The organism is Clostridium sp. AM42-4, from assembly GCF_003480105.1.
GTDB lineage: Bacteria > Bacillota > Clostridia > Lachnospirales > Lachnospiraceae > Brotaphodocola.
Genome location: NZ_QUIK01000002.1, coordinates 248,562 through 290,678 on the forward strand (window position 1 = coordinate 248,562; position 42,117 = coordinate 290,678).

At 46.0% G+C, this 42,117-nt stretch carries 38 protein-coding genes, 1 tRNA gene and 3 pseudogenes; 9 read left to right on the forward strand and 33 right to left on the reverse strand.

Annotation, left to right across the window (positions count from 1 at the left end; translation table 11 throughout):
• Positions 1-47: 47 nt before the first annotated feature.
• On the reverse strand, positions 48-1,010 hold the full coding sequence (locus DW922_RS02500; protein ID WP_118725695.1) for an SH3 domain-containing protein: 963 nt from the start codon (positions 1,008-1,010) through the stop codon (positions 48-50).
• A 227-nt stretch (positions 1,011-1,237) separates the two neighbouring features.
• On the opposite strand from DW922_RS02500, the gene DW922_RS02505 reads away from it, so the two are divergent.
• Positions 1,238-2,233: a 3'-5' exonuclease gene (locus DW922_RS02505; RefSeq protein ID WP_118718600.1), complete on the forward strand. Its 996-nt coding sequence runs from the start codon at positions 1,238-1,240 to the stop codon at positions 2,231-2,233.
• Between the two features lie 48 nt (positions 2,234-2,281).
• On the opposite strand, the gene DW922_RS02510 is transcribed toward DW922_RS02505, so the two are convergent.
• From DW922_RS02510 to DW922_RS02535, 7 genes are all read right to left on the reverse strand, one after another.
• Positions 2,282-3,940, reverse strand: a complete 1,659-nt coding sequence (locus DW922_RS02510) for a D-alanyl-D-alanine carboxypeptidase family protein (protein ID WP_118725696.1) — start codon at positions 3,938-3,940, stop codon at positions 2,282-2,284.
• Positions 3,941-4,048: 108 nt separating this feature from the next.
• Positions 4,049-4,753, reverse strand: coding sequence for a TIGR01906 family membrane protein (locus DW922_RS02515; protein WP_118725697.1), 705 nt, complete (start codon positions 4,751-4,753; stop codon positions 4,049-4,051).
• 108 nt (positions 4,754-4,861) lie between these two features.
• Positions 4,862-4,934 (reverse strand) — tRNA-Lys (locus DW922_RS02520).
• A 144-nt stretch (positions 4,935-5,078) separates the two neighbouring features.
• Positions 5,079-5,561 carry a thioredoxin gene (trxA, locus tag DW922_RS18365; RefSeq protein ID WP_347560251.1) on the reverse strand — a complete coding sequence of 161 codons (483 nt, stop codon included), beginning with the start codon at positions 5,559-5,561 and terminating at the stop codon, positions 5,079-5,081.
• Positions 5,504-5,641, reverse strand: coding sequence for a hypothetical protein (locus DW922_RS17420; protein ID WP_154106737.1), 138 nt, complete (start codon positions 5,639-5,641; stop codon positions 5,504-5,506). The genes trxA and DW922_RS17420 overlap by 58 nt, the downstream gene beginning before the upstream one ends.
• A gap of 271 nt (positions 5,642-5,912) precedes the next feature.
• On the reverse strand, positions 5,913-6,548 hold the full coding sequence (gene trmB / locus DW922_RS02530) for a tRNA (guanosine(46)-N7)-methyltransferase TrmB (protein ID WP_118725698.1): 636 nt from the start codon (positions 6,546-6,548) through the stop codon (positions 5,913-5,915).
• A gap of 221 nt (positions 6,549-6,769) precedes the next feature.
• Positions 6,770-7,603, reverse strand: a complete 834-nt coding sequence (locus DW922_RS02535; protein ID WP_118725699.1) for a 4Fe-4S binding protein — start codon at positions 7,601-7,603, stop codon at positions 6,770-6,772.
• A 136-nt stretch (positions 7,604-7,739) separates the two neighbouring features.
• Here DW922_RS02535 and DW922_RS02540 point away from each other — a divergent pair, with 136 nt between their 5' ends.
• From DW922_RS02540 to DW922_RS02560, 5 genes are all read left to right on the forward strand, one after another.
• The gene (locus tag DW922_RS02540) at positions 7,740-8,429 is read left to right on the forward strand and encodes a Crp/Fnr family transcriptional regulator (RefSeq protein ID WP_118718596.1); all 690 of its coding nucleotides are present in this window, start codon (positions 7,740-7,742) and stop codon (positions 8,427-8,429) included.
• A 31-nt stretch (positions 8,430-8,460) separates the two neighbouring features.
• Positions 8,461-9,654: an alanyl-tRNA editing protein gene (locus tag DW922_RS02545; protein WP_243031985.1), complete on the forward strand. Its 1,194-nt coding sequence runs from the start codon at positions 8,461-8,463 to the stop codon at positions 9,652-9,654.
• 77 nt (positions 9,655-9,731) lie between these two features.
• Complete coding sequence (locus DW922_RS02550) at positions 9,732-10,622, forward strand: LysR family transcriptional regulator (protein WP_118725700.1); 891 nt, start codon at positions 9,732-9,734, stop codon at positions 10,620-10,622.
• A 108-nt stretch (positions 10,623-10,730) separates the two neighbouring features.
• Positions 10,731-11,858, forward strand: a complete 1,128-nt coding sequence (locus DW922_RS02555; RefSeq protein WP_118725701.1) for an aldo/keto reductase — start codon at positions 10,731-10,733, stop codon at positions 11,856-11,858.
• Positions 11,859-12,108: 250 nt separating this feature from the next.
• Positions 12,109-12,648, forward strand: coding sequence for a hypothetical protein (locus DW922_RS02560; RefSeq protein ID WP_118725702.1), 540 nt, complete (start codon positions 12,109-12,111; stop codon positions 12,646-12,648).
• Positions 12,649-12,717: 69 nt separating this feature from the next.
• Here DW922_RS02560 and DW922_RS02565 read toward each other — a convergent pair whose 3' ends face one another.
• The 4 genes from DW922_RS02565 to DW922_RS02580 form a co-directional block, all read right to left on the reverse strand.
• Entirely contained in the window at positions 12,718-13,305 is a 588-nt protein-coding gene (locus DW922_RS02565) for a cytidylate kinase-like family protein (RefSeq protein ID WP_118725703.1), read from the reverse strand.
• Between the two features lie 13 nt (positions 13,306-13,318).
• Positions 13,319-14,686 carry an MATE family efflux transporter gene (locus tag DW922_RS02570; protein ID WP_118725704.1) on the reverse strand — a complete coding sequence of 456 codons (1,368 nt, stop codon included), beginning with the start codon at positions 14,684-14,686 and terminating at the stop codon, positions 13,319-13,321.
• A 144-nt stretch (positions 14,687-14,830) separates the two neighbouring features.
• The gene (locus DW922_RS02575) at positions 14,831-16,123 is read right to left on the reverse strand and encodes an ABC transporter substrate-binding protein (RefSeq protein WP_118725705.1); all 1,293 of its coding nucleotides are present in this window, start codon (positions 16,121-16,123) and stop codon (positions 14,831-14,833) included.
• A gap of 15 nt (positions 16,124-16,138) precedes the next feature.
• A complete protein-coding gene (locus tag DW922_RS02580) occupies positions 16,139-18,331 on the reverse strand; it encodes an ATP-binding protein (protein WP_118725706.1) in 2,193 nt (730 codons plus the stop codon).
• Between the two features lie 275 nt (positions 18,332-18,606).
• On the opposite strand from DW922_RS02580, the gene DW922_RS02585 reads away from it, so the two are divergent.
• Positions 18,607-19,257: a DUF6198 family protein gene (locus tag DW922_RS02585; RefSeq protein ID WP_118718584.1), complete on the forward strand. Its 651-nt coding sequence runs from the start codon at positions 18,607-18,609 to the stop codon at positions 19,255-19,257.
• 94 nt (positions 19,258-19,351) lie between these two features.
• Here the strand turns inward: DW922_RS02585 and DW922_RS02590 are convergent, their stop codons facing one another.
• The 7 genes from DW922_RS02590 to DW922_RS02620 form a co-directional block, all read right to left on the reverse strand.
• Positions 19,352-20,932, reverse strand: a complete 1,581-nt coding sequence (locus DW922_RS02590; protein WP_118725707.1) for an AMP-binding protein — start codon at positions 20,930-20,932, stop codon at positions 19,352-19,354.
• Between the two features lie 76 nt (positions 20,933-21,008).
• Complete coding sequence (locus DW922_RS02595) at positions 21,009-21,482, reverse strand: MaoC/PaaZ C-terminal domain-containing protein (protein ID WP_207666284.1); 474 nt, start codon at positions 21,480-21,482, stop codon at positions 21,009-21,011.
• Positions 21,483-21,495: 13 nt separating this feature from the next.
• Positions 21,496-21,972: a MaoC/PaaZ C-terminal domain-containing protein gene (locus DW922_RS02600; RefSeq protein ID WP_118725708.1), complete on the reverse strand. Its 477-nt coding sequence runs from the start codon at positions 21,970-21,972 to the stop codon at positions 21,496-21,498.
• Positions 21,973-22,003: 31 nt separating this feature from the next.
• Positions 22,004-23,185, reverse strand: coding sequence for a CaiB/BaiF CoA-transferase family protein (locus DW922_RS02605; protein ID WP_118725709.1), 1,182 nt, complete (start codon positions 23,183-23,185; stop codon positions 22,004-22,006).
• 46 nt (positions 23,186-23,231) lie between these two features.
• Entirely contained in the window at positions 23,232-23,702 is a 471-nt protein-coding gene (locus tag DW922_RS02610) for a 3-aminobutyryl-CoA ammonia lyase (RefSeq protein ID WP_195714989.1), read from the reverse strand.
• A 45-nt stretch (positions 23,703-23,747) separates the two neighbouring features.
• On the reverse strand, positions 23,748-25,094 hold the full coding sequence (locus DW922_RS02615) for an APC family permease (protein ID WP_118725710.1): 1,347 nt from the start codon (positions 25,092-25,094) through the stop codon (positions 23,748-23,750).
• 281 nt (positions 25,095-25,375) lie between these two features.
• Positions 25,376-26,797, reverse strand: a complete 1,422-nt coding sequence (locus DW922_RS02620) for a sigma 54-interacting transcriptional regulator (RefSeq protein ID WP_118725711.1) — start codon at positions 26,795-26,797, stop codon at positions 25,376-25,378.
• A gap of 194 nt (positions 26,798-26,991) precedes the next feature.
• Here DW922_RS02620 and DW922_RS02625 point away from each other — a divergent pair.
• A pseudogene (locus DW922_RS02625) lies at positions 26,992-27,324 on the forward strand (C-terminal helicase domain-containing protein); the annotation flags it as partial.
• Positions 27,325-27,452: 128 nt separating this feature from the next.
• Here the strand turns inward: DW922_RS02625 and DW922_RS02630 are convergent.
• Positions 27,453-27,827: a zinc ribbon domain-containing protein gene (locus DW922_RS02630; RefSeq protein ID WP_118543106.1), complete on the reverse strand. Its 375-nt coding sequence runs from the start codon at positions 27,825-27,827 to the stop codon at positions 27,453-27,455.
• Positions 27,828-28,085: 258 nt separating this feature from the next.
• Here DW922_RS02630 and DW922_RS02635 point away from each other — a divergent pair, with 258 nt between their 5' ends.
• Positions 28,086-29,441, forward strand: a complete 1,356-nt coding sequence (locus DW922_RS02635; protein WP_118725713.1) for an MATE family efflux transporter — start codon at positions 28,086-28,088, stop codon at positions 29,439-29,441.
• On the opposite strand, the gene DW922_RS02640 is transcribed toward DW922_RS02635, so the two are convergent.
• The 13 genes and pseudogenes from DW922_RS02640 to DW922_RS02700 all read right to left on the reverse strand — a co-directional run.
• Positions 29,438-30,043 (reverse strand): MATE family efflux transporter, encoded by a 606-nt coding sequence (locus DW922_RS02640; RefSeq protein ID WP_118718579.1) that lies wholly within the window; start codon positions 30,041-30,043, stop codon positions 29,438-29,440. The genes DW922_RS02635 and DW922_RS02640 overlap by 4 nt on opposite strands.
• A gap of 364 nt (positions 30,044-30,407) precedes the next feature.
• Positions 30,408-30,932 (reverse strand): flavodoxin family protein, encoded by a 525-nt coding sequence (locus DW922_RS02645; RefSeq protein WP_118725714.1) that lies wholly within the window; start codon positions 30,930-30,932, stop codon positions 30,408-30,410.
• Positions 30,933-30,985: 53 nt separating this feature from the next.
• Positions 30,986-31,876, reverse strand: a complete 891-nt coding sequence (locus tag DW922_RS02650; protein WP_207666286.1) for a GGDEF domain-containing protein — start codon at positions 31,874-31,876, stop codon at positions 30,986-30,988.
• 54 nt (positions 31,877-31,930) lie between these two features.
• Positions 31,931-32,443 carry a pyridoxamine 5'-phosphate oxidase family protein gene (locus DW922_RS02655; protein WP_118725716.1) on the reverse strand — a complete coding sequence of 171 codons (513 nt, stop codon included), beginning with the start codon at positions 32,441-32,443 and terminating at the stop codon, positions 31,931-31,933.
• 1,076 nt (positions 32,444-33,519) lie between these two features.
• Positions 33,520-34,035 (reverse strand): annotated as a pseudogene (locus DW922_RS02660) (toprim domain-containing protein); the annotation flags it as partial.
• Between the two features lie 177 nt (positions 34,036-34,212).
• The gene (locus DW922_RS02665; protein WP_002304383.1) at positions 34,213-35,445 is read right to left on the reverse strand and encodes an ATP-binding protein; all 1,233 of its coding nucleotides are present in this window, start codon (positions 35,443-35,445) and stop codon (positions 34,213-34,215) included.
• A gap of 151 nt (positions 35,446-35,596) precedes the next feature.
• Positions 35,597-36,280 carry a DUF4366 domain-containing protein gene (locus tag DW922_RS02670; protein ID WP_002578950.1) on the reverse strand — a complete coding sequence of 228 codons (684 nt, stop codon included), beginning with the start codon at positions 36,278-36,280 and terminating at the stop codon, positions 35,597-35,599.
• Positions 36,270-36,527 (reverse strand): DUF4315 family protein, encoded by a 258-nt coding sequence (locus DW922_RS02675; protein WP_002304378.1) that lies wholly within the window; start codon positions 36,525-36,527, stop codon positions 36,270-36,272. The genes DW922_RS02670 and DW922_RS02675 overlap by 11 nt, the downstream gene beginning before the upstream one ends.
• 14 nt (positions 36,528-36,541) lie before the next feature.
• A complete protein-coding gene (locus DW922_RS02680; RefSeq protein WP_002304377.1) occupies positions 36,542-38,278 on the reverse strand; it encodes a C40 family peptidase in 1,737 nt (578 codons plus the stop codon).
• Positions 38,279-38,281: 3 nt separating this feature from the next.
• Positions 38,282-40,669: a VirB4-like conjugal transfer ATPase, CD1110 family gene (locus tag DW922_RS02685; RefSeq protein ID WP_002588967.1), complete on the reverse strand. Its 2,388-nt coding sequence runs from the start codon at positions 40,667-40,669 to the stop codon at positions 38,282-38,284.
• Complete coding sequence (locus DW922_RS02690; protein ID WP_002304375.1) at positions 40,629-41,063, reverse strand: PrgI family protein; 435 nt, start codon at positions 41,061-41,063, stop codon at positions 40,629-40,631. Before DW922_RS02690 ends, DW922_RS02685 begins: the two co-directional genes overlap by 41 nt.
• A 17-nt stretch (positions 41,064-41,080) precedes the next feature.
• On the reverse strand, positions 41,081-41,947 hold the full coding sequence (locus tag DW922_RS02695) for a VirB6/TrbL-like conjugal transfer protein, CD1112 family (RefSeq protein WP_002304374.1): 867 nt from the start codon (positions 41,945-41,947) through the stop codon (positions 41,081-41,083).
• Between the two features lie 25 nt (positions 41,948-41,972).
• Positions 41,973-42,056: pseudogene (locus DW922_RS02700) on the reverse strand (Maff2 family protein); the annotation flags it as partial.
• Positions 42,057-42,117 lie beyond the last annotated feature (61 nt).

Genomic DNA, 42,117 nt, shown 5'->3' on the forward strand with positions numbered 1-42,117 from the left:
GTTGCCGAGAGGCAACTCACACGACCCTATTAAAGTAAAATATATGGTTACTCTTCCTGCAGATACCGGCTTGCCACATACGCCTCCTGCCCGTTGTAGAGGATCACGGCCCAGTCAGCATTGTGGGCGCGCACATATTCCACGGTCACGCCCGCATTCAGCTGACCGATCCGCTCCGAAGAAGTACTTGGCTCCGGACGAACATTCAAAACATCCGTAGTACGGTAAACCGGTCCTGTGCTTTCGGTCTCTTTTGGCGCAGCTTCCGTTGTTTCCATGGTTTCCACAGCAGTCGGACCTTCGGTTTCCTTTGTCTGGCTTTGCGGCTTCACAAACTTCACGACCAGAAGCAAAAGGACAATACAGAGCACCGGTACCAGAAGCTTCAGCAGATTATAAAGCGAAAAGGAAGCATTCCGGCCTCCTGAACGTCTTCGGCTCCGGGAAGATGCAGCGCTGCTGCTTCGTGTTCCTGCATAAGTTCTGCCTGCGGCAGCTGCGTTTCCTTTGCCGTTTCGTGCTGTTCCAGAAGAATTCCCCGTATTTGCACGGCCAGTCCCCGCCGTACCCTTTCGTGCAGTGCCAGTATAAGACTGACTGGAAGATTTCTGCGCCACTGCCGGTCTTGTGAGCGGTTTTGCGCCTTTTCTTGCCTTGCGGTATTCATCTGCGAACGTGTACATTTCCTGCGAAAGCATGTGGTACGCCTGGTTCGCGCTGTAGGCATTTGCATCGCCCTCATGAGCCGCTTTGTTGCCGATCATCCGGATCTTGTGATAGTTCTCACATGTGGTCTTGGAGATCCAGCGGTTTTCATAAAGCGCATCGATCATGTTTTTTAAATCGCTCTCGTCCAGGATGCCTGCCTGATCTGCCAGATTTTTTACCATAAATTCCAGAGTCTGACGTGCTTTCATCATAGAAGCATTGTACTCTCTCTGAACAATCAGCCGTTCTGTATCGTTCACGCCCTGCTGGATCTTCTCCCAGCTGCTGTTTCCACCTGCCATAAAGAATCCCTCCTTTGTACACCGTTATTTTTCGTTCCTGTGCACGCATACGTGCCCGGCACCATAACATAATATTTACTACAATTATACTATATCCGGCAAAATTGCGCACGCAAAAAAGCATTGTTTTTCGTATTGTAAGGAAACTGTAAGTTCCTGCAAGACGCAAACAGCAGCAAATTCCCGCCCTAGGCAAACTGCAACGGGTATGCTATAATAATTCCATTATGAAGAACTACATTGTATTTGACTTAGAATGGAATCAGAGCGCAAATGGAAAAGAAAAATCCATTCCGCATTTCCCCTTTGAAATTATCGAAATCGGGGCTGTAAAACTGAATGAAGCATTTCAGATGACTGACGAATTCCACCGGCTCATCCGCCCGCAGGTCTACACACAGATGCATCACGCAATCTCCGAAGTGACCCATATGAATATGAAGGAATTGCAAAAAGATGGCAATCTGTTTCCGGATGCCGCTGCGGAGTTTCTTTCCTGGTGTGGGGAGGATGCCGTATTCTGTACCTGGGGAAACATGGATCTGTTAGAACTGCAGCGGAATATGGATTTTTACCACATGGAAAATCCTTTTCCGAAACCACTTTTTTATTATGACGTACAAAAGCTTTACGGGCTTTTCTGCCGCGACAATGCAAGAATTTCCCTGGACTCTGCCGTAGAAGAACAACAGCTTATGGAAGCGCGTCCCTTTCACCGGGCCTTAGACGACGCTTACTACACGGGGAAACTGCTCACCATGCTTGGAAACACGCCAGGACCAGAGACAATTCTGCCATTTTTGTCCGTCGATTATTACCGCCTTCCTTCTAATAGGAAAGAAGAAATCCGCATAACCTTTCCCGGCTACTCCAAATATGTTTCCCGGGTCTTTGACACCAAAGAAGATGCCATGGCAAGCAAGAACGTCACCGAGATGATGTGCTACCGCTGCGGCCGTATGCTGCGCAAAAAAGTCCGCTGGTTTACACCAAACCAGAAAACCTATTTTGCCCTGGCGCTCTGTCCGGAACATGGATTCCTCAAAGGCAAGATCCGCATGAAAAAAGTAGAGGACGAATCGGTATTCGTAGTAAAAACCTTAAAGCTGACGGACGAAGAAGGCGCACAGGCGATCCTGCAGCGAAAAGAAGATGTCCGCAAAAAACGTGCAGAACGAAACCGTGCAAAACGAAAACAAAAACGCACAAAAAAACTTCCGTGATCTATTCTCAGATTACGGAAGTTTTTTATTGCAGACCATGAAACCGGTTTAATAATACTTCTTCGGATCGTCCAGAAATGATTTATGTTTTTTCGGTCTGTGTTTTTCTTTCGTCTGCTTTAACGCGGAATCGGAACGTTTCTGCTGAAGCATCATGTCAAATTCCGAGGTCGTCATGCCAATATCCTGCAGACGCTGCTTGCGGCGCTCATAGCGCGCGGAGCGCTCTTCCTCTTCCCGTTTCTCGATCCGGTATTTTGCCGTGAGGAGTCCGGAACCAATGATCGCAGCCACCGCAGCTGCTCCAACAATGATCCAGAATGCCGGAGGAATATTCAGATGGAACCCTGTCTTGCGCTTTCCAAAAGGACTTTGCTTTTCTTCGGCTTCGGAAGATGCCAGCGGATCCGTTTCGGCAAGTGCAAGCGGATCCTGATCAAAAGAAGTCTCTGCCTCCAATCCGCTTTCCGTCTGTGCACTCTGACGGCTTCCTGCTCCCACAGATGCATTGCTTTCCTCTGCCAATCCGGTTTCTGTTTCCGCATTCGTTTCTGCCTGAACGCTTGCAACGGCCTGTTCTGTTTCCTCCGCGGTCTCCTTGTGCAGCAGATAACTTGCCCCAATCTGACGGTCATTATACTGATAGGAAATGCGGGCCACCGCTGCAGACGGGGCAGACTCCGGCAGATCATAACTGATCGAAGACTGGGCTTCCGAAATATCTGCCGTTTTCGGCAGTGTCACATAGCATTCTTTCTGCATATGCAGCACAGACAAGTCTGCCGCCGGAAGTCCGGCAATGGTCATGTCATTTGAGATTGAGGAATACGTGCTGTCCGCATCCGCAATGTTCACTGACTGAAAATTAGCAAATCCAAACTCCAACAGGGCTTTGGTATCACTGTAATGCGTCTGATGACCATTTAAGATCACCGTGATCAGCTTCATTCCGTTTTTTTCCGCGCACGTTACCAATGTATTTCCGGCCAGCGTGGTATAACCGGTTTTGCCGCCGATCACGCCTGCATAATACTGCGGCGCATTTTTCTTTAACATACGATGTCCCGGATACACCCGGAATCCGTCCGGATTGTGTCTGGTAGGCGGCAGATCGTAATAAAGACTGGAATCAATGGTGACAAACGTCTCATTCTGAAAAGCGGCCTGCGCGATCAGCGCCATGTCATAAGCCGAGGTATAGTGCTGCGGGTCGTTCAGTCCGCTCGGATTGTTAAAATGACTCTCCTGACATCCCAGTTCCTTTGCCTTGGCATTCATCAAAACTGCAAAATTTTTGATAGAACCGGCAGTATGCTCTGCCAGTGCGTTGGCAACCTCATTCGCCGATTTCAGCAGCATGGCATACAGACAATCCCGCACCGTCATCTTGTCGCCTACGTCCATTCCCGCACTGCTGCTTCCCTGCTCCACACTGTAGATCGCATCATGGGAAAAGGTCACTACATCATCCAGGTTGCAGTGCTCAATGACGATCAGGGCAGTCAGGATCTTGGTGATGCTGGCCGGATAATACACTGCATGTAAGTTTTTTCCATAAAGAACGGCTCCGGAACGGGCATCCATAAGAATGGCGCCTTCCGCTTCCACCGAAACATTCGACGGCCAGTCTGGAGCCGCCAGTGCCGGTGAAGCAGAGATGCCGGTGAGCAAAGTCAGGCATAGTAATAGAGTCAGTATTCGTTTCATTCTGTTTTATCTCCCAAAAAGCCGGGCAAGGATGTGTTTTCCTTGTCCGGCGATATTCTTATAATCTTGGGGCATGCGATCGAAAACCAATTCACAGGCAAACCTGCATCAGATTTTCGTTTTTTTACCCCTTCTATCATTATAATAAAGGATAATGAGACAAATTGCAAATACTGCAAGAACAGATACTCCATAAGTTACGGCAATGCGCGCGGCCGTGTCCATAAAGAATGGCTCCGGAACAATATTGATCAGAAGATCCGTATCCGGATTCAGCAGCCATAAGTCATTATTGAAAAAGATATGATGGAAGATGATAAAATATTTATTGAAATCTGTGGATATGATTGCAGCAAGGATCGCCAGCACTGCAAAAAACAAGGCTGATCCTGCGCAGATCATTTTCGGCAGCACCCGGCGCACATCTGCTTTCAGTGCAAACAGCAGGACCACACAGACTACGATCAACCCAATACTGATCCGGCGAAGAGCAAGTCCACCCAAAAACAAGCCTCTCACATCCTCCATATGGGCAATTTCCCGGTCGTTGAAAAATTCACGGGGCTGCCCGTCCACCACAGTCGGGACATGAAGATCTTCCCGGTTTCCACGCAGATATGCCATCATCTGGTCCGTAACATCCAAAAGATCATTCATTTCCATATGAACATCCTGCAAAACACCATATTTCGCATATTCTTCTTCGTAATAACCCGGAGTCCAGTAAGTAACCGCTTCAATCGAAGTAATCAGTAAGATGATCATCAGCGCAAAGCCACATAAAATACCAAGCAGATTGTGCAGGATTTTCATTGGAATGTATCCCCTTTCTGAATTTCAGTTCTAATGCTGCCGCAAAATCTATATAGCAAAAAACACCGACCCCACAGCTCTCTGTCTGCAAAATCAGTGCCTTTATAATGCGCCTTCAGGGACTCGAACCCTGGACAAATAGATTAAGAGTCTACTGCTCTACCAACTGAGCTAAAGGCGCTTATTTAATTTTTTCTGTCCCGCTTGTTTGTTGCTGTCTCAGCGGCACGTTCATTATTCTATCCTAAGTCCCACCAAAAGTCAACACTTTTTTTAAATTTTTTTCAATTTTTTTTCCGGTCGACTTTTGATGGGGCAAAAAGCCTTATTTTATCAGCATTTCCAGCTCTGCCTTACTCTGGACGCCAACGCGTTTTTCCACGGCTTCTCCATTTTTAAACAGAATCAGAGTAGGAATCGAGAATACTTTGTAGGTACGGGCAAGCTCCGGAGCGAAGTCCACATTCAGCTTTCCGACGATCACATCGTCCTGCTCGTTTGCCAGTTCCTCAACTGCCGGTGCCATCATCTTACACGGACCACACCAGTCTGCATAAAAATCTACCAGAACCGGCTTTTCTGATTTTAATACCTCAGCTTCAAAATTCTCAGATGTAAATTTTCTTTCCATATAGTATAGTTCCTCCTTTTCTTCCGCTATATGTTTCCCTGTGTATCTGTCTCGGATGCTATCTGACTCCTGCCATCTGTACTGCTGCAATATCCAGATTTTCGTCTGCATATCGCATGTCAGCATTTCTTGCAGCGGTTCAGCTCCTTTTCCACCTCTTTGAAACACTTGCGCCATTTTAAAATGCGGCGGTTTAAGGCTTCCTTATCGCAGGTAGCACTGCGCAGACAGCGGACCAGTTTTTTCTTGATTGACATATGCATCACCGGTTTCTATGCTGCCGTTCGCGGCAGGCGCACTTAGCAGCGGGATTTTCCACTCAGGAAATTCCTGCCCATGAACAGCAGCATTTCTTTACCGATAGTATATGCAGATCTGACTTATTCACTCACATATCCGGTCCTGACAGTATCTCATTTTTATCGCAGATGCCTGCATCCTGCAGATTCTGCTTTGGTCCGCCCGCTTTTGATTCCGCCGCACACGGCATTTCCTGACCTCCAATATGCCAGCAACGGTCAGCATCGCCTAGCGGCTTGCAATCAGCTTGCAGATGGGATTCCCCATTGCAGAAAACTTGGTCTCATACTCGGTCATGACATTGCCCTCAGCCATATCGCTGTGATGAAGGTCTCGGGTAAATGCCTTGATTTTCCATCCTGCCTCCGGAATTGCCTCCAGAGAATAGGTGAACAGATCCTGGTTATCCGTCTTGAATTCCACACAGCCGTCCTTTGCAAGAACCTGGTCATACACCTTCATGAAATCCGGTGAAGTCAGACGGCGCTTTGCGTGACGGTCCTTTGGCCACGGATCCGAGAAGTTTAAGTAAATCTTTTCGACTTCCCCGGGCGCAAAAATCTCGCCCAGCTCTTTTGCGTCCATACACATGAAATATATATTGGGAATCTCCAGCTCTTCCCGCTTCTGAAGCGCCCGCAGCAACACGCTGGAATAACGCTCGATGCCGATGAAATTCGTCTCCGGGTGTTTCTGCGCCAGTTCCATGATGAACTTGCCTTTTCCCATTCCAACCTCGATCTCGATCGGATTTGCATTGCCAAACAACTCATTAAAATGGCCACGATGCTCTTTCGGCTCCTGAATGACGAAAGGACTGCTCGTAATGGCTTCCTCTGCGCCCCGGATGTGGCGTAATCTCATAATTTTTTCCTCCGTTTATCTGTTACTGGTGATACTTTTCTGAAAACAGTCATAACGTTTTCTCTCGCCTATAACTTATAACTGTTCCGTATCTGCTCTCATTCTATCATTGCACCAGACAGTTTGCAAGGAAAAGCCGCCACAGTTAACTCCGGGAAACGAGCCAAAAAATTTCATTAAAATGAGACGTTTCTCACAGTGTCAGCCATAAAGCGACCTGCTTAGAATGCCTGGTCCAAAATCTTTCCGTCGATAGAAATCGTAACAACCTGCCACGGAATGAACTTTCCGCTGTTCTGCAGCGCCGTCATAGCTGCATGCTGCAGACCGCCGCAGCAAGGAACCTCCATGCGGACAATGGTGACACTCTGGATATCGTTGTTGCGGATGATCTCGGTCAGTTTTTCACTGTAATCCACATCATCCAGCTTCGGACAGCCGATCAGAGCCACCTTGCCTTTTAAGAACTCCTGGTGAAAATTTGCATACGCATAAGCTGTACAGTCAGCTGCAATGAGCAGGCGTGCATGATTAAAGTAAGGTGCACGCACCGGTGCCAGCTTGATCTGTACCGGCCAGTTTGTCAGCTGGGACTGCATGGAAAATGGTGCTGCTGCCTCATTCTGCGCTGCCTCTGCTGCTTCCTCCGCGTGGTCGATCTGCTGCGAACGGCTTCCCGGACAACCGGTGAATGCCGGGGTTTCCTCATGAACGATCTGACGTGCGCGGCTTCCCGGACAACCGGTAGATGCAGATGCTTCCTGAACAGCGCTGCTGTGTGTGTCTGATGCCTGAGTGGCAGCCTGCTCCTGCTTGCGGCGTTCCATATGCGCTTTCACGGCAGCTTCATCGTAGGCAGCCGCCTCCCGCTCTACAAAAGTGATCGCTCCGGTCGGGCAGGTCGGCAGACAGTCGCCAAGTCCATCGCAGTAATCATCGCGCAAAAGCTGTGCCTTTCCATCTACAATCCCGATTGCTCCCTCGTGGCAGGCATTGGCACAGATACCGCAGCCGTTGCATTTCTCCTGGTCAATATGAATCACTCTTCGAACCATGTTCTCTTCCTCCTAATAAAAAATCGATATGTGAATATTCTTTTTGTTGTTTTCTTGCTTGTACAGGCAGATTATACTATAATGAGTCTCATAAAGATGTTGTTAGAACAACATTTTCGAGAAGAAAGGAAATGCCATGGATAATCAGTTCCTCGCTCAGACCGTCCTGTTTCGTGGCAGCACCCCAGAACAGGTAAACGAAATGATGAAATGTTTTTACGCAAGGGAAAAACATTTCCAGAAGGGCGAAATCATTTTATATATGGGAGATCTGGTGAAGGACCTCGGAATCGTCCTCTCCGGCAGCGTGACCATCGAACGGGATGACCTTTTGGGGAACCGGAGTATCTTCGGTCATGCCGGACCGGGACAGATCTTTGCGGAAACCTACGCCTGTGTTCCCGGCGAACCGCTCATGGTCAATGTCGTCGCGGACCAGGACTCCGACATTCTGTTTCTGGACATCGGGCGGGTACTGACCACCTGTCAGACCACCTGCAGCCACCACAGCCAGCTAATCCGGAATCTGCTCATGGCATCCGCAAGAAAAAATCTCGGATTGTCCGAACGCATCATGCATACATCTCCAAAATCGATCCGAGGACGCCTGATCTCCTATTTTTCCGCCCAGGCAGCCAGGGAAGGAAGCCGGAATTTTTCCATTCCCTTCAACCGCCAGCAGCTTGCAGATTACCTGGAGGTCGACCGCAGCGCCCTGTCGGCAGAGCTTAGTAAAATGAAAAAAGAAGGACTGCTGGATTTCTGGAAAAACCAGTTTGCATTAAAAACAGATACAGACGAACCATCCCCAAACCAAAAGAAATGACAAAAACATTTTCTAAGATGAGAAAGATACCATGACAGCAAAGAAAGGACCGGTAACACCGACTATGGAAACAACCAAATTATATTATAAAGACAGCCACCAGGACAGCTGCCTCGCAACCGTAATGTCCTGCGAATGGAACGAAAAAAAGAACTGCTACGAGGTCATTCTTGACCAGACCGTATTTTTCCCGGAAGGCGGCGGCCAGTATGCCGACACCGGAATCCTTGGAAATGCAAAGGTATTGGATGTCCAGGAAAAGAATGAGCAGATCATCCACTATACCGACAAACCGCTGGAGCCAGAAACCGAAGTTGACGGACATATCAATTACCCGGAGCGCTTTTCCAAAATGCAACAGCACACCGGAGAGCACATCGTCTCCGGTATCGTGCACCGCACATTCGGATATGACAACGTAGGTTTCCATCTCGGACAGGAACTGGTCACCATGGACTTTAACGGGACATTCACCGAAGAAGAATTACAGAACGTCGAGCTAGAGGCAAACGAAGCCGTTGTAAAAAATCTTCCGATTCTGGTCACCTACCCGTCCAGAGAAGAGCTGGAGCAGCTGGAGTACCGCAGCAAAAAAGAGCTGACCGGTCAGGTACGTATTGTTGAAATTCCTGGCTACGATGTCTGCGCCTGCTGCGCACCACATGTAAAGCTGACCGGTGAAGTCGGAATCATCCGCCTGATCGACGCAATCAAATACAAAGGCGGCACCCGTGTGACCATGGTATGCGGCTTCCGCGCCTTAAAAGATTACCGCATGAAAGAAAGTAACATCCGCGAAATCTCCCGCATGCTGTCCGCAAAGCCCGAAGAAAGCGCCCAGGCCGTAAAACGGCTTCAGGACGAAGCAAAATCCTGGAAAGAAAAACTGATCCAGGCGCAGAGCCGTGCCATGGAGCAGATTCTGGAAAATCTCCCAGAGCATGTGGAAAACTATCTCGTTTTTGAAAAAGATGTGGACAAAAACGTGGCTCGCCGGTTTGTAGACGAGGGAAAAAGCAAATGCCAGGGCATCTGCAGCATCTTTTGGGGAAATGACGAAGACGGTTACCGCTATATTCTCGGAAGCGAATCCGTAGACTTGAAGGCCTTCTCTAAGACCTTCCATGAAACACTTGGAGGAAAAGGCGGCGGCAAGGGAGAGATGGTGCAGGGAACCGTCAACGCATCAGAAGAGACTATACGGAATTATATAGAAAACAAGTAACAAATCTGCAGCAGTACCAACATCCGCACCAGCGCAAGCACGAAAACGGCTAATCTGCCATCTGCAAAGGAGAATCCATGAACAGTCTGGAAATACAATACTTCCTCACCATCGTAAAACACGGCAGCTTCACGGAAGCCGCCCAGGTTCTTTCGGTGAGTCAGCCCGCGATCAGCAAACAGATCCGGCAGCTAGAAGAAGAACTTGGCTGCAGCCTTTTTACCCGCTCCGGCCGCACACTTTCCCTGACCCCGGCTGGCCAGGCTTATCACGACTACTTTCAGCAGTGTCGTTTTCAGCTTGATCTGTTAAAAAATAAGCTGAACGCGCAGAAAAAAGACGGAATCAGCATCATTCGGATTGCTTATCCGGATGATGTCGATCCGTCTCATTTTCGTACCCGCTTTCTCGATGCCGCTGCCTCTATGCCCAAGCCAGTACATCTGGAGTTTGCCTGTTATCCAGAAGCGGAACTGCCAGAAATACTGGAGCAGGGACGCTGCGATCTGATCCTGACTGCAGCACCACTGGTCCCGAGCCGTTTTTCTGCTTCCGGGAAACTTTATGGCTCCGAAAATCCGCTATCCATACAGCCGTTTGCCGAGATTCCCCAAGTGCTCCTTTATGCCGCGTCCTGCTCCAATACAACAGATATTTCCTGTTTTCATGACTCGTTCTTTCTATTACCAGAACAGGTTGCATCTGCCTGGAAAAGCCAGAATCTCTACCGGCTTTTTAAGGAACTTGGTTTTGCACCAAAAATCCGGTCAGCAGCAAACTTATCCACAATTTTAGACCTCGTTGCACAAAACGAGGGGGTATATCTCACCCATGCATGGTGTCGTGCCTGCAAAAGTTTGGATTACCAGGTGCTGCCGCTGCCAGCTTCCCAAATCTTTTATCTAGGCTGCCACAAAACCAACAGGAGTCCGGAAACAGCTGAATTATTTATCCAGCTTGCAACTTGAAAAGGTGATATTGAAGACAGATTATCAAAAAATCCTTGACGTAAAGTCAACTTCGGGTTGTAAAATATAATTGATTATCATTAACAGCGCCCTAAGGAGGATGAGAACATGAGTGATCTGGGTCATGATATTAAGAAACTCGGCTTTGGCCTGATGCGCCTGCCGAAATTAGACGAAAAGACGATTGACGTAGAACAGACAAAACAGATGGTAGACATGTTTATGGATGCCGGATTTACCTATTTCGATACTGCATGGGCTTATGCAGGCTCAGAGGATGCCATTCGCCAGGCACTGGTAGAGCGCTATCCGCGTGAGAGCTTCCAGCTCGCTACCAAGAATGCCGCATGGATCAACTGCAAGACAAAAGAGGAGGCTCACGCACAGTTCGAAACCTCTTTAAAGCAGACCGGAGCAGGCTATTTTGATTTTTACCTGCTCCACAACCTCGGAGAAAGCCGCACAGAGTTCTTCGACCGTTTTGATCTGTGGAACTGGCTGCAGGAAAAGAAACAGGAAGGACTTATCAAGCATCTTGGCTTTTCTTTCCATTCTACCCCGGAAGAACTGGAGGCAATCTTAACTGCACATCCGGAAATGGAATTCGTACAGCTGCAGATCAACTATGCTGACTGGGAGAACCCGGCCATCCAGTCCAGAGCCTGCTATGAAGTAGCAAGAAAGCATGGCAAGCCAGTCATCATCATGGAGCCGGTCAAGGGCGGCATGCTGGCTACCCCGCCGGAATCCGTTGCCAAGATCTTAAAAGATGCAGAACCGGATTCCTCGGTTGCATCCTGGGCAATCCGCTTTGCTGCAAGCCTGGACGGAGTCATCACCGTACTGTCCGGCATGAGCAATGTCGCACAGATGCAGGATAACTTATCCTACATGAAAGACTTTACCGGTCTTACCGATGCACAGAAAGAAACTCTTAAGAAAGCACAAGAGGAATTAAACCGCATCCCGTTGATCCCGTGTACCACCTGCAATTACTGCGCAAAGGTATGCCAGATGGAAATCGGTATCTCCGGTTCCTTTACCGCCATGAACTACTTAACTCTCTACGGCGATAAGGCAAGTGCCCTGCACCAGGAGAACTGGCTGGTAGACAGTCACGGCCGCAAACGCGCTGACCAGTGCATCAAATGCGGAAAATGTGAAGCAGTCTGCCCGCAGCACATTGCGATTCGCGAGCATCTTGATGAGGTTACTGCGAAACTGCTGGCCGAATAAACATATCACACAGTAAGTATCAAAGGGGCGAAAGTTCCTGCAGCCACCATGCATGGCGGCTGCAGGAGCTTTCGCCCCTCGTTCATTGTTAGCCAATATTGTTTATAATATGATTGCGAAACAAATGTTCGCATGATATACTAAAAAAGGAAAGCACTCATGACAGGAGTGGGTGTTTTCTTTTATAGTTATTATAAATACCTCTATATGAAAAATCAAGAAAAAATCCAAGAATGGAGATGACTAACATATGCCAAACACGACAACTCAAAATCCTGCAACCGGAAGCCAACTGGAATTAACCAGCCTGACTACCGAATATGAAAACCAGTTTGACCGCAGCAACAAACTGGACAATAAAGTCTATATCACCATTACATTCTGCGGATTCTTTTTTGTATTTATTATTGGCTTGTTTAATGGACTTTCCCAACTGGAAAAGCCTCAGGATGGACTGCAGCTTTTTGTCTCTGTATTATATATTTTAACCTGCATTGGCGTGATGGGTGCATATGCTTTTGTCCTGGTATTTTTCATGCGTCTGTTGCAGCCCGAGCAGATTACCCGAATGGACCCGGATATCATGCGGAAAGAACATTTCGAAGAAATGGAAGAAGAGGCGGCAAGGCTTCGCCTGATCGCATTGTACCGGGAAACCGTGAATGGAAATCTGGTGAAACTTCACCGCCGCTGTGATGAGTTTGTGAAAGGATTAAAATTTATTGTACCAACTGTATTGCTGGCTTTTGCATGCTACGCGCTTCAGATTATTCTGCAGATTGTGTGGTAAACAGCTAATATTATCATCGTTAAAACAGGACCGTAAAAGCCCCCTTTACGGTCCTGTTCTTTGCACTTGTCACTTTGCACACTCTATGATCATGCTTTCGCAGTGCTCATATCCAAGCTCTGAACTGTTCAATGCCAGCATATAATTGCTTGCCATTCCCCATTTCTGCTCGGTATAAAAGTTGTAATTTGTCCGGCGCCGCTTATCGATATCTTCCATCATCTTCACAGCTTCCGCCTCTGTCACATGGTACAGACGGCTGATCCGCTCTGTTTTCTCCGGCATATTTCCGTGAATAAAAACATTCAGAACATCGTTCCGGTCCTTTAATATGAAGTCTGCATTCCGGCCGATGATGACGCAGGATTCTTTCTCGGCAATATCTAAAATCACCTTCCTCTGTGCCTCATAAACAATATCCCCCATGGATTTCCCGGTTGCGTCACGCCCGGTAAATGCATACGCAAACAGGCCTTTTCTTGGGGATAATTCGCTGCTTTCCTGAACATATTCCGGGGATAATCCGGCATGATCCGCAATCTTGCCGATAATATCCTTATCATAGTATGCGATTCCCAGTTTCTTCGCCACTTCTTCGCCGATAAAACGACCGCCGCTGCCAAATTCCCTGCTGATCGTAATGATTCGTTTTGCCATAGTATTTCCTCCTTTATGCTAATTTACCAACCTTCGTTTTCCGTATCCGCTGTAAAAATACATATCCCACCACGCAGGACACAAGCTCTGTGATCGGGAATGCCCACCAGATCAAAGAGACTCCTGCCTGGCCGTTCCGCACAAATACAGAGAAGATTCCCGCAAGCGGCAGAATGATGATGAGCTGTCTTAAAAGGGAAATCACCAGAGACTCTATACCGCCGTCCAGTGCCTGGTAAATGCCCTGATACGCCACATTCATTCCCGCGAAAATGAAACTGATGGAAATGATCCGCATCGCACCGATAAAGGATTCTCTGGACTGTCCGGCGTTAAATAACGTTGCAAATGCGCCTGGGAAAAATTCAGTGATCGCTACACCAAAGATCATCAGCACAAGGGTATACAAAAGACCATACTTGATGCCATCGCTGATTCTCTTTTTGCTGCGCATTCCGTAACCAAATGCAATGATCGGCGTAATGGCATCGCGAAGTCCGAATGCCAGGAACAATACAAACTGCTGAACCTTATAAAACAGACCATATGCCGTCTGCGCGGACGGACTGAATTTTAAGATCAGGTTCATAGCATATACCATAATGGACATCAGCGCCTGCGCAATGATCGCCGGAAGTCCGATGGAATAAATCTCTGCGATGATCCGCATATCCGGCTTCATATACTTTATATCATGCTCAAACTCATGATCCAGTCTGAGATAGAAGATGAGCAGCAGTACCGCAGAAACCACCTGGCCAATGACTGTTGCATAAGCAGCACCTCTTACCCCCATTTCCGGTACTGGTCCAAGACCGTAGATCATGATCGGATCCAGAATGATATTGACAACTGCACCAACGACCTGACCGATGGTAGAATAAAGAGAGCGTCCGGTTGCCTGAAGCAGTTTTTCAAACAGTGAAAAGAAGATGATTCCGAATAAGACTACACAGCAGATCCGCAGATAGCTGATTCCCATGGAAAGGACCTCCGGGTCTACTGTCTGGGAAGAGATATAGGCACCCACACCAAACAATCCAAACAAAAGACAGACTGCATAAATGATCACGCCAAGAAACAGACTGTTGCCTGCGACCTTTGCTGCCTTTTTGCTGTTTCCCTGTCCCAGTGTCCTTGCAAGAAGCGCATTGGTTCCAACGCCTGTTCCGATTCCGATCGCAACCATAAGCATCTGCACCGGGAATACCAGTGTCAGGGCATTCAATGCCGATTCGCTTCCTGTTTTCATATTGCCGACAAACGCACTGTCCACGATGTTGTAGACAGCCTGCAGTGCCATGGATAAGATTATGGGGATTCCCATCTGGATCATGAGCTTATTCACTGGCATTTCTTTCATTTTGTTACCTTCTGACATTTCGTCAAATCCTCCTGTTCCTTTCTTTTTCCATAAATAAAAAGAACGAGCAGCAAAAAACTGGATTTACGCAGTTATTGCTACTCGTTCGCCACCTATTATATTGCCTGTTTTTCAAAAAGTCAAAGGGCTTTTTCCGTATTTTTACTCCTGCCCCATATCCCGGTCACACACATCCAGAAATTCGGTTACCGCATCCTTTGCAGAAACATACTCCCCTGCCGCATATCCTGTCATACAGGAATACCACGCCTCGACGATATCCGGCGTGACCTCGCCCAGGTTTACACTGCCATCCTTAATGGACTCTGCATCCAGGACCTGTTTATAATTCTCAGTGATGCTGCTGTTCTTTGCCACAGACGGAACTCCTTTGATGTTTGCCATCTTGTTGATTTCCTCCTCCGTGGAAAGGAAACGAATGAACTCCATTGCATAATCCAAATGGCTGCCGTCCTTATTCACCGCAAATCCACACCACGGTTCACGGTAAACGTATGCCCCGTCCTCCCCGGTCGGCGGGTAAATAAACGTGTAAGAAAATGGTTCTTTCTGGAATGCTTCGGATTTGGATTCCCGTTTTTTCATTCCGCCGACCTTTTCGGTATTGCATACCCAGAACGGCACATCTCCTTCCAGGAAACGGAGGATTGCCTGGTCATAGTTATCCTTCGGGTAACTGTCATTGACCGCAGGATCTGTATAACCGCCCGCAAGAATTTCATCCACAAGCTCCACGGCTGGCATAACAGCCGCTTCGGCTGCTGCCCGGTCTCCCTCCTGCAATGCCTTATTCAGTGGCTGCCCGTCACAGAGACCAGAAAAGATCTGATTTGCCACCAGCTCCGCATACACCTTTGCAGTTGGTCCCTGAACAGGATTGTATCCTTTTTTCTTTAACGCAGAAAGCACATCCAGAAATTCCTCTCTATTTTGTGGAAGTGCCAGACCTTCTTTTTCCAGAAGGGATGTATTCACGATCATCCCGTAAATATTTTGTCCCATGGGAACTGTAAGCTGTTTGCCGTCAATACAGGATGCAGAAAGCATCTGCGGGTCTATTGCACTGAAATCAACATCTGCCTCCGACAGATTCACGCAATATTTTGCAAGTGCACTATCCTTTGGAGTTAATAATTCACTGGAAGTCATAATAACATCAACGTTGGGATTTGCCTGCAAATATGCCACCTCATTACTCCCGCCTACCTGCTGGTAGGTATACGTGATATTCGGATAAAAGTGGTTAAAATCGCTCATGACCTGATCCAACGCCTCAAAATTCCCAAAATAACCGATCATATCCAGCTGGATCTTTGCATCCTTATCCATTCTCGGTGTAAATCCCGTTTCCGGTTCTTTCTTTGCCGAACATCCAGACAACAGCAATGATGCTGCCAGTGCCGCAGTCACCATACCGTGTGTAAAACTTTTCATATCGTAACGCTCCCATTAAAACATTTTATTTTTTATCTTTTTCAGATAATTCAAAAGCACGATGGTATCGATCGGCTTTGCCATATGGCCATTCATTCCACTGGAGATGCAGGCCTGTACATCCTCCGCAAAGGCATCTGCCGTCATGGCGATCACCGGAATATTCCGAAGGGCTGCCTCGTCTAAGTTCCGGATCCGCTGGCTGGCCTCCAGACCATTCATTTCCGGCATCTGCACGTCCATCAGAACTGCATCATACGTTCCTGCAGGATTTGCCAAAAGCTGCTCGATACAGAGCCTTCCGTTTTCCACCCGCTCACAGGTAACCCCGAATTCTTCCAAAAGTATCTCAATCACTTCCCAGTTTAACTCGTTGTCCTCTGCAACCAGCAGATGAAGACCTCTTACATCATCATCTTCCAGATGTCCCTCCTGCTTTGTCACAGGCTGCTGATCTACAATTGGCAGATTCAGTCGAACCGTAAAGGTCGTTCCCTTCTCAACCTCACTCTCGCAGGTGATCGTACCGCCCATCAGATCAACCATCTGACGCACAATCGCCAGTCCCAGACCAGATCCCAAAGTCCGGTTTACCTGGGTATTGATCTCACGCGAAAAAGACTGATACATCCGGTCCTGATATTCCGGTGTCATGCCGATTCCCGTATCGGATACACAAAAGACCAGGCAAGTCAGCTTCTTATCCGCCTCTGCCGGCTCTTCCCCAAAACGCATGGTAATGCTACCGCCATCCGGGGTATATTTCACAGCATTTGACAGAAGGTTCATATATATCTGATTAAGCCGGATTGGATCGGCCAGAACAACCGGATGCGGCAGCGCATCTTTCTGAATGGTAAAATGCAGATTTTTCTCCCGGATCTGCAGTGCCAGCATATCGTCCAGCTCTTTAAAAAATTTTTCCACCAAGACCTCCGAAGGAGTCAGCACAAACTGACCGCTCTCAATTTTGGAAATATCAAGGACATCGTTGATCAGGGTCAGAAGCCGTTTTCCAGATGTCATCGCTTTATCCAGACACTGCGTCACATACTCCGGATCCTGCACATGGCTTTTTGCGATCGACATCATGCCAAGTACGGCGTTCATCGGCGTGCGGATATCGTGTGACATGGAGGAAAGGAACTGGGTCTTTGCCTCACTGGCCTCCTGCGCCAGCTTTGCAGTCCTGCGAAGTCTGCGGTTTACCTGACGCAGATAAAGTCCGTCCAGAAGCACCAGGGCCGCCAGCGTTCCACAGATCAGGACTACGATCAGCCAGGTGCCGTTCTCCGGCTGCAACTCATCCAGCCGGATCACACCAAGGATATCCAGATTGGAATTGCCACCAAAGGACGAATAATACCACAGACAGTCCTCATTCCTGAAATTTTTATAGCAGAGTACACCATGATCGGTGCTTTCCAGTTCTTTTTGGAAACTGTCCACTTTGTTGTAATCATCCTGGAAATTATAGCCCCGAATGTATTCCGGAAACGAAATTGATTTCATGGATGGAGACTGGATCACATAACCGCCTTTTGTTGTCATGATCCCGACCTCGGCAGACTGGTATTCTGCCGGAAATACCCAGGTCTTTTGCAGTACATTTGTCGGAATGGCCCGCAGCAGCAGAAAATCTTTCGTCCCATCTTCCGTCTGCAGCGTGATCCGTGCCCCGACACTGACTGCCGGTGAAACCGTTTCATCCAGCTGATACCGCCCGACCACCGTAAACTTCGGCGCTGTGCCATTGTACATCTCCCACATGGCATCCAGCATGAGCTGCTCCCAGTCCTTTAACTCGCCCTGGAATCTGTGATAAGTATCGATCTCATCATGACCAGCCGGATAGCTTGTCGACCAGGCATCAAAATTTTCCATATCTACAATATGAACATACCGCCCCGGATTGGTGTTGATAGACCGCAAAAAGTCCAATGCCTCTTCCCGCGTCATCTGCCGGTCGTTGATGTAGAATGCCCAGTTTTCCACATAGCCCCGCTCACTGTCCAGATAATTCTGGGAAACGGATTTCATGGATTCTACCGTGGAAATAAAATCCGCCTGTTTTACTTCGATCTGCGAAGTGCGGACATGATACGCATAGATCAGGGAGACAACGACTGCAACGAGCATGAGCACGATATTTCCAGCCCATAAGGCTGCTTTATACAGTTTTTCTGTATGCTTGGTATACAATGCCATGCTCCTTCCCCCTTAGCCGTATTTTTGGTTGTGCATATGCGTCTGGCAGAATCTGCTGCCAAATCTATCTTCATTGCTGTTCACTCATGCACAACCCAAATTCTCCCCCCAAAAACGCAGAATTCCCTAATATAAATAGTAACACCACCACGCAAAAAAGTAAATGCGTTCATTGTTTCAAGTATAAAATCGTGGTATCCTTAATAATAACGTAACAGCAATAAACAAAATTTATCAAAAACCTGCAAAAAAATTTACAAAGGAGGACTTTTTCCATGCCACCACTTGCCAAACGCTATTTTTTCTTTATTCTGGGGCTGATCATCAACTCTTTTGGCGTTGCCTTCATCACCAAAAGCGCCCTGGGCACCTCCCAGATTTCCAGTATTCCTTATGTTTTAAGCCTAAAATTCACCATGCTGACCTTCGGGCAGACCACGTTCCTGTTTAATATGATCTTCATTGTCATGCAGATCGCGATCCTGAAAAAGGATTTTCACCCGATTCAGTTTCTGCAGGTTCTGGCCAACATTCTGTTCAGCTTCTTTATTGATATCAGCATGCTCGTGCTGGCATGGCTGAACCCGCAGACACTGCCACTGCGCATCTTAAGCCTACTGATTGGCTGCGCGATCCTTGCCATCGGGATCAGCGTAGAAGTTGCTCCTGATGTCATCAAGGTTCCGGGTGAGGGCATTGTCCATGCAATCTCCCGCGTATCCGGCATCGAATTCGGTAAGGTCAAGATCCGGTTTGATGTTACGTTGATCATCATTGCGATCGTACTGTCATTCCTTTTCTTCCAGCGCTTAAACGGCGTCGGACTTGGCACCATTGTATCTGCCATCCTTATCGGGCCAATGATCTCCTTTGTGAACCGGCATCTGCCGGGGATTGAAAAGATCCGTGGGCTGGCTGGGCAATAAATGAAAAGAGATTTTGCACTGACAACTCATTTCAGATGTATGGCAACAAAAAAATGGCAGGAAATATCCCCACTGCATATTTCCTGCCTAATATTTACTTTTTTCCCATGCAAATCCGTTCCTGCACAAGCTTTTTTAACTGTTTTATATCAATTTTCCCGCTTACATTCATAGGAAGTTCTGTAAATTGCAAAACATGTGCCGGGACTTTATAATCTGCCAGTCTGGATCTTACAAATGCCTGAAGCGCTTCTTTTGATATGGGATATCCTTGCTTTGGTACAATGCAAGCTACGATTTCTTCCTGCAATACTTCTGCTGGAATTCCTATTACCTTAACTCCATCTACACCATCAAATAATCTGATTACCTCTTCAATTTCTTGTGGTGCGATATTTTCCCCAGCCCGAATAATCATTTCCTTCAAACGTCCTGTTATACGAAGTCTCCCGCATTTATCCAAATATCCGATATCTCCCGTCTTTAACCATCCATCTTCTGTAAACACTTTCTTGTTTTCTTCCGGCTTCTTATAATATCCCTGCATAACATTATATCCTCGAACCTGGATTTCTCCACATACGCCTGATTGACCGTTTTCTTCGTAGTCCAGTGAATTAATTCGAATCTGTATATGCTCTAAAACCTCCCCCTCCGATGTTGCCTTATTTTCTATACTGTCCTCCCAGTTCGCTATCGAGATACATGGTGCGCTTTCCGTCTGACCATATGCCGGCTGCAGATGCATTGAAGAAAAGCGTGAACAGATTTCTTTATACTCCAATGATGTTACAGCAGAACCTGCAATAATTCCTGATTTCAAATCTTTTCCTGTTCTGCTTTTGTGTTCCTGCTTGCGGATCAGTGCCAAAAACATGCTCGGCACTCCATTTAACACACTGCAATGACTGTTTTCTATAGCCTCCCACACGTGAAGCGTATGAAAATACGGAATAATATGCATACACATACCGCTGACCAGACAAGCAACAATTCCAGCAGTAATTCCAAAGCAATGAAACAATGGTACCGTAATACACATTTTATCTGTTGCATTCCAGTGCATAGCCATGGCCATGGCCCTCGCATTATTCACAATACTATAGTGACTTAGCATGACACCTTTCGGCATACTGGTTGTTCCAGACGTAAAGATAATGCATGCTGTGTCCCCCGGATTCACCAATTCCCTCATTGCTGAAAACGAACTGCAGCTCCCTAATTCATGGTTTTCTATCCACACTCTGTCATTCATTTTATTCATTGAAATAAAATATCTAATTCTTGGTAATTTTTTATGCAAATCTGCAATCATGTCTGCATAGACACAATCCTTGTAGCCAGTCCCATAATATAAGATCTCCACATCTGAATAGTCCAGAACTTTCCGAATCTCTTCCACTTTGTAACAGGTATTCAAAAGTACCGGAATGGCCCCTCTCTTCATTAAAGCCAAAAAAACAAACACCCAGGCCGCACTGTTTTCGCTCCAGATTCCTACATGCGTTCCCCTTTTTATATCCAAACTTTCCATCTCAAACGCAAGTGTCTCAGCAATCTGATTTAACTGTGCATAGGTGCAGCTCCAGGCGTTCTCTTCTATTGCCATATGATTTTCTTTATTTCTTGCCTCTTCCTCCAAATACTGCCCAATCGTTTTTTCTATCAATTCCATATGATATTCTCCATATAAAATGAACTCCGCTGCCTGATGAAAGATTCTCAGACAGCGAAGCTCAAAAATTGATTTTTTACAAACTTGCTTTTTCAGAAGAAATCAGAAAAACAAGACATTCCTCTGCTACCTGTTCATCGCTCTGGTTATAAACATATACACGGAACGTAACCACGCCTCTACCAGGCGTTTTACTTGGACGTTTTTCCTCTACGACTAACTTGCAGTAAATAGTATCCTCAAATCTTACCGGCTCCTGATAACTGATTTTCATATCAAGCAGCGCTGTTGCCGTACCTTCAAACATTCTCGTCTGTGCCAGCAAACCTGTACTAACAATAAATGTTACATTTCCATATGCAATTCTTGAACCATAAATCGTACTCTTTCCGTAAACATCATTGGTATGGGTAGCGCTCCAATCACCAGATAAACCTGCAAAATTTACAATGTCTGCTTCTGTAATCGTTCGTGCTCCAGTGGTAAATTCGTCTCCTACATTCCATTCATCATAGGTTTTCCCAGGAAATACATAATCTTTCATCGCCATAAGTATCTTCTCCTTATTCCATATGTTCACGGTCAGTCGCCATCAAAATAACCCAGGTTCCATCCATAACCATTTCTTCCTTCTGATTAAAGACAGAAATACGGTATGTTATAATTCCACGTCCTGGTTTTCTTGATAAACGCTTTGCAGTCGGAGTCATCGTGAGATAAATCGTATCTCCCACGTATACCGGTTTCAAGAAGCTCATCTGCTGATCCAGCAGTCCAATATAGCTTCCATCCACCCAGAGCGTCTGGCAATCCAGCCCATTCGCAATAATAAATGTAAGTCCTCCGGGAACAATTGGGTTTTTATATGTAGTTTTTGAAGCATACATTTCATTTGTGTACATCGGATTATAATCTCCGGATAAAGCACAATAACCCGTTACATCTGACTCTCGAATTGTTCTTGCCGGCGTAATATATGCCTTGTCCAATTCCCACTCGTCATAAAGCATTCCTTTGAAATCATAATGTAACACGCCCATAATTGTTCACCTCTTCTTTTTTATTTTTGCGTTAAAGAATAACCCCATCCTGGCGCATATGCTGCAGCTGTTCATCTGTATAACCGACAGATTTTAACACTTCATCCGTATGCTGTCCCTGAGTCGGCGGCATCATGCGTATGGTCCCCGGTGTCTTACTCATCTTTACCGGAATTCCCTTATCCTTATATTTTGTTCCACGATACTCCAAATCTACTACCATCTCACGGTGTAAAACCTGCGGGTCTTTCATAACCTCACTGCATTTTAAAATTGGAGAGTAAAGCTGTCCATATTCACCAAAAATCTGTTCAATTTCTGCTCTGGTATACTGAGATGCCCACTCCTGAATAATGTCATGAATTTCTTCTACATGATCCCAGCGTTTATCCGGACTGTCATACTTTTCTTCCAAAGCAAGTTCCGGATGACCAATTGCTTTTGTAAACATGGTCCAGTCTGACGCAGTAGAATTACCAAGCTGACAATAGCCATCCTTAGCTTCAAATGTATCATATGGATAATCAGAAAGATCACGATTTCCAATACGCTCTGGTTCAATACCAAGTGCTGTTACCTGGGCAAAACCATGCTGAATTAATCCGATCAGGGAATCTACCATGGCAACATCAATATACTGTCCTTCCCCCGTACGCTCATGATGAAATAACGCATACATGATTCCCTGCACTAAAAACATACCCGCAATGCTGTCTCCAAACGCAACTCCAGATCCAGTTGGAAGTCCATTCGGCCATCCGGTTAAATACATCAGTCCGCTCTGTGCCTCTGCCAGATTTGAATATGCACCTTTTTTGGCATACGGACCAGTCTGACCATATCCAGAAAGCGACGCCATAATGATATCCGGCTTAATCTGCTTCATAACCTCGTAATCAATTCCAAGTTTTTTGGTTACTCCGGGACGGAAGTTTTCTACTACTACATCTGCCGTTTTCACCAGCTCAAATAATGCCTTTTTCCCCTCTTCTGTTTTCAAATTCAGGGTGATGCTTCGCTTATTTCTGTTTGCATACATATAACCCAGACTTTCTCCGTTTACGAACGGATTCCAGGTACGCGCACCATCCCCTTTTCCAGTGTTTTCTATCTTAATAACATCTGCTCCGAAATCCGCCAGCTGCATGGTTGCGATCGGTGCAGAATATGCGGTGCTCAGATCAATTACTCGAATTCCTTCTAATACATTCATATGCTGTCTCCTTTGCTTTTCCTATTCCGTTTTTCAGCCTCGATTTTTATTTCTGACGTTTCTTCTCCCACCACTTTGTTTCACCAGCCGGTTCAAACGGAATATCCTCCAGCTTTTCTACCTGAAGTCCACGGTTTACATCTTTCGGTGTGACACCGGTAGCAGATGCACGCATAACCAGAATCGGCGGGTCAATAATACGGGCAGCATTGGTCTTTCCTCCGTCCACCAATTCTCCTACCTTGTATACTGCTCCCTCAAGATCTGCGGAGGTATTACCATAGCGGCTAAACCAGGTTCTCACTTCGATGTAGTCTCCCATATATACTGGTACAAACTGCTCAATATGGTGCCACGCCGCTAACAGACCTTCATCACCGCTCCATGCAATCTGCAATTCTGTGCCAGCATCGCTGATCAAACCGATCAGTCTGGCACCGTCCACCAGATTTCCACCGTAATGTGCATCGTGTGTTCCCATTCTCATTCGAATTGTTCCAATCTTATTGTTTGCCATAAAATTTCTCCTTCCTGATTTTGTAATTGCTTACATTTTTCATTGTTATAAACGCTTTTTTATTTCTTCATCCAGATCTGTGCCACTTGCTTTTAATTGTTTTTTTCTGAGCTGATAAAGCAATGCGCCTACTGGTAAAAGTACAATAGAGACACCTGTCATAAACGGATCTTCCCGAACCTGCAAAAACATAAATGCAAATCCGGAAATGATTGCAAGATATGGCCACAAATAATACCAGATTCCTCTCAGCTTATATTCGCTTTTCTCATAACGCTCAGGAAACGCTTTTTTTATCTTAAGAGATGCAAAAGCTACCAGAAAAGCTACAAACAGCAAATAAAAACTGCTGATGTTTACATACTGCATTACTGTTACCGAAAACAGAATCATTAAAATTCCCATAACGGATAAACATGTATATGCTACATACGGAGCTCTGTTCTTATTGGTTTTTGCAATAACCCTAGGCAGAACCGAGGTTTCTCCGAGCATAAACAAAAGACGGGCCATAGCTGCCATTACCGAATTTAAGGTTGTCCAGCATGCTGCAATAGAAGCCAGAGCAATAAAATAAGAAAACCATTTTGGGAAAATCTGCTCTGCTGCCACAATAGCCGGCATGGAAACATTCAATTCTTTGGACGGAAGCAACGCTACCAGACCTACGCACATTCCAATGTACATTACAATCACGATTGCAAAACTAATAAATACCGTACGTGGAATGTTCTTACCTGGATTTTTAATCTCACCAGATAATTCAATAATGCAGTTTACTCCGGCAAATGCATAATAAGTGGATATTGCACCTAACACAACCGGCATAACACCAGTTGGGAACATTGGCTCAAAATGTGTCCAATCGGCGTGGGTAATACCGCCTCCGGAAAAGATAATCACAACTGCAATGAGCAAAACTACACATGCATTTTGAATCTTAGTAGATACATTCGTTCCCAGCAGGTTGATTCCAGCAGTAAATAAAATAATCACAACTGCGACCAATGTCATATGATTTCCAACCACCGGAAAAAAAATAGAGAGATAAGTAGCTGCCGTTCGTGACATGATTGGGAATAAAAAACTGTTGCTAAGTAAAAAGCCCCAAACATATAAGAATCCCCAGGTTCCACTTACCGTACCAGTACACAACATGTAATTCGCTCCGGATACCGGAAGAACCGCACCAACCTGAGCAAAAATAAAACAGTTAAAAAACATTAGCACTGCGCCAATTCCGTAAGACAGCCATGCCGCTGGTCCCACAGAAACAGCAAGTTCGCCCGGCACTACGAAAACGGATGCTCCCACAATACATCCAGTCATCATACAGATTGCTGCAAATAAGCTAATACTGCGCTTCGACTCGCAGGTGTTTGCATTACTCATAAGTATTCATCCCCTTTTTTAGATTAAAGAATTTTGCGCGCTTATCTTTAATTTATTAAAAAGCAATTTCTATGCCAAGTTGCCAATCTGTTAATAAAAAAGCAATATACAGCCAACTAGAACGCTTTTTTCTTCCTTATCCGGCAATTTATCTGTCAAATTCGTCGCTTATATGTAAACTCTTTGTTACACACTTTCAGAAAAAGATGATAAATACTTAACAGAAAAAGCACTGTAAACTTTACGCTACTATGTAGCATAAAGTTTACAGTGCTTGACTTTTATTCTTGAAACTCCTTTAACTTTCTGTGAAGCATCTGCCTTGATATCCCAAGGATCTGTGCCGCCTGTGTCTTATTGCCCCCACAATCAGAAAGTGTATTCGTTATAATCTCCTGTTCCAGCTTACTCATGATCTGCGAAAGATTCTGTTTCCCGGAAGCTGTCAGTTTTTGTGTTAATGGAAATCCAACTGCATTTCCTGCCGGATTTGTATCTACCCAATAGAAATTTGCAAGTGACAACGTTTTTTTCCAGACGGTAGCCATGGATCTTTCTATCCAGTTCTGTAATTGCCGCACATTTCCAGGCCAATTTTGTTTTTTCAATAAAACGTAAATCTTAGGATCTATGGTATCTACATGCTTGTCCATTTCTTTATTGCATTTTTCTACAAATAAATGTACTAACTCAGGAATATCTTCCAGTCGTTTTCGTAAAGGCGGAACCTGAATATGAAGCACATTCAGGCGATAGTATAAATCCTCTCGAAACGTTCCTTCCTCCACCATTTCCTGCAATGGACGGTTAGAAATCGCTATGACCCGGACATCAATCGGAATCTGTTTTCCGCCTCCTACTTTTGTAACCACATGCTCTTGTAAAACACGCAAAAGCTTTGCCTGTGCCGAAAGATTCAGTGAGTTGATTTCATCCAAAAGAATGGTTCCCCCGTTTGCCTGCTCAAAAAGCCCCTTTTTTCCACCCTTTCTTGCACCGGTAAACGCTCCTTCTTCATAACCGAATAATTCCGATTCCATTAATTCATACGGCACCGCTGCACAATTGAGCTTTACAAATGGTTTTCCATGTCGTTTACTTGCCTGATAAACATGATTTGCAACCACTTCTTTTCCTGTTCCGGTTTCTCCTTCAATCAAAAGCGTAGCATTAATCTGAGCGATCTGCAAAATTTCATGCTTCAATTGCGTAATGACCGGGCTGCTTCCCACAAACTGAGCATTGGCTTCCCGGTTCTGATTTTGATTCAGGTATTGATACTCATCTTCCATCTCATTAAGTTTTAAAAACAAAGATCGATATCGTTGAAGCCAGTCACGTCCGTCATAGATCATATGCCCTAATACCACATTATCCTCTGAGATTAGAGGTGCACGTAAGAAAACCCTTGGACGACCATCGTTTTGCAAACGTTCTGCATAAGGAATGTACGGACTAGCAAAATCAGAAATTTCTAAAATTGGAGGGACCTTATCCTTAGCTTCTGCCATAAATTCATCAAACAGAACACCTTCCAATTCTTCTGGACGTTTTCCAAATTCTGCTGCATATTTGGCATTAATAAAAATAATCCTATTTTCTGTATTCAACACCATTTTTTCACTGTAATGCTCCAGTTCTGATTTGTACAGAACTTCCTTTTCTATTTGGGAACGCTGTTCAAACCAATCTTTTTTCTCCATTTATGGCCCTCCTATATATGCCGAATTCGTTATTTTCTTGACTATATGCATAAAATCAAGCTACTTTCTTCCATCGCTAATTCTCCTCATAAAAAACACACTGGCACTTCTTTTCTCACACATAATATCTTCATTATAGCGACTTTCTTTATACAAACGCAAGATTATTTTCCATTGTCGTTCCTGCATCTATGCAGTTAGTTGAAAGCTTCACCACAAACGATGTCCCGGTATTCTGCATCTCCTTAAAAGCCGGCGGAACCGGCCTGAACCTGACTGCTGCTGACATCGTCATCCACTACGATCCGTGGTGGAACGTGGCAGCCCAGAACCAGGCAACCGACCGTGCGCACCGCATCGGCCAGGAAAACACCGTAACCGTTTACGAACTGATCGCGGAACACACCATCGAAGAGCAGATCCAGAATCTTCAGAAGAGTAAGCAGGACCTGGCCGAAGAGATTCTCTCCGGAGAGGGAATCAGCAGCATCCTGATCGACCGGGATGAGATTTTGAAGCTGCTGTAGGATCGGTGAATTTGAGAAATAGGCTGACCTGTAACTACTGTCATTAACTCATTAACAATTGCTTTGGGATGCTTAACAATCAAAAAAGGCGTCAGATCCACTTTTTCGGATCTGACGCCCATATTTTTCTAAAACCGGTTCCCGCACTTCGGGCAATACTCAAAATCTTCTGTTGTCTCATAACCGCAATGATCGCAATGCCGGTGTCCATATCCACTGGTTCCCTGCTGCACCATCGTCAAATGCTGCGGCAGAATCTCCACCTGTTCCCCACGCGCAATCGCCTTTCCGATTTCCGGATCAAGCTCATACAGCGTATTGCAGCAGCTCATCTGCACATAATAGTGCCGGTTCCACTTCAAGCATGGGATAAAAAATAACGACAACACCGTATACGTCATAAAGACCTGGTACCGCCCATACTTGCCGCATACACTGCAGATGACGGTCTGCGTAAAATCAAGCTGCTTTCTTCCATCGGTAATTCCCATCATAAAAAACATAGTGTCACTTCTTTTCTTAATTTATAGTGTAATCATTATAGCTGTTCTCTTTACACAAATGCAACCTCATTTTGTGTTCCGAGCTCGTTGCAGTTCATGCGTTGCGCAAACCGCTCACGGTTCATGGCTTACCTGACATCCGATTTTTTTGCAATTGCCCTATGTACTTTTCTTTTACCTTGTTTTATAATACATCCGATTTGAGATTCCTCATAAATCACAGGAAACTTTCCGAACGAATATACACAAGGAGATATTATGCAAAAGAATGACATCAAGGACCTGACTGTCGGATCCCCGATGAAGCTGATCCTAAGCTTTGCGATCCCGATGCTTTTCGGGTTCCTTTTCCAGCAGTTTTACAACATGGTCGACACCATCATTGTTGGCAAATGCCTGGGCATATCAGCCCTGGCAGCGGTCGGCTCAACAAGCTCCATCAACTTTATGATCATCGGCTTCTGTACCGGCGCATGCAGCGGCTTTGCAATCCCGGTAGCCCAAAAATTCGGTGCCGGAGACTATAACGGGATGCGGAAATTCGTAGCCAACTCCGGCTGGCTGTCCGCAGTCTTCGCCGCAGTCATGACAACCATCGTCGGTATCCTCTGCATGAACATTTTGCAGTGGATGAACACGCCGGAAGATATCATCCAGGGGGCTTACGATTACATTTTCGTGATTTTCCTCGGAATTCCTGTCACCTATCTTTACAACATGCTCGCAGGCATCATCCGAAGCCTGGGAGACAGCAAAACACCAGTTTATTTCCTGCTGCTTTCCTCCCTCATGAACATCGCCCTGGATTTCTTTACGATCCTTGTGCTCGGCATGGGAGTCCGCGGACCGGCACTTGCTACCGTCATCTCCCAGGGAATTTCTGCCATGCTCTGTCTGATCTATATGATCCGGCATTATCCGATCCTGCATATGAAACAGGACGAATGGAAACCCGACAGCCACATGCTCCGCGTCCTCTGCGGCATGGGAATCCCGATGGGGCTCCAGTATTCCATCACGGCGATCGGAAGCGTTGTGCTCCAGACCGCGGTAAACTCCCTCGGTTCCATGGCCGTGGCGGCAGTTTCCACTGGAAGCAAGGTCAGCATGTTTTTCTGCTGTCCGTTTGACGCACTCGGCGGTACCATGGCAACCTACGCAGGCCAGAATGTCGGTGCCAAAAAGCTGGACCGCGTAAAAGAAGGACTGAAAGCTGCAAGTCTGATCGGGATCATCTATTCCCTGATTGCATTTGTGGTCCTGCTTTTCGGCGGCAAATACATTGCGCTTCTCTTCATGGACGCAAGGCAGACCGAGATCATCGGCAGGGTAGCCACGTTCCTGGCCGCAAACAGTATGTTCTATATCCCGCTGACCTTTGTCAACGTCGTCCGCTTCACGATCCAGGGAATGGGATTTTCCACGTTTGCGATCCTGGCCGGAGTCTGCGAGATGGCTGCACGGTCACTCGTCGGCTTCTGCCTGGTTCCGGTATTCGGGTTCCTTCCGGCGTGCTTTGCAAGCCCGCTTGCGTGGATCTTTGCAGATGCGTTTTTGCTTCCAGCATTCTTCCACTGCCTGAAAAAATTGAAGATTCTGTTCGGAGAAAATTAATCATCGGAGGTGCCACTGGCACCTCCTCTTTTCTTATTCAGCCACATCATAAATCCCACACACAAAACCAGCTGCAGCGCAGACGACATCGGCGTCGCCAGCCCGATATGAAACAGAGATGTCTTCGGCTGGATACTCACCAGATAAGACACCGGCACACGGACACCCAGCATACCTCCGCCGCAGATCCGGATATAATCCACAGTCTTGTGAAACGCCTCCTCCGGTGCATTCATCGCACGGCTGACCTGAGGGGCAAATGCCACAAGAATAACCGACAATGCCACCGCAATTCCCGCAAACAGCAAAATCGCCGTTCCTACCGTGTGGCCTCCCTCTTCCCGTTTTCCGCTTCCGATCTGCTGTCCCAGCAAGATCGTGGTTCCCATCGCAAAGCTGCTGATCAGGTTCGTCAGTGTTGTCATGATCTGCGAACCGGTCGATACCGCGGATACATCTGCGGAGGAAGCAAACTTTCCAACGATCAGCAAGTCCACTGCGCCGTACATCGCCTGCAAAAACAATGCCAGCAGAACTGGAAATGCGAATAAGATGAGCGGCTGCAAAATTTTCCCTTCTGTAAATGATGTGGTTCTCTCCATGAAATTTTCTCTCCAATGTTGATCATTTATTTTTTATTCTGTGGAGCGTGTTTTTCCACGCTATAATTTCCTCTGAAATCAGCGGATATGCCACCAGCACCTTCTTCGATATGCAATGCAATAAAAAAAGCCGGATAAGAAAGCAGATATTTCAACCTGCCATCTTATCCAGCTATTGTTTCTGCATCAGCAACGGGTCTGTATCACCCGGTTACTTAAATGGAACAAATCACCCTCCGATGAACGATTCTGATTATACAATATGCATTTTTTCTTGTCAGTTTGCAATGCAAAATTTATATTGCCATCTTAACCTGGCGGTTACTGTTCACACGTTGCGGTTTGCCAAACACGTAAGCAGCAGTTACAACTGAGCCCCCAATTCTTCCAGTTCCTTCATTACCGCCTCATTCTTCGCCAGTTCATCTTTCCCATTCGCACTATATCTCTTCTGAAAGCGCATATCCCATTCCAGGTATTCAGACATACATGCAAACTGTTTCTCAATCAGATCATACTGATCATGATTTACAGGCGCACCGCCTGTAACGATCAGACCAGTCTTTTTGCCCTTCAGCTGCAGACCGCGGCAATAACACTTATCAATCACCAGTTTCAACTGTCCGGTAATTCCCCACCAGTACACCGGTGTCGCAAATACGATCATATCCGCCGCCGCGATCTGTTCAGTCGTCGAATTGGTATCATCCTGGTCAACACAGCCCTTATAGCACTGACAGGCGCCACAGCCTTTACATGGACTGATGTGCAGCTTGTCCGGCTGAATCACCTCGATCTCATGATTCTTAGATGCTCCCTTGATCAAGGCATTGATTGCCGTTAAGGTATTGCCCTTTCTGGCACTTCCGTTAATAATTACAATTTTCATTGGTAATCCCCCTTTATCACAACATTATCATTTTATAAGCATATCTTATGTTGCTACACATCATATACCACATGTCTTTTTCCTGTGTTTTTTGCCTGATACAGGCGCTCATCCGCATAGTTGAACAGCTTGACCAGCATATCTTCCCCATGAAAGACCGAAGCACCGCCACTGAATGTCAGCGGCTTCCCTTTGGAAGACATCCCATACTCTTTAAAATCATCCGCACAGCCGTTTAAAACCTGCTGTATCTTATTCTGGTCTGTCGTGTGGAACACCAGCATAAATTCCTCCCCGCCAAAACGGATCACAAGTCCGTGTCCTTTCATATGCTTCAGAAGAATCTCCGAAAATGTCTGCAGTACCTCGTCTCCAAACATATGGCCATACGTATCATTGATCTGTTTAAAATCATCAATATCCAGCAATACAACCGAAAAAGCATTTTCTCCGTCCGCCTTCTTCTCCTCCAGATACTGGGTCAGATAGCGGCGATTATACAGGTGGGTCAGCGGATCCAGATTCGCCATCCACCGCAGGTTCTTTGTCATCTCCTCCAGGCACTTCTGCTGCCTTGTATACTGCTTGAGAAGAGTACTCAGCAGCATCAGAATACTGCTGCCTGCGATCAGGAACGTAATAACCACCGAGCTCATATTCTCTTTTCCCGCAAATGCAGCAAAGAAAGCCGGGTCGCGCTGCCTCCATACAATGAATACCAGATCAAACAAGATCAGGGCACTGGTTCCCTTAATCCGCCATTTATCCTCCAGAAACAATGTTGTTGCCACAATTCCCAGAACCATATAAGACAAGCGGTAAAAACCATAGCTGCAATAGAGCACCGGAAACTCAATCAGATCGCAGATCACCAGGATCAGAACGACCGGAATTTTCGTTTTCTTTGTCTTGATACCATAGGCACTTGCCGCATAGATGATCACGGCACATTCTAGCATAAATTATGGAGATATTGTAGAGAAAATGACGATTTTTTCTCAAAAATAAGCATATTCCTGGCGGCTCCCGTATCCGTCTTTCTTGAAATCCGAGTTCAGAAAGTCAATCCGCTCCGGCACAATTTTAATCAGGTTCATGACCTCCGGAAGCTTTTTTAACATCTCAATCGGGATTTTCTTAAACTCTGCCGCTTTCAGATATTCTTCCGAAAATGGTTCTACAATCTCTGCAACGCCCTGAACCTGCATTCCCTTTAATTTTGCAAACCTGGCATACTTGTCAAAGATTGCGAGACATACATTCTTATTCTGCTCCAATCCCAGGAACTTTTCGCCGCCCTCCGAAAACATCCAGAATGCGCCGTCGTGGTATGTATACTCGATCGGAGTGTTTCGGATCTGGCTTCCGCTTCCCGTGGCGAGTGCACAGGTATCGTTCGTCAGAATATAGGTTTCCATTGCCGCAAACAGTTCTTCCTGCGGCATCTTAACGGAAGCCGCATCGATTGGTTTCCAATGGGCTGCGGCTTTTTTATAGTCTTCATGATTCATGCTTATTCCTCCCTTGGAGCTCATTTTCTTGTAATCAGTTTTACGATACCATAACAATGATAATTCTGTTTCCTTATTAAATTACCTATATTATACCGTGTATGGGGTCGGATATCGATGCTTTTTTGACCAAGATTTGTGATTTATGTTTCTTTCACGCGTTGTGTAAAACTCTTCTGTTCTTCCATCAAACCTCCATATAGTAAAATAGAAGAATGACTTCACAGCCATCCTTCTACTAATTTTTCACAGTTTATCCTGCAATGGGAATGGGTTTTCGGTCTCCATCCCGACCACTGGAACAGGTTTTAGGTCTCTGTTCCGACCTTATAAGTATCTCTTTTAGATTACACTGTAGCTTTGAAATAGTCAAAGAAAATTTATGCTTCTTCACCCAATTAAGTCATGATAACATTTTCTTTCGAGAATTAACCTCTAGCCAGGTTGTGGTAAATGTCAAACCCTTATAAAGCTCATAAGACACTGCTCTCTGGCACAATACCTTACTTCACAGCTTGACAGACACTCAGGTTGCCTGTCTCTAATATTAGATTACCTAGCTTCTGAAAATATGTCAACCAAAATCTCTAACTACATTCCTTATTTAAGTCAAGATCGGATAAAGACCGCATCGACCAGCACCAGAAAAACAAATGGCAGCCAATAATTCCAAAAAACAAAAACGACGGGTGTCTTACCCGCCGTTTGGTGGACCCGGGTCTTTCGACCAGCCCAATATAAATAGAGTTTCGATCATTGCTGCAAAAACTGTTCCCAGCGGGAATCGAACCCACAACTAGCGCTTAGGAGTAGACCCGATACGACATCGGGAAGTGGCATCTAATGCTTAAAAATGCTTGGAAATACAAGGTTTTTCAGCATTTCAAATCCCATCTGATACTACGCTGTGATAGCTAATTCAGAGGGATTTTACACCGTCCGATTGGCTCGAAATTAGCAAGTCTTTCGATTTTTGGTGGACGTTGCAAGTGCAAGTAAATGTCACTATGTAACTTCTCGTGATGCGAAATGATAGGAAATCCTATTCATTCTCGTGTGAGGGTGCGGGTGTCCTTAGCGTTAATACCAACAATCCAGTCGGCTCGTTCTCGACACAGTGCTGCTTCATACAAAGCATCATATTCCGTTCCAGACCTGAGATTTTCAAAGCCCTCCTTGATTGCTACATCTTCCATCGAGGAAATCCAAAGCCGCTCAAACGGCTTTCTGCACCCGGCTTTGTGGTACACCAACCGAAAGATCAGCTCGCCCTCACGACCGGCATCTGTTGCACACACAAGACTCGCAACATCTTCTCTGGCCATGAGCTTTTTCAGAATCCCAAACTGTTTTTTCGTACCGGCAGAAACCTCATACTGCCAGTCCATCGGGAAGATAGGAAGGTCTGCATAAGCCCATTTGCTGTACTTCGCATCATAGACTTCCGGCTGTGCCAGCTCCACCAAATGCCCTACACACCAGCTGACCACATATCCGTTTCCCTCTAAGTAGCCATCCTCACGCTTGGCAGCACCTAACACTTTGGCAATACTCTGTGCAACCGAAGGCTTTTCAGCCAAAACTAATTTCATTTGCATCTGCTCCTTTCACAAAAAAATAAGCAGCCACACACCGTAGTGCATGACTGCTATGTAAAAAGTTCGGAAAGGATTTTTGCAACCTGATACAATTTTCTGTTCTACAATCTCCGTCATAATAAAAATATCTCCATCATTTCAAAAGAGAATGACGGAGATATTTCACCTTGCTTATTCTTGTAGCAACCAATCGGCTATATCGTGAATTTCGATTCCTTCATAGCTATATTGGGGATGTTTGGTTCTGGCAATAATCATTTTCGGATAAGCGTCTCGAATCTGAAGCAGAGGAGAGCATTCTCTCTCAAATGTTTCCTGCCCGGAAATGTTGTCGCTGACCTGAATATAAATCTTTTCGCTACCTCTCTGAGCAACAAAGTCGATTTCCTTTTGATAGAGCTTGCCGACATAGACATCATATCCACGGCGAAGAAGCTCGATACAAACAACGTTTTCATATACTCTGCCATAGTCTATATTTCTGCTTCCCAGTATTGCATATCGAATACCGCTGTCACACAAATAGAACTTTTCAGAGCTTTCAAGGTATTTCTTACCTCGGATGTCATATCTCTTAATATCATAAAATACAAAAGCATTGCACAAATACTTAATGTACTTGCCGACGGTTACATGATTGGTTGGAGTCTCATTTGCTGTCAGTAGCTGACTGACCTTATTCGGAGAAGTCAGGTTGCTGATATTATCCATAAGGAACTCGCTCAGACGTTGTAAAACCAAAGTGTCCGGGAGAGTATATTTCTGTACCAAATCCCTTGTAACAATCGTTTCGTAGACCTCTTTGATATAGTTTGTTCTGTCTTTTTCGGTTCTATAAGCATAGGAACCTGCTAAACCGCCCTTGATAGCGTACTCATCAAAGAGCTTATCTTTGTCACTAATATCATCATAATACTGGCAATATTCCTGGAAGCTGAAAGGAAACACATGAATTTCAATATAGCGTCCGGTAAACAGAGTTGCCAGATCTGCACTCAACAGGAAAGCATTAGAGCCTGTTACATAGATGTCGTATTTTCCCTTAGAGTACAGGCTATTGATTGCCAACTCAAACTTGGGACACATCTGAACCTCGTCTACAAACAGGTAGTTCGTTTTTCCTTCCTGATAATGTTCTTCCACATAGGCGTGTAAGGCATGGTATTCCTTGATTTCTTCATACGCCAAATCCATGAAGTCGATGAAGATAATATTGATGTTTTCAAAATTGCTTTTCAGATACGCAATATACGCCTGCATCAATTTGGACTTACCAGATCGACGAATGCCCGTGATGATCTTGATGTCAGGAGTACCATTCAGTTCAATGATTCTATCGAGATATTTTGCTCTCGTGATTGTTTTCATATAGTCACCCGCTTTCAAAAATTGAAGTTTTTTCATTTCTCGAAACCGCTTCGCTGTACTTATTATACTGTCTGCTAATAGTATATGCAAGATGTCACTTTCAAAAACGCAAATTTTTTTATTTTTTGAAAGCGGAAACTATGTAAAGGCAACCCGAAGGCTGCCCCAGGCATCAAGCCTATCCTGTTTACACAGGTTCATTATCATCTTCATCGACGGAGCTATCTTCATCGTCGTCCTCAAACTCCGGATCGTACCCATAGTCCTCGTCATCGTCCACATAATCAGCATCTGGGTCAGGCTTTGCCGCTTCCTGTGCCTTCTTCTTTTCCTGGACTTTCTTAAATACGAAGAATCCACCACCACAGGCAAGCACAATCAGAGTAAGAATCGCCGGGAGCATATTTGTGGATTTCGGCTTTTCCTCCGGTGTCGGTTCTGTAATTTCAGGAACTGTTTCAACTACTTCCGGCTTTGTTTCCTCAACCGGCTTGGTGAACTCTGCAACTTCTTCCTCGTCCATCAGCTTGAGCAGGTCGGCTTCATCCACCTGATTCAGAAAATGCACGGTTTCCTCGCCCTTATCATCACGGTCAATGATGATATAGAAGTAGTTTCCGTTTTTGGTTACAGCGGTAATGAACTGCTTTCCGCTTTTCGTAGGCGAGCCAGCGTCATCAACCAAAGTCAGATTGCCGTCGGGAGTAAGCGGTAGCATCGGCTCCTCCGGCTCTGTTTCGGGAACTTTTTCTTCGACCGCAGGTTCTTCAGTCGCTACGCTTTCATCTACATAGGCAAATGCCGTTGTAGAAAACACGCCAAAACACATTGCACACGCCAGCAATGCGGCTCCAATTTTCTTAAATCTCATTCTGCGTTTCCTCCTCATTCATAGTATTGATCGTATCAGGCTTCGGAGCCATATCCGCAGCAAACATACGGAGCAGCTCGGAAAGCTGTTCGGGATTCAGGTTCGCAGCATGAACCATCTCATGGATTTCGGAATTTTCCTCCTCACGGTATCTGCGTTCCAGGTCTTTCACCTTAGCATCCCATTCTGCCCGTTTCTTACGGGCTTTTTCAAGGTCTGCACCTATTCTGTCTAACTTGGCACTCAATCGCCATCCCTCCTTTAGTTTCTGATTCTGCCGAAGCAGTAAAAATGCTGTTGCCAGTAATTCGATTCGATAGAAGCGTAGGAAATGGGGTTTCCGCAGTGGATCATCATACCATTGCCAACATAGATACCAACGTGTGATGCACCGGAGGTATCATAAGTGCCTTGGAAGAAAATCAAATCTCCCGGTTTGGCAGAGCTTTTCGGGATAATGTCGCATACGCCCATCAAACCGTTTGCGGTCAAACGACCAACACTCCAACCGTTTCCGCAGTGATTGATTACATAGGAAACAAATCCGGAGCAGTCAAAGGAGGTAGACGGGCTGCTGCCGCCCCACACATACGGGTATCCCAGATATTTTTCAGCTTCCCGAATCATATTGGCAAATCTTGTGTCTGTCAGCGCTTCGCCCGGAATATCATAATCGGTGTACTCGCCGCCAGGGGTGGCGTAAATGTCATTTCCGAAAATATCCGGTCTGTTGCCCCTTGTCTGAAGCAAAATTCTATATCGCTCCATATCATCTTCCGACAAGCCGGAATTTGAAATCACACTGTTCAAGCCCTTATTTCTGAGCTTCACATTCAGAATATAATATTCGTAATCTTCTTCCTCTGTTGTTGTCTCTCCCGTTTCGGGATCAGTAGAAGATGTTGTTCGTGTACGAATCTCTACTACTTCCGTCAGGGTCAGCTCATATTGTTGCTCAAATAGCCATTGCAGGGTAGCCTGCACCTCATCTCTGGTGTAATCCTCAAACTTCACCGTCAAATACGCCGCCAGCTCATAAGGATTGTGGTTGATTTCATCAAGGTCATACCGGTACTCGTCATATCCGCTATGAGTACGCTCGATATTATTGATTTTATTGCGGAGCGCAGCTTCCAAAGCCTTGTAATCATTGTCCGCACCAATAATATCTTCCTCTTTTGCAGTAAAAGAAGTTCCCAGAATGATCTGTGTGCCGCCTTGGAACATAGCCGAACAAGACGAGAACATCCCTGAGAGTATCATAAAAAGCAGTCCGGCAATCAAAACAAACAGAATCGTTTTAGAGTGTGTGGTGCAGAACTCCGTTACTCTTTCTGTGATGTTCTTGGCTCCCTGAGCTGCTTTGCCCGTTGCCTTGCCTGCACCCTTAGATGCAGAAGCCGTTGTCGAAGCGGTATTCTTACCGGCTTTGGCGGCAGCATATTCTTTCTTGATTGCCCTTTTCTGTTGCCAACGGGAAAAGGGATTGGAACCGGCATCGGGGTTGTCCTTTTTGAACTTCTCATACAGGGCATTTACATTTGCTTTATCTGACTTCTCAACCAGCTTTTCCGCCTTGTCGTAGGCTTTCAGCTTGTGACTGTAAACGGCATGATCGACGGTATAGACAGTGGATTCAACAGCCTTGGTCGTTTCCTGCACAGCCTGAACGCCGATATTATCATCCTCATATTCTGACACCGCCCGATGTGCTTTGGATGTGAGCGTGACTGCGGCACCACGGCTTGCCATGTGCTTTGCCACAGATGGGCGCTCGATTTCCGTAAACTCCGCTTTTTCAAAACGGAGCTTTGCTTTACGGGAACCGGCTGCATCTGTTTCCAGCTTTAGCTTCGGCTTTGCCTTTTTAGAAGCCAATTTGTCTGCCGCTTTTTCAGCCCTATCAACCGCCTTATCTGCACGGTCGGCAGCTTTCTTCACATGAGAATCTGCAAGGTCATCTTCGGTAAAACGGAGTCGTGTAGGTCTTTTCGCCATACATTACGCCTCCTTTTCCTGTGCCACCTCGTTTAACTTCGTGGTCATAATGCGATACAGTTCCAGATCTGTCGGGAATCGGTCAATGAACGGCAGAATCACATTGCCATAGAACAGAAGTCCTTCGCCCTCACCGGAGTTGGTTACATAGGACAGCTGATGCGGCGAAATGTTCAACCGCTGTGCCAGAATACTTCGGTCATCGCTTGCCTGATTCAGCATATAGATGAAATCAGAGTTTTCGAGGATGTTGGCAATCTCCGGGGAACGAAGCAGGTCTTTGACATTCTGAGTAATACCGGTCGGCAAGCCGCCCCATTTACGGAATCGCTTCCAGATTTCTACGGAATAGGTTGCCGTCTGTTCTTCCTTCAGAAGCAGATGGAACTCGTCAATATAATATCTGGTCGATTTACCGGCAGAACGGTTGGCAGTTACACGCCCCCAGACCTGATCCTGAACGATCAGCATACCGATTTTTTTCAGCTGATTGCCCAGCTCCTTAATGTCGAAGCACACCAGACGATTCTGAATATCCACATTGGTTCTGTTGTTAAACAGTTTCAGAGAACCCTTAACATAGATTTCCAAGGCGGTCGCTACATGGTGGGCTTCCTTTTCGTCCTGTTTCAGAAGGGCATCATACAAATCCTCAAGGATCGGCATATTCTCAGGGGCAGGATTGTCGAAATATCTCTGGTAAATCTGATGCACACAACGGTCGATAACCGTCTTTTCGATAGGCTGCAAGCCATCCTTACTGCCCATAATCAACTCACAGAGGGACAGGATAAAATCAGCTTTCAGTGCTACCGGGTTGTCATCCTCAGAGTAGTTCAGGTTGATGTCCATAGGGTTGATATAGTTGGTACTGGAGGAGCTGATTTTTACCACCTGACCATTGAACTTGTGAACCAGAGCCGCATATTCCGCTTCGGGGTCGCAGATGATAATATCGTCATCCGTAACCAGGAACGCATTGGTGATTTCACGCTTTGCGGAAAAGGATTTACCGGAACCGGGAGTACCCAGAATCAGTCCGTTGGGGTTCTTGAGCTTCTTTCTGTCCACCATGATAAGGTTGTTCGACAGAGCATTCAGCCCGTAATAGAGCGTTTCTCCACCATTCTGGAACAGCTCCTGCGTGGTGAAAGGCACAAAAATAGCCGTGGAACTGGTAGTCAGGCCACGACGAATCTCAATCAGGTTTTGTGCCAAAGGCAGGCTGCTCATCAGTCCGGATTCCTGCTGAAAATCCAAACGACGCAGATTGCAGTTATGCTTCTGGGCGATGCTCTGTGCCTGGAACACATTGTTCTCCAGTTCCTGCTCGGTGCGCCCGGTGTTCAGCACCAGAAATGTCACCATGAACATTCGCTCATTCTGGCTCTGCAATTCTTTCAGAAGTGACTTCGCATCTTTACCATAGGTAGCAAGGTCAGATGGGATAATGTCCATGTCATAGCCAGAACGCACAGCCTTTTTCTGTTCCTCGATTTTGGAACGGTCAAGCTCGGTGATGATTCTCTTGATGGTCTTAATCGCCGCAGTCTGGTCAACCGACTGGATGTGCATGGTCACGATCTGCGTGGATTCCATATCCAGAAAATCCGCCAGCATACGATCAGACAGGTCTGATGCCGTAATTGCCAGATAAGACATCGAACCGAAGATACTGCCCATCTGGAAGGTGCGGTTGGTCTTAAAGGCAAACGCCGTCGGAGCAATGAAGTCCTTTACGGACAGCCCGGATTCCACAAGATACTTCCAATCGAAGAAGAACTTATCATTATCACCCATGTGGAACATAGAGTGCATCAGATGCAGCCGCTCTTTGCCGTTCATGGTAGTGGCAATGACACCCAAACGCCGAAAGTTATTGAGCAGATCGTTTTCGATATGGTTGAGTCTCGGCTTTGCCTGCCGCATGGATTCGGCTTCAATGCCGAATGTCAGGTACTTGGTTTTGGTCAAGCCGTTGTTGCCCTGCGCCAACTGCTTTTTCAGCATCTGGCTATACTCGGCACGGACGGGATTGAAGCTGTCCTTCTTGAACGGGATACGGATACTCTTTTCAAAGCTTTCAGCATCGGTACTCAGGTTCATAAAGGAAAGCTCAAAGTGAATGGAGCTGTCAAAGAAATTCAGGAAACTGCACCACTCATCGAAGATGGCAGTCTTATCTTCCTGCTGTGCCAGCTGATAGTTGATGTCCTGAAACTGAATGGTCTTGGTGTAATAACTGTCAGTGACACGGCAGATGCCATCCGGGAACATTCTCTGAAAGGGAATGGACTGCTGTGCAGTCTGCGGAATACCGTTGTCCTTCTTTGCCCGTTCCACAACAGCTTTAATTTCTCGCTGCTGCTTCCGATTCAGATTTGCAGGCATTTTGATGTTTCTTGCCTGTGGCTTCTTTTTGAAAAACAATTCGTTCAACCTCCTTTTCCAGTTTGTACTGACGCATCAAAGCGTCATAATAGTTGTCCGTCTGATAAGGGCGAACCTTGGGACGAACGAATTTGGTCTGAATGAAGTGTTCTACAACCACTTCCAACGGCTGACTATCCTTTTCATACATTGCCAGAAAGAACAACGGTAACATGACGATCATCATGGACAGTGCTGCAAGGCTCACATTTCCGGTTGCTTTGACCAGAAAGAAAATCGGCACTCCGATGAGCGCCGCCGCACCAAAGCAAAGTAACTGCCGTTTCGTCAGATTGAAGAACACTTTTGTTTTTACCCTCGTCAGGTCACGAGGTACGGGAATATACGCTGCCAAACAATTTCCTCCTTCCCTTAGTGAGCGCTGAATACACCCTTCGCAAGCGAACCAGTCTTAAACAGGGTGAAGCACAAAAGGACGGTGTAGCCCATAACACCCCAGATAGAACCGATGATGTCATCACTGAATGCGATAGACTGAATCAGCACCGCATAAATGCCCACGCAGATCATAATCAGGAATCCCTGGAATCCGATTGCAAACAGCGAACGCAGATAATTCTGTCCGATATTGCTCTGTTCTCTGTTTCCAAAAGTGGAAAGCGGAATCGGGGCAAGGCTGACCATCAGATAAATTTCAATCATTCGACCGTAGACGATCACAAAGATGATGATTGCCAAAGCGGACATCGTGACCTGCACGATAAAGGATTGCAGGAACAAGCCGAGCAAAGGACCCAAATCCATTGCCATCAGCGTTTCTTCCATTGTTTCCAATGCCGAAGCATCTATGGCAGTATTTCCGGATATGATACCGGCGCTTGCGTTTATAACGTGCTGTGTCACATCAAACACAGCCATCGTGATATTGAATGTGTTTGTGATTAACATGACCGCAACAAAAGTCTTGAACACCCATTTGAAGAAGATCCAGGTTTCAAAATTTGCCAGATTGTTGTGGTCAATAATCATCTGAATTAGCTCATAACAGGCAATGAAGGTCAGAATCAAGCCTGCGATTGGGATAATCACTGACTCGGAGATGTTTCGTACCATGGCAAAGACACCCGGCGAAAAATTCGCCGGGGTCATGCCAACGGAGGTTGCTATCTCGCCAACCTGGTTGTTGACGGACTCAAACATCCCCGACAGATTTCCCATAATAGCTGAAACGAGCATTTCTTTCAGCCAGTCTGTGATCTGTTGGAGTATGCTGTCCAAAGGCGATTACCTCCTTGTTTTGTGATTAACCGAACAGTCCGGAGAGCAGAGGTACAAGGGTGGTGCCGATGAGGGCAACACCGCCGCCAGCCATGAGCTGTTTTATCCCCAATTAGGTGTAAAACTCTGCTCGATGGCGGGCGGCGGCGTACAAAAAATCTATATGGTGT

Excerpts from the sequence above, each read along its gene's own strand:
- DW922_RS02500 (WP_118725695.1), bottom strand. The coding sequence starts at position 1,010 with ATGGCAGGTGGAAACAGCAGCTGGGAGAAGATCCAGCAGGGCGTGAAC.
- DW922_RS02505 (WP_118718600.1), top strand. The coding sequence starts at position 1,238 with ATGAAGAACTACATTGTATTTGACTTAGAATGGAATCAGAGCGCAAAT.
- DW922_RS02510 (WP_118725696.1), bottom strand. The coding sequence starts at position 3,940 with ATGAAACGAATACTGACTCTATTACTATGCCTGACTTTGCTCACCGGC.
- DW922_RS02515 (WP_118725697.1), bottom strand. The coding sequence starts at position 4,753 with ATGAAAATCCTGCACAATCTGCTTGGTATTTTATGTGGCTTTGCGCTG.
- trxA (WP_347560251.1), bottom strand. The coding sequence starts at position 5,561 with ATGGCGCAAGTGTTTCAAAGAGGTGGAAAAGGAGCTGAACCGCTGCAA.
- DW922_RS17420 (WP_154106737.1), bottom strand. The coding sequence starts at position 5,641 with ATGTCAATCAAGAAAAAACTGGTCCGCTGTCTGCGCAGTGCTACCTGC.
- trmB (WP_118725698.1), bottom strand. The coding sequence starts at position 6,548 with ATGAGATTACGCCACATCCGGGGCGCAGAGGAAGCCATTACGAGCAGT.
- DW922_RS02535 (WP_118725699.1), bottom strand. The coding sequence starts at position 7,603 with ATGGTTCGAAGAGTGATTCATATTGACCAGGAGAAATGCAACGGCTGC.
- DW922_RS02540 (WP_118718596.1), top strand. The coding sequence starts at position 7,740 with ATGGATAATCAGTTCCTCGCTCAGACCGTCCTGTTTCGTGGCAGCACC.
- DW922_RS02545 (WP_243031985.1), top strand. The coding sequence starts at position 8,461 with ATGACAGCAAAGAAAGGACCGGTAACACCGACTATGGAAACAACCAAA.
- DW922_RS02550 (WP_118725700.1), top strand. The coding sequence starts at position 9,732 with ATGAACAGTCTGGAAATACAATACTTCCTCACCATCGTAAAACACGGC.
- DW922_RS02555 (WP_118725701.1), top strand. The coding sequence starts at position 10,731 with ATGAGTGATCTGGGTCATGATATTAAGAAACTCGGCTTTGGCCTGATG.
- DW922_RS02560 (WP_118725702.1), top strand. The coding sequence starts at position 12,109 with ATGCCAAACACGACAACTCAAAATCCTGCAACCGGAAGCCAACTGGAA.
- DW922_RS02565 (WP_118725703.1), bottom strand. The coding sequence starts at position 13,305 with ATGGCAAAACGAATCATTACGATCAGCAGGGAATTTGGCAGCGGCGGT.
- DW922_RS02570 (WP_118725704.1), bottom strand. The coding sequence starts at position 14,686 with ATGTCAGAAGGTAACAAAATGAAAGAAATGCCAGTGAATAAGCTCATG.
- DW922_RS02575 (WP_118725705.1), bottom strand. The coding sequence starts at position 16,123 with ATGAAAAGTTTTACACACGGTATGGTGACTGCGGCACTGGCAGCATCA.
- DW922_RS02580 (WP_118725706.1), bottom strand. The coding sequence starts at position 18,331 with ATGGCATTGTATACCAAGCATACAGAAAAACTGTATAAAGCAGCCTTA.
- DW922_RS02585 (WP_118718584.1), top strand. The coding sequence starts at position 18,607 with ATGCCACCACTTGCCAAACGCTATTTTTTCTTTATTCTGGGGCTGATC.
- DW922_RS02590 (WP_118725707.1), bottom strand. The coding sequence starts at position 20,932 with ATGGAATTGATAGAAAAAACGATTGGGCAGTATTTGGAGGAAGAGGCA.
- DW922_RS02595 (WP_207666284.1), bottom strand. The coding sequence starts at position 21,482 with ATGGCGATGAAAGATTATGTATTTCCTGGGAAAACCTATGATGAATGG.
- DW922_RS02600 (WP_118725708.1), bottom strand. The coding sequence starts at position 21,972 with ATGGGCGTGTTACATTATGATTTCAAAGGAATGCTTTATGACGAGTGG.
- DW922_RS02605 (WP_118725709.1), bottom strand. The coding sequence starts at position 23,185 with ATGAATGTATTAGAAGGAATTCGAGTAATTGATCTGAGCACCGCATAT.
- DW922_RS02610 (WP_195714989.1), bottom strand. The coding sequence starts at position 23,702 with ATGGCAAACAATAAGATTGGAACAATTCGAATGAGAATGGGAACACAC.
- DW922_RS02615 (WP_118725710.1), bottom strand. The coding sequence starts at position 25,094 with ATGAGTAATGCAAACACCTGCGAGTCGAAGCGCAGTATTAGCTTATTT.
- DW922_RS02620 (WP_118725711.1), bottom strand. The coding sequence starts at position 26,797 with ATGGAGAAAAAAGATTGGTTTGAACAGCGTTCCCAAATAGAAAAGGAA.
- DW922_RS02630 (WP_118543106.1), bottom strand. The coding sequence starts at position 27,827 with ATGTTTTTTATGATGGGAATTACCGATGGAAGAAAGCAGCTTGATTTT.
- DW922_RS02635 (WP_118725713.1), top strand. The coding sequence starts at position 28,086 with ATGCAAAAGAATGACATCAAGGACCTGACTGTCGGATCCCCGATGAAG.
- DW922_RS02640 (WP_118718579.1), bottom strand. The coding sequence starts at position 30,043 with ATGGAGAGAACCACATCATTTACAGAAGGGAAAATTTTGCAGCCGCTC.
- DW922_RS02645 (WP_118725714.1), bottom strand. The coding sequence starts at position 30,932 with ATGAAAATTGTAATTATTAACGGAAGTGCCAGAAAGGGCAATACCTTA.
- DW922_RS02655 (WP_118725716.1), bottom strand. The coding sequence starts at position 32,443 with ATGAATCATGAAGACTATAAAAAAGCCGCAGCCCATTGGAAACCAATC.
- DW922_RS02665 (WP_002304383.1), bottom strand. The coding sequence starts at position 35,445 with ATGAAAAAACTTCAATTTTTGAAAGCGGGTGACTATATGAAAACAATC.
- DW922_RS02670 (WP_002578950.1), bottom strand. The coding sequence starts at position 36,280 with ATGAGATTTAAGAAAATTGGAGCCGCATTGCTGGCGTGTGCAATGTGT.
- DW922_RS02680 (WP_002304377.1), bottom strand. The coding sequence starts at position 38,278 with ATGGCGAAAAGACCTACACGACTCCGTTTTACCGAAGATGACCTTGCA.
- DW922_RS02685 (WP_002588967.1), bottom strand. The coding sequence starts at position 40,669 with ATGCCTGCAAATCTGAATCGGAAGCAGCAGCGAGAAATTAAAGCTGTT.